This window comes from Nocardioides sp. (assembly GCF_036405735.1).
In the GTDB taxonomy this organism is placed as follows: Bacteria; Actinomycetota; Actinomycetes; order Propionibacteriales; family Nocardioidaceae; genus Nocardioides.
This window is the reverse complement of sequence record NZ_DASWXC010000075.1, coordinates 1-55845: the sequence shown is the minus strand read 5'-3', so window position 1 is coordinate 55845 and position 55845 is coordinate 1. Positions and strand designations below refer to the sequence as shown.

Below are 55845 nucleotides of genomic sequence, written 5' to 3'. Positions count from 1 at the left end.
CTGGCCGCGCTCACCAGCGAGCTGCTGCTCAAGGCGCTCGCCCAGCTGGCCGACGAGCAGCGCGACTGCGTCGTGATGCGCTTCCTGCAGGGGATGAGCATCGCCGAGACCGCGGCGGTGCTCGGCCGCAGCGAGGGCGCCGTCAAGCAGCTCCAGCTGCGAGGCGTGCGCAACCTGGCCAAGCTGATGCCGGAGGGACTGCGCGCATGAGTGCCGTGCTGACCCTGCCGTCCGGGCGTGTTTCCTCCCGTGTTTCCACGCACGTTTCCTCGCACGTTTCCACGCGTGGCGTAACCCCGGCCCCGACCGCCTCGTTGCCCCCAGCGTCAGTGGTATCCCCGCCTCTGGCTTGGCCTGGCCGCCGTTCCGGCAGCGACGACGAAGAAGGAATCCGCGGATGACTCCGGCATTCACCGGTCGCCGACGCGCCGAGCAGTTCCAGCAGCTGCTCGAGCGACGTGCCGTGCCTTCCGACGCTCCTGATGAGCTCGCCCATCTCCTGTCCCTCACCTCGGCCCTGCGGGAAGCGCCAGCCGTCGCACCGCGGCCGGAGTTCGCCGCCGACCTGCGCGAGCGGTTGATGACCGCGGCGCCGACGGCCATGGCCGCCGGCGCGGTCGCCGACCGACTCACGGTCGGCCGTACGACGCCCACGGCTCGCACCCGCCGGGAGCGGCGCCTCGGCGCCGCGATCGGCGTCTTCGCCCTCATCGGCGCGACCGGTGCGACGGCCGTCGCCTCCGAGGGCGCCCTTCCGGGCGACACGCTCTATCCGATCAAGCGGCTCGTCGAGGACGTCCGCGCCGGCGTCTCGATGGACGACGGCGCCCGCGCCGGGCGGCTGCTCGCCCAGGCCGACACCCGGCTTCTGGAGGTCAACGAGCTCACTGCCCGCGGCGCCGACGAGGAGGCCGAGGCCATCGCCGACGCGCTGCAGGACTTCAGCGTCGAGGCGAGCGAGGCCTCCGACCTGCTGCTCGACGACTACCGCGCCGACGGTGACCCTGCGGCGATCGAGCGGCTGCGCGAGTTCGCCGCCGACGGGGTGGTCCGCCTCGGCGACCTCCAGGGCGTGCTGCCGGACAGGATCCACGAGGCGCTCGCCTCGGCGGTCCAGACCCTCATCAACATCGACAGTGCCGCGGCGCAGGTGTGCCCCGGCTGCACCGAGGCCGGCATCAGCGAGCTGCCCGGCAACCTGCTCAACCTCGTCGCCGGCAGCCTGACCGGGGTCGGCCTGACTGACGGCGGCGAGGCCGCCGTACCCGTGAGCACGCCGAGCCCTGCGCTCAGCGGCCCGGTGCCGGCCACCGGCAAGCCGTCCCCCACGCCCGGTTCGACCACCGGCGGCACGGTCCCTCTGCCGGCCGGCGGCGCCGTCACGGGCGCGCCGAAGCCGACCAAGCCCGCGCCCTCCCCCACGTCGGCCGGCGGTGTCGTCGGTGGCGTCGGCGGTGCGGTCGGGGATGTCGGTGAGAGCGTCGGAGGCACCGTCGGAGGCGTCGTCGGCGGCGTCGGTGAGACGGTCGAGGGCGTCGGCGGCACCGTCGACGGTGTCACGGGCGGTCTGCTCGGTGGGCTGACGGGGCAGTAGGACTCGCCGCTTCGGGCCGTCTCGCAGGCTCGACTGGGTCTCGACGCGCGGTCACGGCCTCGCAGGCTCGGCCGTGCGCTTGCTCGACCCGCCTGACTGGCGCGCCGCCCTCCTTCGTCGGGCGCCGCTGGTCAGGCGAACACCGAGCTGCGCTTCATCAGCAGCGCGTAGAGCGTCTGCTGGATCGTCTCCCGGACCTGGTCGGTGACGTTGAAGACCAGCATCGGGTCGTCGGCGGCGCCCGGCTCGAACTCGTCGGTGCGGATGGGCTCACCGAACTCCAGCAGCCACTTCGAGGGCAGCGGGATCAGGCCGAGTGGCCCGAGGAGCGGGAAGAACGGCGTGATCGGGAGGTAGGGCAGCCCGAGCGCGCGCGCGAGGGACGGGATGTTGCCCACGAGCGGGTAGATCTCCTCGGCACCGACCACGGACAGCGGCACGATCGGGACGCCGGTGCGCAGCGCCGCGGAGACGAAGCCGCCCCGGCCGAACCGCTGCAGCTTGTAACGGTCGCTGTAGGGCTTGCCGATGCCCTTGAACCCCTCCGGCCACACGCCGACCAGCTCACCGCCGCGCAGCATGCGCTCGGCGTCCTCCGCGCACGCCAGCGTGGCTCCGGCCTTGCGGGCCAGCGAGCTGACGAACGGCAGCTTGAAGACCAGGTCCGCGCCCAGCGGCCGCAACGCGCGGCCGGTGTGGTCGTGGATGCTCACCATCGTCATCAGGCCGTCCACCGGGACCGTGCCCGAGTGGTTGGAGACGACCAGCGCACCGCCGGTGGCCGGGATGTTCTCGGCGCCGAAGACCTCGACGCGGAACCACTTCTCCGCGATCGGGCGCAGCACGGCGAGGAAGAAGCGCTGGGTGAGCTCGGCGTCGAAGCCGTACTCGTCGACGACGTAGTCGCCGCTGACCCGCCGTCGCAGGAAGGCCAGCAGCCGGGCGAGCTGCGGCTCCCACTCCTCGCCGAAGACCTCGCGGGCGGCGGTGTCGAACGCCGCCACCCAGTCGCCGGCGGGGATGCCGCCGAGTGGGGAGCGCTCATGGGTGGTGGCAGGGCCGTACGGCGCCGCCGGCTCCACCTGCTCCTGCTCCACCGGCTCTACCGGCTGCGGCGACGCGATGGGCTCGCTGGGCTCGGCCGACTGGGGGCCTGACGTGGGGCCGGGCTGGGGGCCCGACTTGGGGGCGGGCTTGGGAGCGGGCTTGCCGCTCTTGCCGGCCAGGCTGCGCGCGGCGGCGGAGGGTCGCTGACCGGTCCCGCGGCCGGGCCGGCCGCGCGTGCCGATCGGGATGATCTCCGCGTCATCCACGGGGCGCCTCCGGCAGGGCGGTACGCTCGGCGAGCCGCTCCTCGAGCCGGGCGAGGAGCCGGTCCGTGCGTCCCCCGGTCGGGACGACGTTGGCGGCGAAGTCGTCCAGCGCCTCGGCGGTGGTGTAGCGCGGCGTGAAGCCGAGCTCGTCCTTCATCCGGGTGGTGTCGACGCCGCGGCCGTAGGTCAGCAGCGATCGCATCTCCGGGGAGAAGTCGGCGATCCGAGCGCTGCGCAACGCGCCACCCAGTCCCCCGAGGGCGAAGCCCGGCAGCGGCACGGTCGGCCGCTGCAGGCGGCGTACGATCTGGCTGAGCGTGAGCACGCCGTCGCCGGCGATGTTGTAGGTGCCGGGCCGCCCGGCGGAGACCGCGTGGCCGAGCACCCCGAGCAGGTCCCGCTCGTGGAGGACCTGCAGCCGTGGGTCGAACCCGAGCACGGTCGGGATCGCCGGCATCCGCAGGTAGCTGGCCAGCGGGCTGACCACGCTGGGACCGATCACGTTGGCGCAGCGCAGGAGCGTCACGTTGACGTCCGGGCGACGGCGCGCGAAGCCGCGGACGTAGCCCTCGATCTCCGCCACGTCCTTGGCGTAGCCCGAGCGGGGGGCGCGCCGCGGCTCCATGTCCTCGGTGAACATCGCGGGGTCACGGTTGCTGGCGCCGTACACCGTGGTCGTCGACTTCACGACCAGGTTCTGCACGCTCGGCGCCTTCTGGCACGCAGCGAGCAGCTGCATCGTGCCGATGACGTTGAGCTCCTTCATCATGTTCCGCCCGCCGGTGCTGCCGGGGGTGGAGATGACGCTCATGTGGACGACGGTGTCGACGTCCTCCTTCGCGATGACCTTCGCGATCACCGGGTTGCGGATGTCCGCGCGGACGAAGGACATCCCGCCCACGTCACCGCGCGGCGGGACGACGTCCACGCCGATGACCCGCGCCACGCGGGGATGCTCGGCTGCCGCGCGCGCGAACTTACGCCCGAGGTCCCTGGAGACCCCGGTGACGAGGACGACCCGACCAGCGGCTCCCACGGTGGCTCTACTCGGTGGCTCTCTACTCGCGCGTCAGCGCGAGGATCACTTGCCGAGCTTGCGACGCGCGACGCGCGTCTTCTTCAGCAGCTTGCGGTGCTTCTTCTTCGCCATCCGCTTCCGGCGCTTCTTGATAACGGAACCCACGGGAGACCTTTCGAAAACCAAGACCGGCGACGGCTGCCGCCGGACCGGGACAGCCTATCGGCCACCCGGTGCCCGGCAGAATCGGAGTCTCCGCGGGGCGAGACGACGGCTACCCGAGGGCTGAGTGCCTCCGGTGGTGCGATGCCAAGGCGGAGCGCCGAAGGCGGCCTTGGAGCGAAGCGGGCCGTCGAGGCGCGACAACGCAGGCAGCGCGCCGCCGGAGGCGCTCAGCCGGCGTTGTAGAAGCTGTTCTTAATGTACTCGTTGGCGTCCTCTTCGCGGACGCGGAACGAGCGTCCGACCCGGACAGCCGGAAGGTCGCCACCGTGCACGAGCCGGTAGACCGTCATCTTCGAGACCCGCATCATCGCGGCGACCTCGGCAACGGTCAGGAACTTCGCCTCCGAGAGGTCAGGCTTGCCAGCCATCGTGTCCACCGTACTTTCTGCCAGTCGCGCCATCGGCTTCCCCACCGATGCTCACACGCTCCTGGGTGTCGTGAGAATAGAGCCTGGTGTGACTGGTGGGGAAGGGGAAGTCCCGTCGATTTACCCAATATCGGCGTGTCGGCTTGAAAACAGACGGCACGGGTGTTCCATGACGTCGTCCTGGTCTAGACCTGGAGTCGACCCCGGCTAGACGTAGTCCGGGTCGAGCCCGTGCAGCGGGAAGACCGCGTGCCGGGTCTCCTGGACCAGTCGGTCCAGCCAGCCGTCCGGGTCGTAGCCCTCCCGCCAATCACGGTAGCGCGGCTCCCTGCCGTCGGTCATCCGCCACGGGGCGACCAGTCCCAGCCGGTTGCTGACGTGCTCGCGCCAGCCGCCCGGCACCTCCAGCTCCGGGTCCAGCGGTCGTCCCGCCACGATCGCCAGCAGATGGGTCCAGGCGCGGGGGACGACGTCGACGACGGCGTACCCGCCGCCACCGAAGGCGACCCACTTGCCTCCCGCGACCTCATGGGCGAGCTCGTGCAGCGCGAGGTACGCCGCCCGCTGGCCGTCGACGCTGAGCATCAAATGCGCGAGCGGGTCCTCGACGTGGGAGTCGCAGCCCTGCTGTGTCACGAGGACGTCGGGCCCGAACTCGCGGACCAGGTCCGGCACCACCGCGTGGAAGGCCCGCAGCCAGCCGCTGTCGGCGGTGCCGGGCGGCAGCGGCACGTTGGCCGCGGTGCCGAGCGCGTCCGCGCCGCCGAGGTCGCGGGCGAACCCGGTGCCGGGGAAGAGCATCTGGCCGGTCTCGTGCAGGCTGATCGTGAGCACGCGGGGGTCGTTCCAGAACGCCCGCTCGACGCCGTCGCCGTGGTGCACGTCGACGTCGACGTACGCCACCTTCCGCGCGCCGTGGTCCAGCAGCCACTGGATGCCCGCGGCGACGTCGTTGTAGATGCAGAAGCCACTGGCGCGGTCCCGCATCGCGTGGTGCAGGCCGCCCATGATGTTCGCGGCGTGCAGGGACTCGCCGGTCCACACCTGCCGGCAGGCCTCGATGCTCGCGCCGACCACGTGGGCGCTGGCGTCGTGCATGCCGCGGAAGACGGGGTCGTCGTCGGTGCCCAGACCCCGTCCCAGGTCGGCCTCGCCGGTGCGGGCGGCTCGCTGGACGGCCTCGATGTACGCCGGGTCGTGGACCGCCACGAGCTCGTCCATCGTCGCCATCGGCGCGGGGATGGCGCGCAGGGTCCCGCCGCCAGGGCCGGCCAGGACGCCGATCTCGTCGGCCAGCCGCATGGTGAGGTCGACGCGCAGCGGACTCATCGGGTGGCTGGGACCGAAGTCGTACTCCGTCAGGCTGGGGTCGAAGACGACCGTCGCCGGTCCGGAGCAGCTGAGCACGTCCGTGACGGTACCGCGACGGTCGTCACACCACGGACGGCCGCCGTCGGCTGGACGGGGCCGAGGGCGACTCAGCCCTCGGACAGCTCCCGCGACCGCTGCGCGTTCGCGCGGGTGGCGTCGAGGAACGCGGCCCGGACGGCGCCGGACTCCAGCACCCGCAGCGCGGCGGCGGTGGTCCCGCCCGGCGAGGTCACCTGCTCGCGCAGCACGGCGGGGTGCTCGCCGGTCTCGCGCATCAGCAGGGCCGAGCCGACCAGGGTCTGGGTGACCAGCTCGGAGGCCGCGGCCCGCGGCAGGCCGAGGTGGACGCCCGCCTCAACGAGCGCCTCGGCGACGTAGAAGACGTACGCCGGACCCGAGCCGGAGATCGCGGCGGCCGCGTCCACATGCTTCTCGGGCACGACGACGGCGGAGCCGACCGCGCGCATCAGCTCGGCCACCTGCTCGACGTCGGCGTCCGAGGCCGAGGAGCCACCCGCGACCACGGACATGCCCTGCCCGATGAGCGAGGGGGTGTTCGGCATGACCCGGACGACCTTCACTCCGGCCGGCACGGCGGCCTCGATGGCGGCGGTCGTGACACCGGCGGCGAGCGAGACGACCAGCTGACCGGGCTGCAGGTCCAGTGACGCGACGACCGGGACGATGTCGTACGGCTTCACGCCGAGCACGACCACGTCGGCGCCGGCCGCGACCTCGGCCGGGGCGCCGGCGGTGACGGCGTACCGCTCGGCGAGCTCGGCGCCGCGCTCGGTGCGGCGCACGCCGGCCAGCACGGTGGCGCCGCTGTTCACCAGACCGGCCAGCACGGCCTCGCCCATGGTGCCGACGCCGACGATCGCGATGCGTGACATGCGCGCAGTCTAGGGAGTGCGACGCCGCAGCGTGGCGGCGCCGAGCCCGAGCGCCACGGCGACGAACCCGCCGACGACCGCGAGGTCGGACCACACCGAGGCGGTGTCGCCGGCGCGGCTGAGGTGCTGCATCGCGTCGACGGCGTACGAGAGGGGCAGCGCGTCGCTGACGACCTCGAGCACGCGCGGCAGCTGCTCGCGCGGCACGATGAGTCCGCAGACCAGGATCTGCGGCACGACGAGCGCCGGCATGAACTGCACCGCCTGGAACTCGGTGCGCGCGAACGCGCTGACCAGCAGCCCCAGGGCGGTGCCCAGCACGGCGTCGGCGACCGCGACGACGACGAGCAGCACGACCGAGCCGGCCACCTCCAGGTCGAGCAGCCCGACGCTGACGCCCACCGCGACCCCGGCCTGGACGGCGGCGAGCAGGCCGAACGCCAGGGCGTAGCCCAGCAGGAAGTCCAGCCGCCCCAGCGGCATCGCGAGCAGCCGCTCCAGCGTGCCGCCCGAGCGCTCGCGCAGGGTCGTGACGCTGGCGACCAGGAACATCACGACGAACGGGAAGACCGCCAGCAGCGCGGGGCCGATCTGCTGGAACGGTCCCCCGCCGGGCACCACGCTGAACATCCACCACAGCAGCGTCATCAGCAGCGCCGGCACCACGACCAGCATGGCCAGCGTGCGGTGGTCGCGCCGCACCTGGGCCAGCACCCGACCAGCGACGGCGAGGGTACGGCGGGGACTCATGCGGCCCCCCGCACGATCGCCAGGAAGGCCTGCTCGATGTCGGTCGCACCGGCGCGCGCCTTGATCTCGGCCGGCGTCCCGGTGGCGACGAAGACGCCGTCGCGCATCAGCAGCAGCTGGTCGCACCGCTCCGCCTCGTCCATGACGTGGCTGGAGACGACGACGGCCGTGCCGTCGTCGGCCAGCCGGTGGAACATCGCCCACAGCTCCTCGCGCAGCACCGGGTCGAGCCCGACGGTGGGCTCGTCGAGGACGAGCAGGTCGGGGCTGCCCAGCAGGGCGACGGCGAGCGAGACCCGCGAGCGCTGGCCGCCGGAGAGGTCGCGCACCACCCGGTCGGCATGGTCGGCGAGGTCGACGGCCGCGATGCACCGCTCGACCTCCGCACCGTCGAGGCCGAGGACGCGGGCGAAGAAGACGAGGTTCTGGGTGATGCTCAGGTCGTCGTACACGCTCGCCGCCTGGGTGACGTAGCCAATCCGCGCCCGCAGTGACGCGGCGCCGGCCGGCTCGCCCAGCACCGTGAGCGTCCCGCGCACCCGGTCCTGCACCCCGACGATCGCGCGCATGAGGGTCGTCTTGCCGCAGCCCGACGGTCCGAGCAGCCCGGTCACCTCGCCCGCCGACACGGCGAGGTCCAGGCCGTGCACCACCTCCCGGCCGCCACGCGTCACCGTCAGCCCGTGGGACACGACCGCCGGCGACGCGTGGCGGCCGGTCACGGCCGGCTCACCGAGTAGAAGTGCTCGCGGGCGAAGGCCAACGACTCGGCCAGGTCGTCCTCCCGCTCGGCCCGGGTGGCGGCCTTGCGGGTGTTGATCTCGACCACGATCTCGCCGTCGAAGCCGGCCGACGCCAGGTGCTGCAGGAACCGGTCGGCGCCGGTGGAGCCGCGGCCGGGCACCAGGTGCTCGTCCTTGGCCGAGCCGGTGCCGTCGGTGAGGTGGACGTGGCGCAGCCGGGAGCCGAGCCGCTGCGCCATCGCGACGACGTCGTCGTGGGCGATGGCGGCGTGGGAGAGGTCGATGGTCGCGTTGGCGTAGTCGTCGGCGGAGGGGTCCCGACCGGGGAGGTACATCTCGACCTTGCGCCGCTGGGGCCGCTGGGAGGCGCGCCAGGGATACATGTTCTCGACCGCGAAGGCGAGACCGGTCTCCTGCTCCAGCCGCCTGATCCCGTCGACGAAGCCGGCGGCGTACTCCCGCTGCCACCGGAACGGCGGGTGCACCACGACGGTGCCCGCGCCGACCTCGTGGGCCATCTCCGCCGAGCGGTAGAGCTTGCCCCACGGCTCGGTGCCCCACACCCGCTGGGTGAAGAGCAGGCACGGCGCATGGATCGCCGAGACCGGCATGTCGTGGTGGACGGACAGCTGCTTGACGGCCTCGGTCTGCTGGGAGAGCCCGTCGACGCCGACCATCACCTCCACCGCGTCGTAGCCGACGGAGGCGGCGTACCCGAAGGCGTGCGCGGTCGACTCGGGGTAGACCGACACCGTCGAGAGGCCGATGCGCGTCATCGCTGGTCTCCCAGGAAGCTGAGGTGGTCGAGCCGCTCGAGGATCACACCCTCGCGCAGCGCCCACGGGCAGATCTCGAGCTCGGGAAGGTCGAAGAGGTCCATGCAGGCCTCGGCCACCAGCGCGCCGGGCACGATCTGGTGGGCGCGGCTCGGGCTGACGCCGGGCAGCTGGCCGAGCTCGACCAGGGTCATGGTCGCGAGCTTGGGGATCCAGGTCCGCAGCTCGGGGAGCTGGAGGGTACGCCGGACCAGCGGCCCCTCCGCGGACGACGCCGCACCGCAGATCCGCGCGAGGCTGCGGAAGGTCTTGCTCGTCGCGACAGCCCGGTCCGGTGCGCCGGCACGCAGCAGGTGACCGGCGTCGCGGGCGATCTCGGCGCGGATCCGGCGGCGCAGCTCCCCGAGCTCGTCCTCACCCGGCGCCTGGCCGAGCGTGCGCGCGAGCCGGGCGGCCCCCAGCGGCAGCGACCACGCCACGTCCGGGGCCTCGTCACGGCCGCCGGCCAGCTCCAGCGAGCCGCCGCCGATGTCGAAGACGGCCAGCCGTCCGGCGGACCAGCCGAACCACCGGCGTACCGCCAGGAAGGTCAGCCGGGCCTCGTCCTCGCCGCTGAGCACCTCGATGCGGACGCCGGTGCGCTCGTGGACATGGTCGAGCACCGCCTCGGAGTTCACCGCGTCGCGGACCGCGGAGGTCGCGAACGCGAGCATCTCGGCGCAGCCGCGGTCGTCGGCCACGCGGACCGACTCGACCGTGAACGCGGTGAGCGCGTCGATGCCCGCCTGCGTCACGGCGCCGGCCGCGTCGAGGTGCTCGGCCAGCCGCAGCGGCTGCTTGAAGGAGTACGCCGGGAGCGGTGCTGCCCCACCGTGCGCATCGACCACGAGCAGGTGCCCGGTGTTGGAGCCGATGTCCAGCACGCCCAAACGCATGCCTCAACGCTACCGGGCGGTTGCGCGGTCCGACGCGTCCCGGAGGCGACATAGGCTGGACGGCATGCCCGAGGTGGATCTGGACTTCCCGCGCGCGTGGGTCGAGTTCACCAACCCCGCGGACGCCGACGAGGTGCTGCGCTGCGACCTCACCTGGCTCACGTCGAGCTACACCTGCATCTTCGGGCAGGGTTGCGCCGGCATCTACGCCGACAGCCCCGACGTCGGCTGCTGCACCCTGGGCGCGCACTTCGCCGACGCCGACGACGAGCAGCGCGTCGCGGGGTACGTCGCCCAGCTGACCGAGGCGCACTGGCAGCACAGGCCGAGCGGCACGGTGCGGACCAGCGACTGGGTGGAGACCGACGAGGACGGGGAGCGCAAGACGCGCGCCGTCACCATCGATGGCCAGCGCGCCTGCGTGTTTCACAACCGCGCGGACTTCGAGCAGGGCGCCGGCTGCGCGCTGCACCTACTGGCGCTCTCGCAGGGGAGGAACCCGGTCGAGACCAAGCCGGACGTGTGCTGGCAGCTGCCGATCAAGCGCAGCTTCCGCACCGTCGAGCGGCAGGACGGCACGTCGTACCTGGAGGTCACGATCACCGAGTACGACCGCCGCAGCTGGGGGCCGGGCGGGCACGACCTGGACTGGTACTGCTCGGGCAACACCGAGGCGCACGTCGGCGTCGAGCCAGTCTACGTCAGCCACGAGGCCGAGCTGGTCGCGCTGGTCGGCCGGGCGGCGTACGACGAGCTGCTGGCCCACTGCGACGCGCACCTGCGCTCCCGGTCGCTGCTGGCGCTGCACCCGGCCGACAGCTGGCGCGTTACCCCCGGGTAAGTCTCGACGTCAAGAGAATTCGACCCCCGTGTCGGGGATCTCTCAGGCTGTGTTGAGAATCAGACCATGCGCCTGGACCACCTTTCCTACGCAGCCGGCCCCGACGGGCTGGTGGCGACCGCCGAGCGCCTGGGGGCCTTGCTCGGACAGGAGTTCGTCGACGGCGGGGTCCACCCCCGCTTCGGCACCCGCAACTACACGCTGCCGCTGCGCGGCGGCATCTACCTCGAGGTCGTCGAGTGCCTCGACCACCCGGCCTCGGACAAGGCGCCGTTCGGCCAGGCGGTCAAGGCACGCTCCGCCACCGGAGGCGGCTGGGTCGGCTGGGTCGTCGCCGTCGACGACATCAGCCGCGTCGAGGAGAGGCTCGGCCGCCAGGCCGTGCACGGCAACCGGCACAAGCCGGACGGCACCGAGCTGCTGTGGAAGCAGATCGGCCTGCACGACGTCCTCGTCGACCCTCAGCTCCCGTACTTCATCGAGTGGGAGTCGCCCGCCGAGCTGCACCCCGGCAACGCCGGCTCCGACATCACGCTGACCGCGGTCGAGATCTCCGGTGATCCGCAGCGGGTGCGCGACTACCTCGGCGAGGACCTGCGGGACCGGGTCGACCCGTGGACCGGCAAGCCGGCCGAGAACGTCCAGGTCGAGTGGGTGGCCGAGCACGGCACCCCCGGACTGGTGGCCGTGAAGTTCTCCGGCCCCAACGGCGTGGTCCGGATCTGACCCGGGACGTCATACGTTCCGGTCGTCCGAGCAGCCACCTCGTATGACGTCCGCCCCGGGGGCGATCCCCAGCCCCAACATCTGGCACCACACCGCGACCTACGAGGTCGAGAACCGCGCCGCCGACCCCGACGGCCGGCTGTGGTCGGCCATGACCGAGGTGGCCGGGCCGCAGGCGTGGTCGGGACGCGACGTGCTCGACATCGGGTGCGGCACCGGCTTCCACCTGCCGCGCTTCGCCGAGACGGCGCGCTCGGTGACCGGCGTGGAGCCGCACCGCGACCTCGTGGCACTCGCCGGCCGGCGTACCCGCCGGCTGGGCAACATCACGGTCCGGCAGGGCGTGGCCCAGGCGCTGCCGCTGCCCGACGCGTCGGTCGACGTGGTGCACGCCCGGTGGGCCTACTTCTTCGGGCCCGGCTGCGAGCCCGGGCTGGCGGAGCTGGCCCGGGTCGTACGCCGGGGCGGCACCGCCCTGGTCATCGACAACGACGCCACCCGGTCGACGTTCGGGGCGTGGTTCCGGCGCGGCTACCCCGGCGTCGACCCCGACGCCGTGGAGCGGTTCTGGTCGCTGCACGGCTGGACCCGCGTGCCGGTCGACATGGGCTGGCGCTTCTCCTCGCGCGCGGACCTCGAGGCGGTGGTGCGCATCGAGTTCGCCCCCGAGGTGGCCGAGGACGTGCTCGCCGGTCACCGCGGCACCGAGGTCGACTACGCGGTCAACCTGTGGTGGAAGCGGTTCTGAGGTCGCGCCTCAGCGCAGGTCAGTGAGCGCGTCGCGGTCGACGGTGGTGCCGACCATCGCCCGCAGCCGGTCGCTGACGTCCCAGATGTTGACGTTCATCGCCGCGGTCAGGGTTTCGCCGGAGAGCCAGTAGGCCACGAACTCCCCGCTCTCCAGCGAGCCGCGGACGACCACCTCGTCGTCCGGCGATCCGTTGCCGACGTACTCCATGCCGAAGTCGAACTGGTCGGTGTAGAAGTACGGCTGCCAGTCGTAGGCGACGTCCTGCCCCAGCATCGCGCGCGCCGCGAGCTCGCCCTGGCGTGCGGCGTTCTCCCAGTGCTCGACGCGCAGCCGGCGGCCCAGGGCGGTGTTGTGGGCGTTCGCCACGTCGCCGGCCGCGTAGACCCGCGGGTCGGAGGACCGCAGCCGCTCGTCGACCAGGACGCCGTTCTCGCAGGCGATCCCCGCCTGCTCGGCCAGGTCGGTGACCGGAACCGCGCCCACCCCGACCAGCACGTCGTCGGCCGGCACGATGCCGTCGGCGGTGACGACGCCGTCCTCACGGACCTGCTCGACGGTGACCCCGGTGCGGATCTCGACTCCGTGGCGGGCGTGCAGGTCCGCGACGTACCGGGCCAGCTGCGGCCCGAGCACCCGCAGCAGCGGCAGCGGGTCGCGCTCCAGGACCGTGACACCGAGCCCCGCCTCGCGGGCGGCCGCCGCGACCTCGAGCCCGATCCAGCCGGCGCCCACGATCACCAGCCGGCCGCGGGCGGCCAGGACCCGCTGCAGCCGTTGGCTGTCCTCGATCGTGCGCAGGTAGAGCGCCCGGCGGGCGCCCGGGACGTCCGGCACGCGCGGCACGGCACCGGTGGCCAGCAGCAGCGCGTCGAACCCGAGCGGCTCGCCGTCGTCGAGCGCCAGCGTGCCGGCCCCCAGGTCGAGCGAGGCCGCGGTGCGGCCGGTGAGCAGCTCGACGCCCTGGCCGGCGTACCACCCGGCGTCGTGGGGGTAGACGACATCGAGCGGCTTGTCACCCTTGAGGAAGCTCTTGGACAGCGGCGGCCGCTGGTACGGCGGATGCGACTCGGCCGCGACGACCGTGATGGGCCCGGAGTGGCCCTCGCCGCGCAGCGTCTCGACGGCGTGGGCCGCGGTCAGCCCGCCGCCCACGATCACGATCCGGTTCGGCCGGTCCGGGCTGGCGAGGCTCTCCATGACCCCATCGTGGCGCGGCGCCGGCCATCATGCCAGCGTGGCGTCAGGCTGGTCTCAGGCGAGGTCGGGGCCGCTGGTGCCGCGCACCTCGAGCGTCGGCGCCAGCATCAGCCCGGGACCGACCTGGGACGGCGTGGAGAGCAGTCCCTCCAGCGCCTTGACCAGCTCGACGGCAGCCGCCTCGAGCGGGAGGCGGACGCTGGAAAGACCTGGCCACACGGTCTGGGCGACCTGGCTGTCGTCGAAGCCGACGACGGCCACGTCGTCCCCTGCCTGCAGGCCCCGCTCGGCCAGCGTGTGGAGGACGCCCATCGCCAGCGTGTCGGAGGCACAGACGAACCCCGTCGGCCGGGCGTCGTCCAGGAGCACCTCGGCGGCCGCCCGGCCCGAGGCCACGGTGTCCTCCACGCGCGAGGCCAGGCCCGTCGTGGGCAGGACCGCCTCCCGCATCGCGCGACTCCAGCCGGAGCGCCGCTCCTCGCCGAGGAGGGAGTCCTTGCGCCAGCCGATCCAGGCGATGCGGCGGTGGCCCTTGTCGATGAGGTGCCGGGTGGCCAGGTGCGCGCCGGCCGCGGTGTCGACGTCGACCCAGGGATGCCGCGCGCCGGGGTCGGTCCACGGCCGGCCGAACGCGACGAACGGCGCCCGGCGCTCCCGCAGCCACGCGCTCTGCGGGTTGCCCAGGTAGGTGTCGGTGACCACGAAGGCGTCGACCGCGGTCGATCGCAGCAGGTCGTCGTACCCGGAGGTGACGTCCTCGCCCTCGCCGGTGAAGAGCAGCACGTGGTAGCCCACCTCGCGGGAGGCCTCGACCAGCGAGTGGACGAAGCGGTCCATCAGCGCGTTCGCCGTCCCCTCCTGCACCGGGGCGATCCGCAGCCCCACCAGGTGAGAGGAGCGGGTCCGCAGGTTGCGCGCCGCGCGGTTGGGCAGGTAGCCGAGCTGCTCGATGGCCTGCTGCACCCGGGTCAGCGTGTCGGCACGCAGCAGGTCGGGGTTGTTGACGGCGTTGGACACCGTCTGCCGGGAGACGCCGGCCAGCTCGGCGACGTCGGCGAGCGTCGGGGCGCCGCCGGAGGACAACCGCCCGCCGTACCGTGACACCGGCCCCACCTCCGTTGATCGATCCAACCCGGCACGGCGGAGCATATCCGCGCAATGTCGGAGCCGTCGCCTAGCGTTCAGGCCATGTCCCGATCTGCCGCGAAGCCGCCCCGCCCGACCTTCCGCTGCAGCGAGTGCGGCTGGGAGACCGGCAAGTGGGTGGGCCGCTGCGGCGAGTGCCAGGCGTGGGGCTCGGTCGCGGAGGCCGCGTCCGCCCCCGTCGGGCGTACGCCGGCCGCGCCGGTCACCTCGCGCGCGGTCCCGATCGCCGACGTCGCCGTGGAGGAGTCAGCCTTCCGCTCCTCGGGCGTCCCCGAGCTCGACCGGGTGCTCGGTGGCGGCCTCGTGCCGGGTGCGGTGATCCTGCTGGCGGGCGAGCCGGGGGTCGGCAAGAGCACGCTGCTGCTGGAGGCGGCCGCGCAGACCGCGCGCTACCACCGCCGGACGCTCTACGTCTCCGGCGAGGAGTCCGCCTCGCAGGTCCGGTTGCGCGCCGACCGCACCGGCGCGCTGCAGCCGGAGCTCTACCTCGCCGCCGAGACCGACCTCGGCGCGGTGCTCACCCACATCGACCAGGTGCAGCCGACGCTGCTCGTCATCGACTCGGTGCAGACCATCAGCGCCTCCGGGGTCGAGGGCGTCCCGGGCGGCGTGACCCAGGTCAAGGAGGTCGCCGCGGCCCTGGTGCGGATGGCCAAGAGCCGCAGCATCACCACGATCCTGGTCGGCCACGTCACCAAGGACGGCTCCATCGCGGGCCCCCGGGTGCTGGAGCACCTCGTCGACGTGGTGCTGCACTTCGAGGGCGACCGCAACAGCCGGTTCCGGATGGTCCGGGCGATGAAGAACCGGTTCGGGCCGATCGACGAGGTCGGCTGCTTCGACCTCGGCGCCGACGGCATCACCGCCGTGACCGACCCGACCGGGATCTTCGTCGAGAGTCACCACCAGCCGGTGGCCGGCACCTGCGTCGCCGTCACGATGGAGGGCCGCCGCCCGATGCTGGCGGAGGTGCAGGCGCTGGTCACCCACAGCGCGCTGGAGCGGCCGCGGCGTACCACCTCCGGCCTCGACGGCTCCCGGGTCGCCATGGTCCTCGCCGTGCTGGACCGGCACTGCGGCGTGCGGCTGCACCAGCAGGACGTCTTCGCCTCGACAGTCGGCGGTGCCCGGCTCACCGAGCCGGCCAGCGACCTCGCGGTCGCCGTGGCCCTGGCCTCGGCGGCCGAGGGCACGCCCCCACCCCGCGGCGTCGTCGCGATGGGCGAGATCGGGCTGGCCGGCGAGCTGCGGCGCGTCCGCGACCTGCCGCAACGGGTGGCGGAGGCGGCCCGGCTCGGCTTCTCGGTCGCGATCGTGCCCAGCGAGCCCGCCGACCGCGGCCCGCACTCGCCGGAGAAGTGGAGCGTCGACGGCATGCGGGTCGTCGACGTCCCCGACGTCGCGTCCGCGCTGCGGCTGCTGCGACTCGCCGGCGACGACTCCGGCCGGCCGCTGCGGGCGGCGCCGGAGTTCTGAGCATCGGCGAGCCCGTCACCGCCCCCGGGCGCACCGGATAGACTCCGGGCAGTCGCCCTCGAGAAAGGACCCGTCGTTGGTCACCGACCGGTCGGAGGAGACCCTCCGCCTGCGCGAGACGCTGGCCCTGATCGCTCCGGGCACTCCCCTACGTGACGGCCTCGAGCGGATCCTCCGTGGCCGCACCGGCGCGCTCATCGTGCTCGGTCACGACAAGACCGTCGAGGCGATCTCGACCGGCGGCTTCCAGCTCGACGTGCCGTTCTCCTCCACCGGCCTGCGCGAGCTCGCCAAGATGGACGGCGGCATCATCATCGACTCCGGGATCACGCGGATCATCAAGGCCGCCGTGCACCTGATGCCGGACCACACGATCCCCTCCAGCGAGACCGGGACGCGACACCGCACCGCCGACCGCGTCGCCAAGCAGACCGGCTTCCCGGTCATCTCGGTCTCGCAGTCCAAGCAGATCATCGCGGCGTACGTCGGCGAGACCCGCCACGTGCTCGAGGACTCCGGGCAGATCCTGTCGCGTGCCAACCAGGCGCTCGCGACCCTCGAGCGCTACAAGATGCGGCTCGACGAGGTCGCCTCCACGCTGTCGGCCCTGGAGATCGAGGACCTCGTCACCGTCCGCGACGTCGCCGTCGTCGCCCAGCGTCTCGAGATGGTCACCCGCATCGCCCGCGAGATCGAGGACTACGTCCTCGAGCTCGGCACCGACGGCCGCCTGCTCGCCCTGCAGCTGGAGGAGCTGGTCACCGGCGTCGACGCCGAGCGGGAGCTGGTGATCCGCGACTACCTGCCGCGGGGCCGCAGCTCGAAGAGCCCCGAGGAGCTGCTCACCGAGCTCGAGGCGCTCTCGGCGACCGAGCTGGTCGACCCCGCCTCCACGGCCCGCGTCCTCGGCCTCGGCAACGGCGAGCACCTCGACGGCGCCGTCGCCCCGCGCGGCTACCGGCTGCTCGCCAAGGTGCCCCGGCTCCCCGGCACCGTGGTCGACCGTCTCGTCGAGCACTTCGGCACCTTGCAGAAGCTGCTCTCGGCCAGCATCGACGACCTCCAGACCGTCGAGGGCGTCGGCGAACTGCGCGCCCGCTCGGTCCGCGAGGGCCTCTCCCGCCTCGCCGAGTCGACGATCCTCGAGCGGTACGTCTGAGGGCCGACGTACCTGACCCTGTCAACCATCCTCCGGCGTGTCGCCGTTGGTGAGGTCAGGTGCCCGCCCTCAGGGGGCGGAGATCAGTCGACGTTCGGAGGCGCGGTGACGGTCGCGGTCGGCGTACCCGGCTGCGGACGCTTCTTGGCGCGCCGCTGGTCGGTGGCGGGCTGCGGCGCGGCGGGAGCGGTCGCGGCCGGAGCCGGAGGCGTGGTGGGAGCCGGCGGGGCCGGGAGCGGCTTGCGCAGCGGGAACTGTACGTCGACCGGCTCGCCACCGAGGACCGCGGCGGTCACGTGGTAGTAGCCCGGGAGCGCCCACCGGGTGTAGGAGGAGCAGTCCTCGTCGGAGCGCCGGGAGTTCCACAGCACGTCGACGCTGGTCGGCGTGTCACGGCGAACGACGAGGTCCCGGCTCGCGATCGCCTTCGGGCAGTCCAGCGTCGACCAGATCCGGTCGTTGCCGGAGGTGATCTTCAGCTGCAGCGACTTCGGTCCGAAGCGCCACGTGCAGGCGGGGTTCGACTGGGTCCGCAGCTCCAGCCGGATCACGACGGGCGTCGTGGCGCGGGCGTCCACGACGGTCGGCGTGGCGACGATGTCGTCGTCGGAGCACCGGCCCTCGGGCGCGAGGAGCATCGGCGTCGTGGGCGCCGGCGCGACGGGGGCGGGCGCCGTGGCGGCCTGCTCGGTGGCGACCGGAGCCGTCGGCGATGTCGAGCCGCTCGGGCTCGGGGCGGTCGAGGCCGCGACGTTCGCCGCCTCCTGGGCCCGGTGCTCGCCGCCGTCGCCCCCGAAGAGTCGTGCGAAGCCGACGACGAGCAGGAGCGCGATGCCGACCACAGCGAGGCGGCGGCGCCAGTAGACCCCGGCAGGCAGGGGGCCACGCGTCAACGCCGTCATGCGGCACAGGTTAAGGGCGCGGCAGCGTTGCGCCGGGGTGCCACACCGAGCGCCCGGAAAGGAAGGGAGAATCAGCGTCGATGAGCTCCCTGCAGGCGCCCGTGCTGGCGTGGTACGACCAGCACCAGCGTGATCTCCCCTGGCGCACGGCCACGGCGACCCCGTGGTCGGTGATGGTCAGCGAGTTCATGCTGCAGCAGACGCCGGTCAGCCGGGTGCTGCCCGTCCACGCGGCGTGGCTGGAGCGCTGGCCGACGCCGGCGGCGCTGGCGGCCGAGCCCACGGGGGAGGCGGTCCGGGCCTGGGGCCGGCTGGGGTACCCCCGCCGCGCCCTGCGGCTCCACGCCGCCGCCACGGCGATCGTGGAGCGGCACGACGGCGAGGTCCCCTCCTCCTACGACGACCTGATCGCCCTGCCCGGCATCGGTGACTACACCGCCGCCGCGATCGCGACGTTCGCCTTCGGTCGCCGCCATGTCGTGCTGGACACCAACGTCCGCCGGGTGCTGGCGCGCACGCTGGGCGGGGTCGAGTTCCCGGCCCGGTCGGTGACGCGCGCCGAGCGCGACCTCGCCGCGTCGGTGCTGCCGGAGGACGAGCCCACCGCGGCCACCTGGTCGGTCGCGGTCATGGAGCTCGGTGCGCTGGTGTGCACCGCGGCGGGGCCCCGCTGCGAGGACTGCCCGGTGGCCACACTCTGCGCGTGGCGAACGGCCGGCAGGCCGGCGTACGCCGGGCCGCCGCGTCCCACCCAGGCGTGGGCCGGGACCGACCGCCAGTGTCGTGGCCGACTGATGGCGCTGCTGCGCGAGAGCCACGGCCCGGTCCACCGCAGTGTCCTCGACGGCGCCTGGGAGAAGGCCGACCAGCGCGAGCGCGCCCTCGCCGGCCTGATCGCCGACGGGCTGGCCGTCCAGGTCGGCCCGGACACGTTCGCGCTGCCCTGATCGTCGTCGCCCGCAAACTGTCACCGTGACCCTTGCAACTGTCACCGTGACACTTTGCGGCGAGCGTGACACTTTGAACCGTCACTCCCGACGCGAACTGTCACCGTGACACTTTGCGACGCCCACAGAGGCGAGCGCCGCGGACCCGACCCCCACCCGCAAAGTGTCACCGTGACCCTTTGCGGCGAGCGTGACATTTCGAACCGTCACTCCCGACGCGAACTGTCACGGTGACACTTTGCGACGCCCACAGAGGCGAACGCCCCGGACGCGTTGGCGTCCGGGGCGCTCATCAGGCTGCCTGTCAGGCGTGGGTCACTCCTGGTCGGTCGGGCCCTCGTCCGTCGCCTCGGCGTCGCCGATGCCGGCGGTCTCGAGCGGCGGCATGTCGGGCAGGGCGCTGACCTTCTGGCCGTGGAACGTGAAGGTCGCGCCGGGGCCCTCGCCCTCGACGTCGACCAGCACGATCTGGCCGGGGCCGACCTCGCCGTAGAGCATCTTCTCGGCCAGGACGTCCTCGATCTCCCGCTGGACGGTACGCCGGAGCGGGCGCGCACCGAGGACCGGGTCGAACCCTCGCTCGGCCAGGAGGTTCTTCGCCGCCTGGGTGAGCTCGAGCTGCATGTCGCGGTCCTTGAGCCGGACCTCGACCGCCGCGATCATGTTGTCGACCATGTGAATGATCTGCTCCTGCGACAGCGGCGGGAACACGATGACCTCGTCGACGCGGTTGAGGAACTCGGGCCGGAAGTGCTGCTTGAGCTCCTCGGAGACCTTCGCCTTCATCCGGTCGTAGGAACCCGCGGCGTCACCGGCGTTGAATCCGATGCCGACCGACTTTCCGATGTCGCGCGAGCCCAGGTTGGTGGTCATGATGATGACGGTGTTCTTGAAGTCCACCACCCGGCCCTGGGAATCGGTCAGGCGACCTTCCTCCAGGATCTGCAGCAGGCTGTTGAAGATGTCCGGGTGGGCCTTCTCGACCTCGTCGAAGAGCACGACCGAGAACGGCTTGCGGCGCACCTTCTCGGTGAGCTGGCCGCCCTCCTCGTAGCCGACGTAGCCCGGAGGCGAGCCGAACAGCCGCGAGACGGTGTGCTTCTCGCCGAACTCCGACATGTCGAGCTGGATGAGCGCGTCCTCGTCGCCGAAGAGGAACTCCGCGAGCGTCTTGGACAGCCACGTCTTACCGACACCGGACGGGCCGGCGAAGATGAACGAGCCACCGGGGCGCTTGGGGTCCTTCAGGCCGGCGCGGGTGCGGCGGATCGCGCGGGAGAGCGCCTTGACGGCCTCGTCCTGACCGATGACCCGCTTGTGCAGCTCGTCCTCCATCTTGAGCAGCCGGGTGGACTCCTCCTCCGACAGCTTCACGATCGGGATGCCGGTCGCCACGGCGAGGACCTCGGCGATCAGCTCCTCGTCGACCTCGGCGACCTCGTCCATGTCGCCGGCGCGCCAGGCCTTCTCGCGCTCGGACTTCTTCAGGATCAGCTGCTTCTCCTCGTCGCGGAGGCGGGCAGCGGCCTCGAAGTCCTGGCCGTCGATCGCGGCCTCCTTGCGCTGGCGGACGTCGGCGATCTTGTCGTCGTACTCGCGGAGGTCGGCGGGCGCCGTCATCCGGCGGATCCGCAGCCGCGAGCCGGCCTCGTCGATGAGGTCGATGGCCTTGTCGGGCAGGAACCGGTCGGAGATGTAGCGGTCGGCCAGCGTCGCGGCCGAGACCAGCGCCTCGTCGGTGATGGTGACGCGGTGGTGGGCCTCGTAGCGGTCGCGCAGGCCCTTGAGCATCTCGATCGTCTCGGCGATCGACGGCTCGGGCACCTGGATCGGCTGGAAGCGGCGCTCCAGCGCGGCGTCCTTCTCGAGGTACTTGCGGTACTCGTCGAGGGTGGTCGCGCCGATCGTCTGCAGCTCACCGCGCGCCAGCATCGGCTTGAGGATCGAGGCCGCGTCGATGGCGCCCTCGGCCGCACCGGCGCCGACGAGGGTGTGGATCTCGTCGATGAACAGCACGATGTCGCCGCGGGTGCGGATCTCCTTGAGGACCTTCTTCAGCCGCTCCTCGAAGTCGCCGCGGTAGCGCGAGCCGGCGACCAGGGCGCCGAGGTCGAGGGTGTAGATCTGCTTGTCCTTGAGCGTCTCGGGCACGTTGCCCTTGACGATGTCCTGGGCCAGACCCTCGACGATCGAGGTCTTGCCGACGCCGGGCTCGCCGATGAGGACCGGGTTGTTCTTGGTACGGCGGGACAGCACCTGCATCACGCGCTCGATCTGCGGCTGCCGGCCGATGATGGGGTCGAGCTTGCCCTCACGCGCGTCCTGGGTGAGGTTGCGCCCGAACTGGTCGAGCACGAGCGAGGAGCTGGGCGCCTCGCCGGACGCACCGGCAGCGGCCGTCGCGGACTGCGAGGACTCCTTGCCCTGGAAGCCGGAGAGCAGCTGGATGACCTGCTGGCGCACCCGGTTGAGGTCGGCGCCGAGCTTCTGCAGCACCTGGGCGGCGACGCCCTCGCCCTCGCGGATCAGGCCGAGCAGGATGTGCTCGGTGCCGATGTAGGAGTGGCCGAGCTGCAGCGCCTCGCGCAGGGAGAGCTCGAGCACCTTCTTGGCACGGGGCGTGAACGGGATGTGCCCCGAGGGGGCCTGCTGCCCCTGGCCGATGATCTCCTCGACCTGCGCGCGCACGGCCTCGAGGGAGATGTCGAGGCTCTCCAGCGCCTTGGCGGCGACGCCCTCGCCCTCGTGGATGAGACCGAGCAGGATGTGCTCGGTGCCGATGTAGTTGTGGGAGAGCATGCGGGCCTCTTCCTGGGCCAGCACGACCACCCGACGGGCTCGGTCCGTGAACCGCTCGAACATGCGCATCGCTCCTAGCTTCTGGGGGCAACCGGCGGCGGGCTCATCGGCGAGCTCGGGCCGGTCTCGAAGTTCTACAACCCCGCCGACAGCCTACGCGTTCCCCCACGGCAGGCCACGGGCGTGCGCTGACAGCGAACACGCCGCAGGCGTGGGGGGAGTCTGCGGCGTGTTCGCTGAACTGGTCGCCCCGATGATCCTGCACAGACCGCGCGGGGATCGCGAGGAGCTCGAGGTCAGTGGGCGGCGTCGTACGCCGACTTCACCTCGGCCGGGATGCGACCCCGCTCGGGGACGTCGAACCCGTTGGAGCGCGCCCACTCCCGGACCTCCTTGGGGCTGACGCCGCCGTTCGAGGAGGCGGCCGGGCGCCGACCGGGGCCGCGGCGGCCGCCGGCGGCGACCTTGCGGCCGTGGCCGATGTAGGGCGCGAGAGCCTCGCGCAGCTTCGCCGCATTGGCGGTGTTGAGGTCGATCTCGTAGGACGTGCCGTCGAGGGCGAACGAGACGGTCTCGTCAGCCTCCGAACCGTCGATGTCGTCCTCGAGAACGATGTGGACCTTCTGAGCCATCGTCATTCCTTTGCTGTTTTCCGAAAGAGGAACGAATTGATGATGCCACATTCAATTCGAAAAGCGGGGTCTAACCCGGGTTGACAAAAATTAACGCCGGGTCGAACGCGCGAACGGCTCAGGAGTTACGGCGGTAAACCAGTTCCAGTCCCTCGAAAGTCAGCCAGGGGACATGGTCGGTGAAAGAGCGGCATTCCTCGACGACCAGCGGTGCGAGATATCCGGTGGCGATGACCCGCACGCTCTCGAGGGGCACGCCCAACGCCCGGATCATCCGGTCGGTGATCCCCTCGACCTGCGCGGCGACGCCGAAGACCATGCCCGACTGCAGCGCCTCGACGGTGTTCTTGGCGATCACCGACCGTGGCCGCGCCAGCTCGACCTTGCGCAGCTGCGCGCCGCGGCGGCCCAGCGCCTCCAGCGAGATCTCGATGCCCGGCGCGATCGCCCCGCCGACATACGCGCCGGCCTCGTTGACCACGTCGAAGGTGGTGGCCGTGCCGCCGAACGCGACCACGATGCAGGGGCCACCGAAGCGGTGCGCGGCCGCCAGCGCGTTGACGATGCGATCCGCGCCGACCTCGCGCGGGTTGTCCATCAGGATCGGGACGCCCGTGCGCACGCCGGGCTCCACGATCACGGCAGGGACGCCGGCGAAGTGGCGCGGCAGCATCTCCCGCCACTCGTGGAGTACGGCGGGCACGGTGGCGCACAGCGCGAAGCCGGTGACCTCGTCGAGCCGCCCGCCGAGCAGGCCCCGCAGCAGCACGGCCCACTCGTCGGCGGTGTTGCGCTCGTCGGTCGCGACGCGCCAGTCCGCCAGCACCTCACCCTCCCGCACCAGGCCCAGCACGGTGTGGGAGTTGCCGATGTCGACCGCGAGCAGGCTCATGGCACCTCGTCCAGGTCGAAGCCGATGTCGAAGACCCGCACCGAGTGCGTCAGCGCGCCGACGGACACGAAGTCGACACCGGTCTCGCCGACCTCACGCGCCCGCTCCAGCGTCAAACCGCCGGATGCCTCGAGCGTCGCCCGGCCCGCGGTGATCGCGACCGCCTGGCGCATCGTCTCGCTCGACATGTTGTCGAGCAGGATGCGCTCACACCCCGCGTCCAGCAGCTCACGGAGCTGGTCGAGGTCGGTGACCTCGACCTCGACCGGCAGCTGCGGGTACGCCGCCCGCACCGCCTCGAACGCGGGGACGACCCCGCCCGCGGCGATGACGTGGTTGTCCTTGACCAGGGCCATGTCGGCGAGCCCGAAGCGGTGGTTGACGCCGCCGCCGCAGACCACGGCGTACTTCTGCAGCGCCCGCAGGCCCGGCAGGGTCTTGCGGGTGTCGAGCACGCGGGCGCCGGTTCCCGCCAGGGCGTCGACCCAGGCGGCGGTGGCGGTGGCGACCCCGGAGAGGTGGCAGGCCAGGTTGAGCGCGGTCCGCTCCGCCGTCAGCAGGCCCCGGGTCGGGCCCGAGACACGCATGACGACGTCGCCGGGCCGCACGCGGGTGCCGTCGGGCACCCGGTCGGTGACCTTCACGTCGTCGCCGAGCACGACGTGGAAGGCGAGGGCCGCCACGGCGAGACCCGCGACGACGCCCTCCTCGCGCACCGCGAAGTCGCCGGTCGCCCGGGCGTCGGCGGCGATGGTGGCCGCGCTGGTGACGTCGACGTCGCCGTGGTCGGGCAGGTCCTCGCCCAGCGCCGTCACGATCGTGCGGTAGACCTCCTTCGGCTCCAGGCCGGCATGGGCCAGCTCCTGGGCGAGGCCGGCGGGGAGGTCGTCGTACGCCGTCAGGCTGGTCATCGTGGGACTCCGTCGGTCGCGGGGGCGGGGGTGAACATGAGCGTCGTGGCGCCGGCGTCGAGGTCGAGGACCGTGTCGAGATGGCCGGCCCAGCGGGCGTCGTCGCGCTCGGGGTGGTCCTCGCGCCAGTGCGACCCGCGGGTCTCCTCCCGGCGCAGCGCCGCCTCCGCGAGGGCGTGGGCGACCGTCAGCACGTTCGTGGCCTCCCAGGCGGCCGGGTCGATGCGGCCGGCGGGCGTCGCCGCGATGCCGCCGAGCAGGTCGACCGCCTCCCCGAGACCGGTCGCGGTCCGAAGTACGCCGACCCGGGTGGTCATGATCTCCTGCACCTGCTTTAGCGTGCCGCCGGGGACCAGGCCGCTGGCCCCGCTGTGGCGCACCGGCTCGCTCAGCGGCCGCAGCTCACCGGGCAGCACCTCCGCGATGCGCCGCGAGAACACCAGTCCCTCCAGCAGCGAGTTGGACGCCAGCCGGTTCGCCCCGTGCACACCGGAGCACGCCACCTCACCGGTGGCGTAGAGACCGGGGACCGAGGACCGCCCCCACAGGTCGGTGTGGACGCCACCGGAGACGTAGTGGCACGCCGGCGCCACGGGGATCAGCTCGGTGACGGGGTCGACACCGTGCGCCCGGCAGGACGCGAGGATGTTCGGGAAGCGCCGCTGCCAGTACGCCTCGCCGAAGCCACGCGCGTCGAGCCACACGTTGGGGCGCCCGGTCGCGAGCATCCGCTTCATGATCGCCTTGGCGACGATGTCGCGGGGAGCGAGGTCACCGAGCTCGTGGACGCCGGCCATCACCCGCTCCCCCGTCTCGTCGACCAGGACGGCGCCCTCGCCGCGGACGGCCTCGGAGATGAGCGGCTGCTGGCCGCGGGAGTCCGGGCCCAGGTACATGACGGTGGGGTGGAACTGCACGAACTCCAGGTCGCGCAGCCGGGCGCCGGCGCGCAGTGCGAGCGCCATGCCGTCGGCGGTGGCCACCGCGGGGTTGGTCGTCTGGGAGAAGACCTGGCCCAGGCCGCCGCTCGCGAGTACGACGGCGCGTGCCCGCACGAGACCCACACCATCGAGGTCGCCCTCGCCCATCACGTGGATCGTCAGCCCGGCGACGCCGCCGTCCTCGGCGGTGACCAGGTCGACGACCATGGCGTGCTCGAAGACCAGGATCTCCGGCGCCCGCTTGACCGCCTCGATGAGGGCCCGCTGGATCTCGGCACCGGTGGCGTCGCCGTTGGCGTGGGCGATCCGGTCGCGGTGGTGGCCGCCCTCGCGGGCCAGGGAGAGGTTGCCCTCGGGATCCTTGTCGAAGTCGGCCCCCCACTCGATGAGCTCCCGGACGGCGTCCGGACCCTCGGTGACGAGGATGCGCACGGCGTCGCTGTCGCAGGCACCAGCCCCCGCGACGAGCGTGTCGCGCTCGTGCTGCTCGGGGCTGTCCTCGGGACCGAGCGCGGCCGCGATGCCGCCCTGTGCCCACTGCGTGGAGCCGGCGGCGAGGACGTCCTTGGTGACGACCGCGATCCGCTCGACCCGGTCCCGCAGGCGCAGTGCCGCGGTGAGGCCTGCGATGCCCGAGCCGACCACGATCACGTCGGCCCACTCGGTCCAACCGGGGTCGCGGGTGGCGAGCAGACCCGGCAGAGAACTCACGGCGGCAGGCTAGTGGGAACCGACGCTCAGGCGTCGACGAGGTCGCCGCGTGAGAGGCCGTAGCCCGCGGGGACGTCGGCCGGGTCGCCGCCGAGCGTGACGACCTTGTTGTCGGCGTCGACGAACACCACGTGCGGCTGCAGCTCACGGGCCTCCTGCGTCGTCACCTGCGCGTAGGCGATCAGGATGACGATGTCGCCGGGGTGCACGAGGTGGGCGGCGGCGCCGTTGATGCCGATCACGCCCGAGCCCCGGGGGCCGGCGATCGTGTAGGTCTCCAGCCGGGCGCCGTTGGTGACGTCGACGATGTGGACCAGCTCGCCCTCGAGGAGGTCGGCGGCGTCGAGCAGGTCCTCGTCGATCGTCACCGACCCGACATAGTGCAGGTCCGCCTGGGTCACGGTCGCGCGGTGGATCTTGGACTTCATCATCGTGCGCAGCATCAGAATCGGAGCTCCATGTTGTCGATCAGCCGGGTGGTCCCGACCTTGGCGGCCACCAGCGCACGGCCCTCGGTGCCGGCCTGGGGGTAGTCGGGAAGGTCGCCGAGGTCGGCGGCCCGCAGGGCGAGGTAGTCCAGCTCGATGCCGGGCTCGGACCGCAGCACGCTCATCGCGGCCCAGCGCGCCGCGGGCAGGCCGTACGCCGCCCGCTCCTGGGCCGCTCGCAGCGCCCGGGAGAGGACGGTGGCGACCTGCCGCTGCTCGGCGGACAGGTACCGGTTGCGGCTGGACAGCGCCAACCCGTCCGACTCGCGCTGGGTCGGCGCGCCGACGACCTCGATGCCGAGGCACAGGTCGGCGGCCATGCGGGTGATGAGCGCGAGCTGCTGGTAGTCCTTCTGCCCGAAGACCGCGACATCGGGACGCACCAGGCCGAAGAGCTTGGCGACCACGGTGAGCACACCGCGGAAGTGGCCGGGTCGGGTGGCGCCCTCGAGGAGGTCGGCGAGGTCGCCCGGGACGACGGTCGTCATCGCCGCCATCGCGTCCGCCGCGACGCCGCCGGGGTACATCTCCTCCACGCTCGGCGCGAAGACGACGTCGACACCCTCCCGCTCGCAGACCACCAGGTCGGCGTCGAGGGTGCGCGGGTAGCGGTCCAGGTCCTCGCCGGCGCCGAACTGCAGCGGGTTGACGAAGACCGTCACGACGACCGGGCCGGCGCCGACGTGCTCGCGCGCGACGCGCATCAGGCTGGCGTGACCCTCGTGGAGCGCACCCATGGTCGGAACCAGGCCGACGCGCTCCCCGGCCGCGCGACGGTCGGCGAGCAGCTTCTGGAGCTCCTCGCGGGTGCTGGCGAGGATCGTCATCGGGCGTGCCCGCGGGTGGTCTCGACAAGCCTCGCTTCGCTCGTCTGCTCGACCACCGAGGCAGGCGCGACCACCGAGGCAGGCGCGGCCACGGGAGCCGGCTCGACCGCGGTGCTCGCGACGTCGAGGACCGCGGCGATCTTCCGCGCGCGGATGGGCAGGAGCCGGCCGTCGGCGACCGCACGGTCGAGCGTGGCGCGCGCCAGGGCGACGTACGACGGCAGGGTGTGCGGCGCGTCGGTGGCGAGGTCCTCCAGGTGGGCCGTCACCGTGCCGATGTCGCCGCGCACGATCGGGCCGGTCAGGGCGGCGTCGCCGTGCTCCAGCGCGTTGTCGAGGGCGGCGGTCAGCAGCGGCCGCAGCGTGCCGGCGGGGTCGTCCGCACCGGCGGCGGCGAGCATCTCCATCGCCTCGGTCACCAGCGTGACCAGGTGGTTGGCGCCGTGCGCCAGACCCGCGTGGTAGAGCGTCCGCATCTCCTCGGGCACCCACATCGGGCGGCCCCCGAGGTCGGCGACGAGCGACTCCGCGAAGGCCCGGTCGGCCGGCTCGGCGGTGAGCCCGAAGACGCAGCCCGGCCCCGAGACCGGACGCAGCCGCTCCAGGTCGACCGCGGTGCCGGTGAAGGTCATCGCGGGGTGGAGGGCGACCGTGTGGGCACCGATCTCGCGGGCCGGCGCGAGGACGGCCAGGCCGTGGCGGCCCGAGCTGTGCACGACGTACTGTCCCTCGCGCAGCGCGCCGGAGGCGGCCAGCATCGTGACGACGTTGCTCAGCATGTCGTCCGGGACGGTCAGCAGCAGTACGTCGCAGGCTCGCGCGACGGCGCTGGGCTTGGCGACCGGGACGCCGGGCAGCAGGGCGGCGATCCGCGCGCGGGAGGCGTCGGACTCACCGGCGGCGGCGACCACGTGGTGGCCGGCGTGCGCCAGGGCGGCGGAGAGGACGGCACCGACGCGACCAGCGCCGACCACGCCCACCCGAAGGGGTGCTGTCATGGATTCGCGAACCTTTCGTTCCAGTCCCACCGACCACCCCGTGACGGGGCCGGGAGGGGTACCGGACGGCTGTCTCGACTCGACAACGACGACGGTACGCGCGCGTCATCCCCATGGGAACGGCGCGGGGTGTGACCTGACGCACGCCTCAGCCGGTCGGCGGCGTCCGACGGAACACCCGCAGCGCCTCGGGCAGCCCCGGCTCGTGGTACCAGGGGTGCCGGTAGCGGTTGTCCTCGACGGGGACCGCATCGGCCTCCACGAGGTCCCACAGCCGCCGGAAGTCGTCGTGCCGGTCCTGGAGGACCAGCCAGCCCAGCAGGCGCAGCGCCACCCCGAGCCGGACGTCGACCCACGGCACGGTGTCCTCCCGCCACAGCGCTCGCATCCCGTCGCGGAGCACCTCCCAGTACGCCGCGGCGGGCTCACCGTCCAGGGACGCCGCGGCGCCGAAGGTGACCTTCATGTCGACGGGCAGCACCTCTCGGTAGAGCACGTCGAGCACGCGCGGTTCGCCGTACTCCCGCACCATCGCGGCGGTCTGCTGCTTGGTGTCGAACCGCTCCACGAGGTTGGCCAGCTGGGCGCGCTTCTGCGTGGCCGAGGAGCGGTCCTCGCGCACCCGCCACTCGTAGACGACCTCCGAGAGCACGTCGAAGCGGTCGGCCGCGAGGAACGCCTGGGTCAAGGCGACCTGGTCCTCGTAGCGGACGCCCTCGGGGAAGGTGATGCCGTGCTCCACCCAGAACGAGCGGCGGAAGATCTTGTTCCAGACGAAGACGTCGGCGAGCATCAGCGGCCGGTCCTCGATGCGGAGCCGGAGCCGGTCCTCGGTGTGGTTGCGCGCCATGAGCGGCGTCGTGAACCGGCGCTCGCCCTCGACCCGCTCCACGTTGCCGACCACGAAGTCCGAGCGGGTGCGGCGCAGCGTCGCGAGCATGCTGCCCCAGGCGTCGGCCGGCAGCTCGTCGTCGGGGTCGACGAAGGTCAGGAACTCACCGCGCGCCTGCGCGACGGCGCGGTTGCGGGCCACCGACTGCCCGGCGTTCTCCTGGGTCAGTACGCGGAAGCGCGGGTCACGCCTGGCGTAGTCCGCGAGGACCGCGGCCGAGCCGTCGGTGGACCCGTCGTCGACGACCAGCAGCTCGAAGTCGCTGACCGGCTGGCGCAGGATGCTGTCCAGCGATGCCGGCAGGTAGTCGACCACGTCGTAGACGGGCACGACCACGCTCAGCAGCGGGCCCTCGGCCGGTCGACGGAACCAGCGCCACACTGCCGAGGGTCGCGTCATGGCGGCGAGGGTAACGAACCCCGGCCGTACGCCGGCGCTCAGGCGGTCTGGGCGCCCCAGGAGGTGCCGGTCCGCGCCGCGGCCTGGACCGCGGTCAGCTCGGCACGGACCACGTCGAGCTCCTGCTCCAGCTCGTGCACGCGCACGATGGCCTCGGCAGCCCTGGCCTCCGCCTCGTCGAGGCGTCCGGCGAGCGCCCGGCCGTCAGCCTCGGCCCGGTCGGCCCGGCGGGACTCCTCGGCACGGCCACGCACCGCGTCGGCGGCGCGCTGGTGCGCGGCGGTGAGGGCCGCCTCCAGGTCGGCGATGACCTGCTCGCGCTGCTGGATCTGGCCCTGCAGGTGCTGGTCGTGCTTCGCCTGCTCGGCGACGCGCGCCTCGGTGATCTCGCGGTAGCCCTGGGCCTGCACGGCGCGGTCGCGGGCGGCCTCGACGCGCGAGTCGCGCAGCTCGGCGTGGGTGATGCGGGTGGCGGTGCCGCCGAGGAGGGCGGCGGCCGCGGCAGCGAGCGTGGCGACGAGCCACGACCCGCTGAGGGCTGCGCCGGCGACGGCCAGCGCAGCGAGCACGACCAGGACCGCGGCCGTCGTCACGCGCGTGCTGCGCTGACGGCGGCGCGAGGCCGGTGTTGCCGACGGGGAAGTCATGGCGTCGAGGCTAGGCCGCTGTGACTGCTGTGACAGGTGCGACACGCGGGAACAGCGCCGGACGTCATACGAGGTGGCTGCCCCGGCGACCGGTCCGTATGACGTCCCGCCGGCCGGTACGGCGGGTCAGCGGTTCTCGGGATCGCCGCCGCGCACGCGACAGGCCCGCTCCAGCACCAGCGCGGCGACGGTGATGAGGATGCCGGCCACGCCCGCGACGGCCGAGCGGACCGCGCGCTGAGAGGCGAGCTCGGCCTCGAGGCCGAGCCAGCTGACGGCGTACCCCAGGTAGCCGCCGGCCAGCAGCGCGCCGACCAGCGCGCACGCCCGGGCCAGCACCAGCCGGTTGACCGCCTGGTGCGGTGCGAGCCGCTCACCGCGCACCTGCACCGCGCGCCACGTCGCCCACGCCGTCCCGGCGAGGATGGCCGCGACCAGCAGCAGCACCAGCGGCTGACCCCACGTGACGACGGGGGCGGTACCGGTCCAGCTCTCGGCGACGGGATGGAGCAGCCATCCCCCGACGAGCCCGACGACGGCGAAGACGGTCAGCGCACCGGGCGGCAGCGGACGCAGCCGGCCGTGGGGCGACCCGGTCGGTGGGCGGGTCGGCTCAGGGGGCGGGACCTGCTGGTCCCGGCTCACCGGGCAGCCATCTCTCAGTCGGTCTCCAGCGCGAGGTCGTCGCGCCGGGTGATGCCCTGGTCGCCCAGCCGCTCCACCAGGGTGGCGACCGGTCCGATGCCGGGCAGCTCCGCGTCCGGCTCGACGTCGAGCCAGGGCCGGAGCACGAACGCACGCTCGGCGGCACGCGGGTGCGGCACGGTCAGCTGCGGCTCGTCGTGCACCTTGTCGCCCACGACGATCAGGTCGACGTCGAGGGTGCGGGGTGCGTTGTGGACGTCGGAGCGCTGCCGGTCGAAGGCGTCCTCGATGGCGAGCGCCCGGTCCAGCAGCCGCTGCGGCGAGAGCGTGGTGTCGAGCAGCACGACGGCGTTGAGGAAGAGTCCCGCGTCGTCGGGGCTGTCCACCGGGTCGGTCTCGTAGACCGGAGAGACGCCGGTGACCCAGACGTCGGGGGTGTCCGCGAGCGCCGCGACCGCACCCTGGAGGTTCCCCACCCGGTCGCCGAGGTTCGAGCCCAACGCCACGACGGCTCGACGGATGGGCCGCATCTCCCCCGTCATGGTGTCGGCGTCGATGATGTTGGGGTTGGGCGTCTCGGTCACGGTCGCTGTCCTCCTGGTGCTACGAGCGGTCGCCGCGGGGGCTCAGGTACCCGACCGGTGGCGGGTGATGGTGAGGACCACGTCCGAGAACGTCGCCTCGATGGGTGCGTCCGGCTTGTGCACCGAGACGCGGACCCATTCAACACGGGTGTCCAAGAGGCAGACGTCCGCGATCCGCTGGGCCAGCGTCTCGATCAGGTCGACCGGGTCACGCTCGACGGCGGCCTTCACCGCCGCCACGAGACTTCCGTAGTCCACGGTGTCCTGCAAGTCGTCGGACGCGGCCGCGGGGCGGGTGTCGACGCCGAGGACGAGGTCGATCGGGAAGGTCTGGCCCTCCCGCCTCTCGAACTCGAAGACGCCGTGGTGGGCGAAGCACTCGATGCCGAGCACGGCCAGTTCGTCGGTCATGGGGTCCTCTCGATGGGGTCAGGAGCGCAGCCGGCGTACGACGGCCAGCGCGTCGGTGGCAGCCCGGACGTCGTGGACGCGCAGGCCCCACACGCCGCGCTCGGCCAGCAGCGCGACCAGTGCGGTGTGCGCGCTCTCGCGCTCGGCGACCGGCCGCGGCGTCCCCTCGGCGTCGCTGAGGAGGTGGCCCAGGAACGCCTTGCGACTGGCACCGACCAGCACCGGCAGGCCGTGCGAGAGCTCGGCCAGGCCGGCGAGCAGCTGCCAGTTGTGGTCGGCCGTCTTGGAGAACCCCAGGCCGGGGTCGAGGACCAGCCGGTCCTCCGCGATGCCGGCGGCCCGGGCGGCGTCGATCCGCTCGGCGAGCTCGTCGCGCACCGCCGCCACGACCCCGCCGGGCCCGTCGTACGACGCCAGCTGCTGCATCCGGTCGCTGTGGCCGCGCCAGTGCATGACGACGTACGTCGCCCCGCCGGCCGCGGTGATGTCGAGGATCCTGGGGTCGGCGAGCCCGCCGGACACGTCGTTGACGATCGTGGCTCCGGCCGCGATCGCGGCCTCGGCGACCTCGGCGCGCATGGTGTCGACCGAGACGACGGCACCGGCGGCGGCGAGCTCGGAGATCACCGGCACGACCCGGGCCAGCTCGTCCTCGACCAGCGGCCGGGTCGCCCCCGGCCGGGTGGACTCGCCGCCGATGTCGAGGATGTCGGCGCCGTCGGCGAGCAGCCGGTGGCCGTGGGCCACGGCGTCGTCGGTGGCCAGGAACCGGCCGCCGTCGGAGAAGGAGTCCGGGGTGACATTGACGATCCCCATGACGAGGGGTGGCTCGTGCCGGCTCATCGAGCCCTCAGCGACTGCGGTTGATGAGGCCCATCGCCTCGGCGCGGGTGGTGGCGTTGGTCAGCATGCTGCCCCGGACGGCCGAGGTGATGGTGCGGGCGCCGGCCTTCTTCACGCCGCGCATGGTCATGCACAGGTGCTCGGCCTCCATCACCACCAGGCAGCCGCGGGCCTCGAGGATCTCCATCAGGGAGTCCGCGATCTGCGTGGTCAGCCGCTCCTGCACCTGCGGACGCTTGGCGTAGACGTCGACCAGCCGGGCCAGCTTGGACAGCCCGGTGATCTTGCCGGACTCCGAGGGGATGTAGCCGACGTGGGCCACGCCGCTGAACGGGACGAGGTGGTGCTCGCACATCGACCAGAACTCGATGTCGCGCACGAGCACGAGCTCGTCGTGACCGATGTCGAAGGTCGTCGTGAGGACGTCCTCGGCCTCCATCCGGAGCCCCTGGGTGAGCTCGGCGTACGCCCGGGCGACGCGGGCGGGGGTGTCGAGCAGGCCCTCGCGGTCGGGATCCTCCCCGATCGCGAACAGCAGCTCGCGCACGGCCCGCTCCGCACGGGCGTGGTCGAACTCGGGCGCGGCCGCGCCGCCCTGCGTCAGGGTGATCGGGTCGGTCATGCCTGGTCCGACGGCGTGCTCTCGGGGGCGGACCCGGGCGTCGGGACCACGGTGCCGTTGGCGCCGGTGGCGCCGTTGCTGCCGTTGGCACCGCCCGCGAGACCCGCCATCGCGCGGTCGCGGATCCACTGCGGGATCTCGACGGCCGGCTGGTCGGAGGGGCGCCGGGTCGGCGAACCGGTCCAGGCCGGCCGCTCGGGACGGCGCCGCAGCGGCGTGAAGATCTCGGCGATCTCCTCCTTGCCGAGCGTCTCCTTCTCCAGCAGCGCGAGGACCAGCGCGTCGAGGACGTCGCGGTTCTCCTCGAGGACGTCGAACGCCTCCTGGTGGGCGGTGGCGAGGAGCTTCTTGACCTCCTCGTCGACGACACCGGCGATCTCCTCGGAGTAGTCGCGCTGGTGGCCGAGGTCGCGACCCAGGAACGGCTCGCCGTTGGAGCTGCCGAGCTTGATGGCGCCGAGCCGCTCGGTCATGCCGTACTGGGTGACCATCGCGCGGGCCAGGTGGGTGGCCTTCTCGATGTCGTTGCCGGCGCCGGTGGTCGGGTCGTGGAAGACCATCTCCTCGGCGGCCCGGCCGCCCAGCATGTGCGCGAGCTTGTCGAGCATCTCGCTGCGGGTCTGGGAGTACTTGTCCTCGTCGGGCATCACCATCGTGTAGCCCAGCGCCCGACCACGCGGCAGGATCGTCACCTTCTGCACCGGGTCGTTGTGCGGCATCGCCGCGGCGACCAGGGCGTGACCGCCCTCGTGGTAGGCGGTGATGAGCTTCTCCTTCTCGCTCATCAGCCGGCTGTGGCGCTGCGGACCCGCGATGACGCGGTCGATCGCCTCGTCCAGGGCCGCGTTGGTGATCAGCTTCTCGTTGGAGCGCGCGGTGAGCAGCGCCGCCTCGTTGAGCACGTTGGCCAGGTCGGCGCCGGTGAAGCCGGGGGTACGGCGGGCCACGCTGGTCAGGTCGATGTCGGCGGCCAACGGCTTGCCGCGGGAGTGCACCTTCAAGATGTGCTCGCGGCCGCTGAGGTCGGGGGCGTCGACCTGGATCTGGCGGTCGAAGCGGCCCGGGCGCAGCAGCGCCGGGTCGAGGACGTCGGGCCGGTTGGTGGCCGCGATCAGGATGACGCCGCCGCGCACGTCGAAGCCGTCCATCTCGACGAGCAGCTGGTTGAGGGTCTGCTCGCGCTCGTCGTGACCGCCACCCATGCCGGCGCCGCGGTGGCGTCCGACGGCGTCGATCTCGTCGATGAAGACGATGGCCGGCGCGTTCTCCTTGGCCTGCTCGAACAGGTCGCGGACCCGCGAGGCGCCGACGCCGACGAACATCTCGACGAAGTCGGAGCCGGAGATCGAGTAGAACGGCACGCCGGCCTCGCCCGCGACGGCGCGGGCGAGCAGGGTCTTGCCGGTGCCGGGCTGGCCGTAGAGCAGCACGCCCTTGGGGATCTTGGCGCCCACGGCCTGGAACTTCGCCGGCTCCTGGAGGAACTCCTTGATCTCGGCGAGCTCCTCGATCGCCTCGTCCGCGCCGGCGACGTCGGCGAACGTCGTCTTCGGCATGTCCTTGGAGATGAGCTTGGCCTTGGACTTGGCGAACTGCATGACGCCGCGACCGCCGCCGCCCTGGACCTGGTTCATCAAGAAGAGGAACAGCAAGACGATGAGCACGAAGGGCAGCAGGAAGCTGAGGATCGAGCCGATCAGGCTGGGCCGGGCGACCTCGGAGTTGAACTTCTCGATGGTGCCGGCGTCGACCTGCTCCTGGACCGCGGCGAGCATGGTCTCCTGGCCGCCGTCGACCCAGTGCGTGGTGACCTCGGCGCCGCCGGAGCGGACGCCGTCGTCGAGGGTCGCCTTGATCTGCTGGTCGCCGTCGATGAAGGTGATCGACTCGACGTCGCCGTCCTCGATGTACTTCACCATCTGCGAGGTCGGGATCTCGTCGCCACCGCGGTTGGGGGCGAGGTACTGCAGGGCCAGCAGGACGCCGACCACCGCGACGATCATCCAGACCCAGGGACCCTTGAAGATGCGCTTCACAGGCTTCTCTCGAACTCTACGGACACGGAACCGGGACGAACGCCCCTGAAGGGGCAACGAACCAGTCGCCCAGATTGTCCCACGCTACTGGGTAAGGCTCAGCGTCGTCCGCACCGCCGGGGCCGCAGGGGCCAGTGAGCGTCGTCCGGTGCGTGCGCTGGCAAGGCGGAGGAGGGAGGCGGCCTTAGAGAGAAGCGGGCCGGCGACCGACGACAACGCCGCCAGCGTGCGCGCCGGGCGGCGCTCAGGAGTAGACGTGGGGGGCGAGGGTGGAAATGTCGCGCAGGTTGCGGTAGCGCTCCCGGTAGTCCAGGCCGTAGCCGACCACGAACTCGTTGGGGATGTCCCAGCCGACGTACTTGACGTCGACCGGCATCGACTGCGCCTCGGGCTTGCGCAGCAGCGTGGCGATCTCGATGCTCGCCGGGTTGCGGGAGCTGAGGTTGGCGATCAGCCACGACAGCGTGAGGCCGGTGTCGATGATCTCGTCGACCACGAGCACGTGCCGGCCCGCGATGTCGGTGTCGAGGTCCTTGAGGATGCGCACCACGCCGCTGGACTTCGTGCCGGAGCCGTACGACGACACCGCCATCCAGTCGATCTCGACATGCCGGTCCAGGGCTCGGGCCAGGTCGGCGATGACCATGATCGCGCCGCGCAGCACGCCGACGATGAGCAGGTCCTTGCCGTCGTAGTCGGCCTCGATGCGCCGGGCCATCTCCTCGATCCGCTGCTGGATCTCCGCTTCGGTGAAGAGGGTCTCGACCAGGTCGTCCTTGACGTGCTCGGCGTCCATGGGCGGCAGCCTAACCGGGGGCCGCGGCGCCGTCGGCATCGCCGTCGGCCAGCCGCGCCGGGACGATCCGGACGAGTCCGTCGCGGCGTACGGCGCGCAGGTGGCCCGGCAGGTCGATCCACCGCTGCCCGCGCCAGTCGGTGACCAGGGCGTCGACGGCGAGCACGTGCTCGTGGAACAGCTCGGCCGCCGGAGCACCGGCGGCGAGCGCCGCCAGCCGCAGCACCCGGCGGCGCAGGGCGACGGGCTGCTCGGCCAGCGCGTCCGCGGCCAGGCCGGCGGGCTGCGCCACCGCGTCGTACGCCTGCTCGGCGAGGTCGTCGAGCAGGTCCATGTCGGCGCGCAGCTGGTCGGCGGTGCGGGCCAGCGCGGCCGGGATGCCGGGGCCGAGCTCCTCCTCCAGGACCGGCAGTACCCGCTCCCGCACCCGGACCCGGGTGTAGCCGGGATCGAGGTTGTGGGGATCGGTCCAGTAGCCGAGGCCGGCCACCTGGCAGGCGGTGACGGTGTCGTCGCGCCCGACGTCGAGCAGCGGGCGCCGGTAGCGGTCGAAGCTGCGGCGCATCCCGGCGATGGACCGGCCGCCGGACCCACGGGTCAGCCCGAGCAGCACGGTCTCGGCCTGGTCGTCCCGGGTGTGACCGAGCAGCACGACGGCGGCGTCGACGTGGTCGGCGACCTGGTCGAGGACGGCGTACCGCGCCCGCCGGGCCGCCGCCTCCGGGCCGAGCCCCCCGGCGTCGACGGAGACCCTGGCACCGACGGTCTCGTCGACGCCGATCGTCCGTAGCTGGTCCAGGGTGCGCTCGGCCTGGGCGGCGCTGCCCTCCTGCAGGCCGTGGTCCACGGTCACCCCGACGATCCGCAGGCCCGCCTTGTGTCCCTCGAAGACCGCAGCGTCGGCGAGCGCCAGCGAGTCGGCTCCGCCGGAGCAGGCGACCAGCACCGTCGTACCCGGCCCCAGGTCGGCCAGGCTCCCGCGCACGGCGCGGCGCACCGCCGCGACGCAGGGGTGCAGCGCACCGCCCATCTGCGTCACCTCAGCCCAGCACGCGGCCGATCCAGGCCGGCGGGTCGTGGATCTCGGCCAGGGAGGGCAGGTGCGCGGGCTCGGCGAACACGGCGTTGAACCGCTCCATGCCGACCCGGTCGACGACGGTGCGGACGAAGACGGCGCCATCGCGGTACTGCGCCATCTTGGCGTCCAGGCCGAGCAGGCGGCGCAGCAGCCGGTCCAGGGTGCCGACGCCCTGGCGGCGCTGGGTGAACTTGCGCCGGATCGCGTCGACACTCGGGATCACGCTCGGCCCGACGCCGTCCATGACGACATCGGCATGGCCCTCGAGCAGCGACATCAGCCCGGTCACGCGGTCCAGGATCGCGCGCTGCTCGGGGGTGCTCACCACGTCGATGATGCTGCCGGTGCCACCACGGACCAGCTCGGTGACACGCTTGAGCCCGTCGTCGAGCAGCGCCGCCACGTCGGCGCCGCCCAGCGTGTCGGCCAGCGCCTGGACCTCGGAGAAGAGGTGGTCGCGCAGCCACGGCACGGCGGTGAACTGCACCCGGTGGGTCTCCTCGTGCAGGCAGACCCAGAGCCGGAAGTCGCCCGGCACCGCGCCCAGCTCCCGCTCGACGTGGACGATGTTCGGCGCGACCAGCAGCAGCCGTCCGGCCTCGCTCGTGCCGCGCTCGGCTCCGGTGTGGAAGGGGTCGAACTGGCCCAGCACCTTCCCCGCCAGGAAGCCGAGCAGCGCGCCCGCCTCCGCGCCGGTCACCCGGGAGCCGATCGCACGGGTCAGGCCGGTGGGACTGCGGCGGGTCTCGAGGGCCGTGACCAACGGGGCCAGCACGGTGGCGAAGGAGTCGGCGTTGGCCTGCACCCAGCCGGCGCGGTCGACGACCAAAACGGGGGCGGTGTTCTCGGGAGCCTCGAGGCCGGTGTGGTCGCGGACGAGGCGGGCCGAGCGGGCGGCGTCCTCGCGCAACTCCGCGACCACGTCACGGGCCTCCTCCCGACTCACGGTCGGGCCGTCGCCGGCCAGCCGGGTTCCGAGGCGAACGGCGAGGTCCCAGTCGATGAGAGGGGCGGCCATGTCCCGAACCTAGCCGACCCCCGTCTGTGGGCGGCGCCGCTGCCCCGTCGGTCGAGCAGCGAAGGCCACCGGTGGTCGAGCAGCGAAGGCCCGCCCCCGGTGGTCGAGCCGGCGAGCCGCCAGGCGAGACGTGTCGAGACCAGCCGTCAGCCGGCCGCGCAGTGGCAGCCCGCCAGGGCGGCCGCGGCGGCGTCGAGGGCGTCGCGCGCGGCGAGACTGCGCGTGGCGTCCACGCGGTCGGCCATCAGCACCAGCGTGAGCGGTGTGCCGTCGAGGTCGACCACCGTGCCGGCGAGAGCGTGGACGCCGGTCAGCGTCCCCGTCTTGGCGCGAACCAGCCCGAGCCCGGGGCCGGCGGCAGCCTCCTCGAAGCGCTCCACCAGGGAGCCGTTGAAGCCCGCGACCGGCAGGCCGGTGACCAGTACGCCGAGCTCGGGCTGCTGCGTGGCGAGCTGCAGCAGCGCCGTGAGCGTCGCGGCGGGGATCCGGTTGCCGCGCGAGAGGCCGCTGCCGTCGCGCAGCACGACGCCATCGGTGGGGACGCCGAGCTCGCGCAGCTGGGTCAGGGTCGCCTCGGCGCCGCCCGCGAAGCTCGCCCGGCCGACGACGACCCGTCCGACGTGACGCGCCAGCACCTCGGCGGCATCGTTGTCGCTGGTCTCCAGCACGTGCTGGACGATCTCGCGCAGCGGCGCGCTCGCCACCGCGACGTCCACGGTGGGCTGCGCTGACCCCGCCGCCCCCGTCGGCGCCGGTCCGGGCCCCGGAGGCCCCGTGACACTCACCCCCTGCTGAGCGAGGTACGCCGCCACCCGGGTCGCTGCCGCCAGGGCCGGGTCCTCGACCCGGCGGTCCCCCTCGCGGCCCTGGTCGGCCCACAACGCGCTCACGGGCGAGACGACGTCGTCGGCGGGGAAGGTCGGAGCCCAGTCCGGGCTCAGGCGAGGGCCGGTGAAGAGGGTGTCGTCGTAGCGCAGCGTGACGCTGGTGGTCCCGGCCGCCTTCAGCGCGTCGGCCGCCCGGACCGCGAGCGTGCGCAGGTCGGCGCGCCGCGGATAGGACTTCCGAGCAGGCTCCGCAGCGAGCAGAGGGTCGCCGCCACCGACCAGCACGAGCGATCCGGGGGCGTCGGAGACGAGTCGGGTGCCGAACCTCGCCTCCGGCCCGAGCGCGATCAGCGCGGCCGCGCCGGTCAGCAGCTTGGTCAGCGACGCCGGCACGGCCGCGCCGTCGCCGGCGTTGAGCACCGGCGGGCCGCCGTACAGCGGAGCGACCTGGGCGACGACGTGGGGGCCGAGGTCGGGATCGGCGAGCCGGCCGGTGAGCGCCTGGGCCACCTTCGCGGGGTCGGCGGTGGGGCCGGCGGCGGCCACGGCCACGGCGGCGGGCGTCACCGCCGGCGTCTCCCACGGGTCACGCGGTTCCGGACCGGTCAGCGGCGTGCGGTCGAGCCACTCCTCGACCCATCCGAGGCGGTACGCCGTCCCGGCGGCCGCCACCACGAGGAGGAGCGTCAGCACGACACTCAGGAGCGTGCCGATCCGGCGTCCGGCACGTCGGCGTGCGCGTGCGTGGTCTGGGTCACGTCGCACCGTGGATCGTCCCCCTCGAATCGCGCACCCGGCCATTGTCATGGACACTGTTCCCCGAATCACAGGAGGGTGCGGCCGACCACGAAGGGCCGCCCGGAAGCGGAGGCTTGTCGTGACGCTGGAGTTCGACGTACTGGTGGAGATCCCCAAGGGGGAGCGGAACAAGTACGAGGTCGACCACGAGTCCGGCCGGATCCGCCTCGACCGGACCCTGTTCACCTCGACGGTCTACCCGGCCGACTACGGCTACATCGAGAACACCCTCGGCCAGGACGGCGACCCGCTCGATGCGCTGGTCCTGCTGCCGATCCCGACCTTCCCGGGCTGCCTCATCAAGTGCCGCGCCATCGGCATGTTCCGCATGACCGACGAGGCCGGCGGCGACGACAAGGTGCTGTGCCTGCCGGTCGACCCGCGCAACGAGGCCACCCAGGACATCGGCGACATCTCCGAGTTCGACCGCCTCGAGATCCAGCACTTCTTCGAGGTCTACAAGGACCTCGAGCCCGGAAAGTCAGTCGAGGGCGCCGAGTGGGTCGGCCGCGACGAGGCCGAGGCCGAGATCGAGGCCTCCTTCAAGCGGTTCCAGGCCGAGGGCCACTGAGCCCGAACACAGTCATCAGCAGGAGCGCCGCGGTCGACCGCGGCGCTCCTGCGCATTTCAGTGCGTCTCAGTGCCTGTCAGGCCGTGGGCAGCCAGGCGTCGACGGCAGCGCGCAGCCGGTCGCGGTGGGCCACGGTGCGCTGCTCCTCACCCTTCACCACGAGGCCGTGGTCGGCGTCGGCCAGCGCCACCAGCTCGGCGCCGAGGGACGCCGCGACGTCCGCGTCCCACGCGATCGGGTCGGCCGTGCCGGCCACGACCAGCTGCGGCGCCCGGTTGCGCCGGATCGCCTTGACCACCGTCTTGTCGAGCAGCAGCGGCGTGAGCCAGACCGCGGGGAGGCGCGCCCTGGTCGCGTACGGCGCCGCGCGGCTGCCTAGCGACTTGCCGACGAGCAGCGGCCGGTCGGACCAGCCGGCCGCCGCCGTACGTGCCTGGTCGACGACCCAGGCCGTGGCCTTGCGGTCGGAGAGTCCGTCCGGGAACCGCCAGCGCACCTCGCGGACCGCCCAGCCGCGCGCGAGCAGCACCTCGGCGACGGCTCCGAGCAGCGGCCGCGACGGACCGTAGGCGCGGCCCGGGAGCAGGACGGCCCGGCCCACCTCCGGACCCTCCGGGTGGCGGTCGCGGAGCTCGGTCATCCGATCAGGTCCTCGGAGCGGAGCAGCTCGCGCGGGATGGCGAACGCGTCGACCAGCTCCTGTGCCAGCGGGCGGACCTCGCGGCACAGCGCGTTGACCTCGGCCGTGATCGCCTTGGCCCGCGACACCGAGAGCCGGCCGTGCTCCATGAACCACGCCCGGTCCGCCTCGATGACCGTGAGGGCGTGCAGGTCGCACAGCAGGTCGAGGGCGTCGTGGACCGGCCCGGGCGGGGTGGCGGCGACCTTCTCCACGAACGCCTCCAGCACCAGCCGCTCGACGTGCGCGCGGGCGGCGGCGACGACGTGGTCCTGCACCGCCGAGAAGACCTCGCCGGGGTTGCGGCCCCTGTCGACGCCCGCCTTGAGCCGACGGGCGACGCTGCCGAGGATGTGCTCCTCGCGGAAGCCGAGCATCGCCAGGTGGTAGGCCGGGTCGCGGAGGCCGACGTCCCCGGCGTGCCCCGCGTGCCCGGCCTCGGCGTCCGCCTCCGACCCGCCGGGGAGCAGGCTCCGGGCCCGCTCCAGCAGCTTGTGCACCGAGGTTCGCTCGAGCACCGTGTCGACCGCGAGCCCGGCGACGAACCGGACCATGTCGAGCTGGTTCATCTCCTCGAACTCGCTGGCGTAGTCGGTCAGCAGCCCCTTGGCCACCAGCTGCAACAGGACGTGGTTGTCGCCCTCGAAGGTCGTGAAGACGTCGGTGTCGGCCTTCAGCGCGGCGAACCGGTTGACGGCCAGGTACCCGGCACCACCGCAGGCCTCACGGCACTCCTGGATGGTGCGGGTCGCGTGCCAGGTGGCCAGCGCCTTGGTGCCGGCGGCGCGGGACTCGAGCTCGCGCTTGGCGTGCTCCTCCCCCTCCGTGCCGTCGCCGGCCCCGGTGAGGACCGCGTGCAGGTTGGTCCGCAGCACGTCCTGCGCGAAGTGGAGAGCGTAGGTGCGCGCGAGCAACGGCAGCAGCCGGCGCTGGTGCAGCCCGTAGTCGAGCAGCAGCTCCTCCTCGGTCTCGCTCGTGGCCTCGAACTGACGGCGCCGGTTGGCGTAGCTCACCGCGATCGCCAGCGCGACCTTGCTGGCGGTGATGGCGGCACCGCCGACGCTGACGCGCCCCTGGATGAGGGTCCCGAGCATGGTGAAGAAGCGTCGGCTCTGGCTCTCGATGGGGCTGGAGTAGACGCCGTCGGGGCTGACGTCGGCGAACCGGTTGAGCAGCGCGGTCCGCGGCACCCGCACCCCGTCGAACCACAGCCGGCCGTTGTCGACCCCGTTGAGGCCCATCTTGGGCCCGTCGTCCCCGATCCGTACGCCGGCCGCGGGCTGCGCGCGCCGTCCTGAGCCTGTCGAAGGGCCCTCGCGGATCGGCACCACGAAGGCGTGCACGCCCCGCTGCTCACCGCCCACCTCGAGCTGGGCGAAGACGACGGCGAGCTCGGCGTGCCGTGCGGCGTTGCCGATGTAGTCCTTGTAGGCGTCCTCGCGGGTCGTCGTGATGACGAACTCCTGCGTGGCCACGTCGTAGGTGGCGACCGTCTCCAGCGCGGCGACGTTGGAGCCGTGCCGGTGCTCGGTCATCGCGAAGCACCCGAGCAGCCGGCCGGCCACGACGTCGGCGAGGTAGGCGTCGTGGTGCCGCCGCGTGCCGAGCTGCAGGATCGCGCCGCCGAACAGCCCGAACTGCACGCCGACCTTCACCAGCACGGAGAGGTCGCCGTGGGCGAGCGCCTCGAAGGCGGCGATCGAGGCGCCGAGGTCACCCCCGCCGCCGTACTCCTCCGGGAACCCCAGCCCGGTCAGGCCGCTGCCGGCGAGTTCGACGACCACGTCGCGGACCCGGTCCTTGAACTCCTCGGGCGGCAGCGTCTCGCCCTCCTCGAGCACGTGGGCGTAGGAGGTGATGCCGTCGATCACCCGGCGGCGTACCTCCGCGTGCTCGCCGTCGAGCAGCGCGGTCAGACCCGGCACCAGGCCGTCCGGGACGCCGGTGTGGGCGGGATCCGTCGTGGGGGCCGTCAGGTGCACCATGCCCGACAACGTAGCCGCGCCGACGTCTCGGGAAACCCGGCGCAGCTCAGGCGGGGGTCTGGGCCGAGGCCGCGGCCTCGCGGGCCGCGGCCCGCCTCGCCGAGCCCTTGCGCTCGAACCGCTGGCCGCTCATCAGCCCACCGACGTAGAACGACACCAGCGCCAGGGCGACGCCCGCGACGTCGTCCGCGGCGTAGTGCCAGCCGAAGTACAGCGTCGCGATGATCGTCAGGCCGAAGTTGATCCAGAACGCCCACCTGACCCAGGTGATGTTCACCGTGTGCTGCACCATCAGCGCGACCAGCAGTGTGATGCCCGTGTGCAGCGACGCGAAGCCGGCGACCGACTGCACGGCGTCCGCGACGTCGGCCAGCAGCACGTTCTGACGGCCGCTCACCAGCGCGTCCATCAGGTCCGAGGTCGGGGTGTGGGCGAGGTCGGCGTAGACGAAGGGGTACTGGATGCCGGGCCCCACGGTGGGAAGCATGTAGTACGTCGCGGTGCCGAGCGTCCACGCCAGGCACTGCGAGGTCACGAACCAGTAGCCGTAGTTGAGGTTGCGCGACCAGACCAGCCAGCAGGTGACCGCGAGTGGCACCAGCGGCAGGAACCACAGGTAGATGTAGGACAGCACCCACGCCGTGACGTTGGTGCCGAAGACCTGCTGCAGCACGGTGCCGGGCTCGTGGCCGAAGAACAGCGCCCGGTCGATGAGGTGCAGCTCGTGGTCGAACTGGACGTCGGTGAGCGCGGGGAGGAACGACTTCAGGTTCCGGTAGCTCACATAGACGATGTAGAAGGAGATGATCCCGCTGGCGACCAGGACCACCCGGTCCTTGTTCCAGTGGGTGCGCAGCCGGTCCCGGGCGATGGGCCACATCTCGCGGACCCGGAACTTCGAGAGCCACAGCGTCCGCGGCAGCAGGTCGAGCAGCAGGGCGCCGAAGAGCAGCAGCGGCAGGCGCAGCCACGACGGCCCGAGGAAGCTGCCCTCGGGGTCGATGAGCGGCCGGTCGGTGATGATCGAGACGACGATCGCGAGGCCGCCGATGAGGACGGCGTTGCCCGCCATGAGCAGGTGGGCGCGCCGGTACATGGGCCTCAGTCTAGGGAACGTCGATCGCGGCCAGGCGGGAGACCTCCAGCCGCAGCCGGACCCGGTCGCCGGGCCCGGCGTGCACGTCGGGGGCGGCCACGGCGTCCAGCGGCCCGACCCCGTCCAGGTCCACGACCAGCCGCATCTGGTCCGGCGTCATCCGGGCCGAGACGACCGTCGCCTCGAGCGCACCGGCCGGGTCGACGACGAGGGCGGAGCGCCGGAGGGCGACCTCCGGAGCGGCCGGCAGGCCGGCCGTCGTCAGCAGCCGTACGGCGGCCGCGCCGGTCAGTACCCGGGCGTAGCCGAGGAACAGCGCGGTGTCGGCGTCGACCGGGGCGCGCCAGACCTCGCCGATCGTGCCCTCCTGCACCAGTCGCCCGGCGCGCAGCACGGCGAGCCGGTCGGCCACCGCGAAGGCCTCGTCGTGGTCGTGGGTGACCAGCAGCGCCGTGGTGCCGGACTCGGTCAGGATCCGGCGGAGGTCACCGGCCAGCCGCTCCCGCAGCCCGGCGTCGAGCGCCGAGAGCGGCTCGTCGAGCAGCAGCAGCCGCGGCTCGACCGCCAGGGCACGCGCGAGGGCGACCCGCTGGCGCTCACCACCGGACAGCGTGGCGGGCCGCCGGCCGGCGTACCCACCCAGGCCGACGAGCTCCAACAGCTCCGCCACCCGGTGTCGCAGGGCGTTGCCCCGCACCCGCCGCAGCCGCAGTGGGTAGCCGACGTTGCCGCCGACCGTGAGGTGGTCGAAGAGCTGGCCGTCCTGGAACATCAGCGCGAAGCCGCGACGGTGGGTCGGGACGCCGGCCAGCGACCGGCCGTCCCAGCCGATCTCGCCGCTCGCGTCCTCCAGGCCCGCCACCGCGCGCAGCAGCGTGGACTTGCCGGACCCGGACGGGCCGAGCACGGCCAGCACCTGGCCGTCGGGGAGGTCCAGGCTGACATCGCTGACGACCTCGGTCCCCTCGAGCGTGACGCTGACCTGGCGCAACGACAGCACTAGAACCCTCCGACGCTGGGGACGCGGAGCCGCTCGACGAGCAGCATGACGCCCGCGGTGAGGGCCGCCAGCACGACCGAGGCGGCCAGCGCCATGCCGTAGTTCATGGCGCCAGGGTGACCGATCAGCCGGAAGATGACGACCGGCAGGGTGGGCGCCTCGTCGCGGGCGAGGAACGCGGTCGCGCCGAACTCGCCCAGGGAGGCCGCGAACGCGAATCCGCCCGCGGCCAGCAGGGGTCGCCACACGACCGGAAGGTCGACGGTGAGCACGGACCGGGCCGGGCCGGCGCCCAGGGACGCGGCGGCCTGGCGCAGCCGGTCGTCGACGCCGCCGAGGACCGGCACCAGGGTCCGTACCACCAGTGGCAGCGCGACCAGCGCCTGCGCCAGCGGCACCAGCAGCGCCGAGTCGCGCAGGTGCAGCGGCGGCCGGTCCAGCGTGATGAGGAAGCCGAAGCCGAGCGTCACTGCGCTCACGCCGAGCGGCAGCATGAAGAAGCCGTCGAGCAGGCCCCGCAGCCGCCGCTCGGCCCGGCCGCGCGAGCGGCGGGTGACGACGAGCGCGACCAGTCCGCCCAGGAGCAGCGCCATCCAGGTCGCGTCGACGGCGGTCCGAAGGCTGGTCGCGAGGGCGTCGGTCACCGGCACCAGCAGCGCGCCGCCGGGCTCGTCCAGGGCTCGGTAGTGCGCCAGCCCCCAGCCGTCGTCGGTCCGCAGGCTGCCGGCGACCAGCGTGGCGATCGGACCGGCCACCAGCGCGAGCAGCAGCGCGGTGGCCGCCAGCTGGGGCAGGTCGGACCGGCGCGGGCGGTGGGGCCGGGCCGGCAGCCGGCGTACCGCCGCGTCGGGGATGGCCCGCAGCCGGGCCGAGACGAGCAGCAGCCCGACCACCACGACGATCTGGAGCACCGAGAGCGCAGCGGCGGCCTGCAGGTCGAGCAGGTTCGTGGTGAGCAGGTAGATCTCGGTCTCGACGCTGGCGTAGCGCAGACCGCCGAGGGTCAGCACGACACCGAAGCTGGTGGCACAGAACAGGAAGACCACGCTCGCTGCGCTGGCGATCGCCGGCCGCAGCGTCGGCAGGGTGACCGTCCGGAAGACCCGCCACGGCCCGGCGCCCAGCGCGGCGGCGGCCTCGGCGGGACGGCTGTCGAGCCCCTCCCAGGCGGCACCGACGGTACGGATCACCACGGCGGCGTTGAAGAACACCAGGCCGGCCAGGATCGCCCACGGCGTCCCGTCCAGGCCCAGCCCGCCAAGCGGCCCGCTCTCCCCGAGCAGCTCGCGGAACGCCACGCCCACCACGACCGTCGGCAGCACGAACGGCACCAGCAGCGCCGCCCGCACCAGCCGCCGGCCCGGGAACTCCAGCCGGTGCAGGGCGTACGCCGCGGGCAGCCCCAGCACCACCGCGATCGCCGTCGCCGCACTCGCCGACCAGACGGTGAACCACAGCACGCGGTGCACCCGGGGCCGGCCGAGCACCTCGGCCACGCCCCCCGGGTCGAACGCGCCGTCGGTCCAGAAGCCCCGGGCGACCATCCCGCTGACCGGCAGCACGAAGAAGACCCCGAGCACGGCGCCCGGCAGCGCGGCGAGGGCGAGGAGAGCGAGCGGTCGCGACACGCCTCGGTGGCGCGCGGCGGCTCGGCCGGCCAGGGTCATCGCGTGGTCAGGTCGCTCCACTCGCGCAGCCAGGCGTCGCGGTTGGCGTCGATCTGCTCGGGAGCGACACTCAGCGGAGCCGTCGGCTGCACGGCGTGCCGCGCCCAGTCCTCGGGGAGCGGGGTGTCGGCGGCGACCGGGAAGACGTACATCGACTCGGGCAGCGCCGCCTGGACCTCGGGGCTCAGCAGGAAGTCGACCAGCTTCTTGGCGCCGGCGGGGTTCTCGGCCCCGGCCAGCACGCCGGCGTACTCCACCTGCCGGAAGCAGGTGTCGAGCAACGCCGCGGTGGTGCTGCTGCCGTCCTCGGCGAGCGTGAAGGCGGGCGAGGAGTCGTAGGAGAGCACGATCGGCCGCGCACCCTCCCCGCCGCCCTGGGTGAAGTCGACCTCGTAGGCGTCCGACCAGCCCTCGGTCAGCTTCGCGCCGTTGCCGATCAGCCGGGTCCAGTAGTCGGGCCATGCCTCGCCGTACTCCGCGATGGTGGCGAGCAGGAACGCCATGCCGGGCGAGGACGTGGCCGCGCCCGGTGTGACGAAGAGGTCCCGGTACGCCGGCTTCACCAGGTCGTCGAGCGTCGTCGGCACGGCGATGCCCTTGTCGGCGAACCAGGTGGTGTCGACGTTGACGCAGACCGAGGCGTTGTCCACCGGGGTCAGGGTCCGGCCGGCGTCGTCGGGCAGGTCGAACCTCTCCACCCCCGCGGGCCGGTCGGCCGGGGTGTAGGGCGCGAAGACGCCCTCGTCCAGCGCCCGGGAGGCGAAGGTGTTGTCGATGCCGAAGACGACGTCGCCGGTGGGGTTGTCCTTGGTGAGGACGAGCTTGTTGGTGAGGCTGCCGGCGTCGCCGGCGGCGCGGACGACGAGGGCGTGCCCGGTCTCGCGCTCCCACTGCGCCACCAGCTCCTCGGGCAGGTGGAACGACTCGTGGGTGACCAGGACGACCTCGTGTCCCTCGTGGTCCTCGGCGGCGTCGTCGCCGCCCCCGAGGGAGCAGCCGGACAGGCTGCCCAGACCGAGCGACAGTGCGGCCGCCAGGACCGTCGTGGTGAACTGCAGGCGCGCGCGTGGGCGCATCATGACTCCCTTCGCCGGTGCTAACCGGAGCAGGTTCGGAGGGTCTGCGGCTGGTCCGCACTCTCAGCCCGTGACACGGGCTCCCCTGTCTTTCGAAGACAACCCTAGTCCTACCGTTGTCGCGTGCCGATCCGCGTCCACTCCTTCGACGAGCTCGAGCCGCGGACGGCGTACGACGTCTGGCGGCTGCGGCAGGAGGTCTTCGTCGTCGAGCAGCGCTGCCCCTACCCCGACCTCGACGGCCGGGACCTCGAGCCGGGCACCCGGCACGTGCTGCTCCGGAAGGGCGGAGACCTGCTCGGCTACGCCCGCGTGCTCGACGACGGTGACGTCTGGCGTGTGGGCCGCGTGGTGCTGCGGCCCTCTGCTCGGGGCAGCGGCCTGGCCGACGTACTCATGCGGGGCGCGCTGGACGCCTGCTCCGCCGCCGATGCCACCCGCCCGGTGGTCCTCGACGCGCAGTCACCCCTCACCGGCTGGTACGCCACCTTCGGCTTCACCGTCGCCGGACCGGAGTTCGTCGAGGACGGCATCCCGCACACGCCGATGCGTCGAAACCCGGGTCCTGGCCCCGCGAAATCCGGGTGATGGCCCGTTGAGTCCCGGACCATGGCCCGTCGAGACCGGGCGCTGGTCGCCGGGGGGGCCACGAGGCCGGACTCGCGGGGCCACGGGGCGGGGCTCGCGGGGCCACGAGGCGGGACTCGCGGGGCCACGGGGCGGGACTCGCGGGGCCACGGGGCGGGACTCAACGGGAGAGGGAGAAGAGGATCCCCTCGGGGGTGGTGGTGCGGGTGGCCTGACCGCGGGCGACGAGGAGCTCGAGGTGGGCCTTGGTCTCCATCGCGGCGAGGGCGGCGTTGAACCGGTCGAGGGTCGCGTACGCGTGCTCGTGACGGGTCCAGGGAAGGACGCCGGCGACCTGGACCGACGTGCGCGGGCCGGTCTCGAGGGCGGCCCGGCACAGCGTCAGCCGGTGCTCGTGGTGGGCCAGCAGCTCGTCGACCCGTTCATGGGTGGACGGCGCCACCGGGCCGTGGGCGGGCAGCAGCGTCAGGTCCGGCAGCGCGCGGACCTTGGCGAGCGAGGCCATGAAGTCGCGCAGCGGCTGCTCGACCGGCTCGGGCTCGAACCCGATGGACGGCGTGATCGTCGGCAGCACGTGGTCACCGGCGAACAGGAGTCCGGCCGCGCGCTCGGCGAAGACGTAGTGGCCCTGGGTGTGCCCGGGCGTGTGCACGGCGTCCAGCGTCCGCTCCCCGACGCTCACCTCGACGTCGCCGTCGAGCCAGGAGTCGGGATAGCGACGTTGCGCGGCGTCCAGCTCGGGGGCGGCGTGCTCACGGAACAGCTCAGCGAGGTCCAGGGCGCCGGCGGCCACCAGGTGGCGGGCCAGGGCGTCGCCCCCGAAGCCGTCGACGGCGTTGGCCAGGTCCAGGGTGGTCTTCTCGCCGAGGCCGAGCGTCACGGTCGCGCCGAACTCCTCGGCCAGCGCCGAGGCGAGGGTGTAGTGGTCGCGGTGCACGTGCGTGACCAGGAACCGCCGGATGTCGGAGAACCGGTGCCCGAGCTGCCGCAGCCCCGCCTCCAGCGCCGTACGCCCTTCGGTGACGGCCCAGCCACCGTCGACCAGGGTGAGTCCCTCACCGGTCTCGATGACGTAGACGTTGACGGCCTTGAGGCCGTCCATCGGGAGCGGCAGGGGGATCCGGTGGATGCCAGGTGCCACCGACCAGGCACCGGGGGCGCTCCAGTGCTCGCCGGAGTCGGGCGAGACGGCGTACGCCGTGGACAGCTGCGTCACGCGACCGGCTCCTTGGCCCGGCGGTGCAGCCACAGCAGCCCGGCGACGGGCAGGACGGCGGGGACCCAGCCGTAGCCGCGGCCGTAGTCGGACCACACGGTGGCGTCGGGGAACCAGTCCTCCTCGACCAACGACAGCGTGCCGACCACCAGCACGCCCGTCAGCTCGGTCCACAGCAGCACCCGGGCCGGACCGGTCGACCCGGCCGCGGCTCGCCGGATGGCGAACCAGGCGGCGGCGTAGGTCAGCGCGGCGGCCAGGGAGAGCAGGTAGGCCAGCGGCGCCTCGTCGTACCGGGTGGTCAGCTGCACCAGCGACCGCGCGCCGGCCGCGACCGCGAAGACGGCATAGCAGGCGAGCAGGATCTGGTGCGGTCCCGAGCGGGAGGGTGCGGACGTCACGGCGTCATCTGTCACCGGGTCATCATGAGGCGTAGCGCCACGACACCCGTCGCCAGGGCCGCCACGGCCACCACGCCGCACGACCACGTCCCGCGGTCCTCGCGCACCGAGGCGAGCGCCGCCGGCGGCAGCGCGACCACGGTCACGGCATAGCCGAGGAACGTCGCGAGGCTCTCGGGCCGGCCCTCACCGGCGAGGCTCGCCAGGGCGGCGACGGCCAGGACGGCGCCGAGCAGCGTCAGCATCAGCACGAGCTGGTCCAGCCACGACGGGCGCGGCGTCCGCAGCGCGACGCCCGTGCCCGCCGCGACCGTGACGAGGGCGGCGTAGCCGACGACGATCCAGCCGATCAGGTCCAGGGTGCTGCCCATGGGAGCATCCTTGCCGATGACCACCGAGCTGCTGACCCTGGCCACCCGGCTGCGCGCGGCCGGATGCGTGTTCGCCGAGGACGAGGCGTCGCTGCTGCTGGCCGAGGAGCCTGACGCATCCGCCCGCGAGGCGCTGGTCGTACGCCGGGAGGCCGGCGAGCCGCTGGAGACGGTGCTCGGCTGGGCGGCGTTCGCCGGCCTGCGGGTGGCGTGCGCGCCCGGCGTCTTCGTGCCGCGGCGCCGCAGCGAGCTGCTGGTCCGGCTGGCCGTCGAAGCGCTCGGGCCTACGCCCCGGGTGCTCGACCTCGGTTGCGGCACCGGCGCGCTGGGCGCCGCCGTCGCGGCGAGGGTCCCGGACGCCGAGGTGTGGGCCGTCGACGTCGATCCGGCAGCGGTCGCCTGTGCCCGCCGCAACCTCGTCCCCGAGCGGGTGCTGCTCGGTGACCTCTTCGACCCGCTGCCGGCCGGGCTGTGCTTCGACGTCGTGATGGCCAACGCGCCGTACGTCCCGACCGCCGCGATCGCGCTGATGCCGCCCGAGGCGCGCGACCACGAGCACCGGGTGGCCCTTGACGGCGGACAGGACGGTCTCGACGTGCAGCGTCGGATCGTGACGACCGCGCGCGACCGGCTCTCCCCGGGCGGGCGGCTGCTCGTCGAGACGTCACGCGAGCAGGCGGCCGCGACCGCGGCCCTCATGGAGGCGGCAGGACTCGAGGTCACGGTGGTCACCGACGACGAGCTCGACGGCACCACCGCGGTGGGCCGCGCCAGGAACAGCTAGACGGTCGGCAGGACTCCGGTGGCGTCGTACTCCGCCAGCGCGGCGGCGTACGGCGCCAGGTCGATGCCGTGCTCGGCGAGCCACGCGTCGTCGTAGTAGGTGCTGGCGTAGCGCTCGCCGGCGTCGCACAGCAGCGTGACGACGCTGCCCGCCTCACCGGCGGCACGCATCCGCTCGATGACCTGCAACGACGCCCAGACGTTCGTCCCGGTCGAACCGCCGACCGCGCGGCCGAGCCGGTCGCTCACCCAGCGCATCGTGGCGATGGAGGCGGCGTCCGGCACCCGGAGCATGTCGTCGATGACGCCGCCGACGAAGGACGGCTCGACGCGCGGGCGCCCGATGCCCTCGATCCGCGACGGCAGCCCGGTGGTGTGCTCGGAGGTGTCGAGGCGCCAGCCGTCGAGGAAGGCGGAGTTCTCGGGGTCGGCGACCAGTAGCCGGGTGGGGTGGCGCTTGTAGTGCAGGTAGCGGCCGATCGTCGCCGACGTGCCGCCGGTGCCGGCACTGACGACGACCCACGCCGGGACGGGGTGCCGCTCGCGGCTGAGCTGCTGGAAGATCGACTCGGCGATGTTGTTGTTGCCGCGCCAGTCGGTGGCCCGCTCGGCGTAGGTGAACTGGTCCATGTAGTGCCCGTCGCACTCCGCCGCGACCCGCCGGGCCTCGTCGTAGACCTCACCGGCCTCCTCGACGAAGTGGCACCGGCCGCCGTACCACTCGATGAGCTTGATCTTCTCCGGGCTCGTCGAGCGCGGCATCACCGCGACGAACGGCAGCCCGACCAGCCGCGCGAAGTAGGCCTCGGACACGGCGGTCGAGCCCGACGACGCCTCCACCACCGTCGACCCGGCGTTGAGCCAGCCGTTGCACAGCGAGTAGAGGAAGAGCGAGCGCGCCAGCCGGTGCTTGAGGCTGCCGGTCGGGTGCACCGACTCGTCCTTGAGGTAGAGGTCGATCCCGCCGGGCCCGGGCAGCGGTACGACGTGCAGGTGGGTGTCGGCGCTGCGGTTCGCATCGGCCTCCACCCGGCGCACGGCCTCGTCGATCCAGGCACGGTGTTCGTGGCTCAGCAGGGGCACGGAAGCAGGCTAGGCGCTCACAGCCCCAGTAGGCGCGTCGACTCCTCGCGCATCTCGACCTTGCGGATCTTCCCGGTCACCGTCATCGGGAACTCCTCGACCACCAGCACGTAGCGCGGGATCTTGAAGTGGGCCAGCCGCCCCTGGGCGAACGCACGTACCGCGGCGGCGTCGAGCGGTGCCGCTCCGGCACGCATCCGGATCCAGGCGCAGAGCTCCTCGCCGTACGTCGCGTCCGGTACGCCGACCACCTGGACGTCCTCGATGTCGGGGTGGGTGTAGAGGAACTCCTCGACCTCGCGGGGATAGATGTTCTCCCCACCGCGGATGATCATGTCCTTGATCCGGCCCACGATCGCGCAGTAGCCGTCCTCCCGCATCACCGCGAGGTCGCCGGTGTGCATCCAGCCGTCCTCGTCGACCGCCTCGGCGGTCCTGTCCGGGTCCGACCAGTAGCCGAGCATGACCGAGTAGCCGCGGGTGCAGAACTCCCCCGGCTGACCGCGCTCGACCGTCGCACCGGTGACCGGGTCGACGACCTTGATCTCCAGATGGGGCGCCACCCGCCCGATGGTGGTGGTCCGCCGGTCCAGGTCGTCGTCGACACGGGTCTGGCAGCTGACCGGGCTGGTCTCGGTCATGCCGTAGGCGATCGACACCTCGCTCATGTGCATCTCGGTGACGCAGCGCTTCATCACCTCGACCGGACACACCGCGCCGGCCATGATGCCGGTCCGCAACGAGGAGAGGTCGAAGGTCGCGAACTCCGGATGGCTCTGCATCGCGATGAACATCGTCGGGACGCCGTACAGCGCCGTGCACCGCTCCTCCTGCACCGCCTGCAGCGTCGCCGCGGGGTCGAAGGCGGGGCCGGGGATGACCATCGTGGCGCCGTGGGTGACGCACCCGAGGTTGGCCATCACCATGCCGAAGCAGTGGTAGAAGGGCACCGGGATGCAGAGCCGGTCGGCCTCGGTGAAGCGCAGCAGCTCGGTGGTGAAGAAGCCGTTGTTGAGGATGTTGCGGTGGCTGAGCGTCGCGCCCTTGGGGAACCCCGTCGTACCCGAGGTGTACTGGATGTTGATCGGATCGTACGGGTCCAGCGTCGCCATCCGCTCCGGGACGGCGCTGGGCGGCAGGTTGCGGCCCTCGTCGACCAGGGTGCGCCAGCCGTCGCAGTCGATGTAGACGACCCGCTCGAGCGTCGGGCACTCGTCGGCCACCTCACGCACCATCGCGCGGTAGTCGCTGCTCCTGAAGCTGCTCGCCGCCAGCAGCAGCCGCATGCCGCTCTGGTTGGCGGCGTAGGCGAACTCGTGGGTGCGGTACGCCGGGTTGACGTTGACGAGGATCGCGCCGATCTTCGCGGTGGCGAACTGCGCGATCGTCCACTCCGCGCAGTTCGGCGCCCAGATGCCGACCCGGTCGCCCTTCTCGATGCCGGCGGCGAGCAGACCGCGGGCGAGCTTGTCGACGTCATGGTCGAGGCGACCCCAGGTCCAGCGCCGCCCGGTCGCTACCTCGACCAGCGCCTCGCCGTCGCGGTGAGCATGCACGACCCGCTCGAAGCAGGCGCCGATGGTCTCTTCCAGGAGCGCGGGCTCACGCTCACCCGAGGCGTAGGACTCCATGCGCCATAGTGACACGCGAGTGGCGGTCGTCACAGGGAGGCGAGGCCGGCACGTGAGGGCGGCATCGGGCGCCCGGACGGCTATGAGATACCCCACACGGAGCCCCGAATCGGGCCACTCGATTTGGCTCGACGCCTCCCTAGGCCGCATACAGGATGTGTGGACACTCCCTTGCCCGACGCCCTGGCCGCTGAGGCCCACACGGTCGACGCGGTCCTCATCGGTGGCGGCATCATGAGCGCCACTCTCGGCACGCTCCTGCAGGAGCTGGAGCCGGAGTGGGACATCCGCATCCTCGAGCGCCTCGACAAGCTCTCCCAGGAGAGCTCGGGCCCGTGGAACAACGCCGGCACCGGCCACGCCGCGCTGTGCGAGCTGAACTACACCCCGCAGCTGCCCGACGGCAGCGTGGACATCAGCAAGGCCGTCCAGGTCAACGAGCAGTTCCAGATCTCCCGGCAGCTGTGGGCGCACCTGGTCGAGACCGGCCGGATCCCGGACCCGCAGGCGTTCATCCACGCCACGCCGCACATGAGCTTCGTCTGGGGCGCCGACAACGTCGAGTACCTCCGCACCCGCCACGCGGCCCTCGCCGACCACCCGCTGTTCAGCGGCATGGAGTTCAGCGAGGACCCGGAGGTCATCCGGGGCTGGGCGCCGCTGCTGCTCGAGGGCCGCGACCTGTCGGGCGAGCCGATCGCCGCGACGTACAGCCCGGCCGGCACCGATGTCGACTTCGGCCGGCTCACCGAGCTGCTGACCGACTCGCTGGTCGCCGGCGGTGCCACCCTGCAGCTCGGCAGCGAGGTGCAAGAGCTGTGGCGCACCAAGCGCGGCACCTGGTACGTCGCCGGCCGCCGGGCTGGCACGGGCGAGCAGTTCGCCCTCGAGGCCCGCTTCGTGTTCGTCGGCGCCGGCGGCTACGCCCTGCGGCTGCTGCAGCGCTCCGGCATCAAGGAGATCCGCGGCTTCGGCGGCTTCCCGGTCAGCGGCGAGTTCCTGCGCACGACCGAGCCGTCGCTGGTCGCCCGCCACCAGGCCAAGGTCTACGGCAAGGCCGCCGTCGGCGCGCCGCCGATGTCGGTGCCGCACCTGGACACCCGCGTCGTCGACGGCAACGTCAGCCTGATGTTCGGCCCGTACGCCGGCTGGAGCCCGCGCTTCCTCAAGTTCGGGTCCTTCGCTGACCTGTTCTCCTCGATCCGCTGGCACAACATCGTCCCGATGCTGCGGGCCGGTCTCGCGAACCTCGGGCTCACGCTCTACCTGATCCAGCAGCTCATCGCGCGGCCGAAGACGAAGTTCAAGGACCTGCAGGACTTCTTCCCCGGCGCCGAGCCGAAGCACTGGGAGAAGATCACCGCCGGACAGCGGGTGCAGGTGATCCGGCCCAACGGCGTACTGCAGTTCGGCACCGAGGTCATCGCCTCCTCCGACGGCACGATCGCCGGCCTGCTGGGCGCCTCCCCGGGCGCCTCGACGGCCGCGCCGATCATGCTGCAGGTGCTCGAGCGCTGCTTCCCGCAGCGCTGGGCCGACTGGCAGCCCGCGCTGAGCCGCGTCGTCCCCACCCACGGCCTCGAGCTCGGCGAGGACCCGCAGGCTGCCCGCGCGTCGCTGGCGCGCACCGCCGAGATCCTCGGCCTCGCCCTGCCGGCCGAGCCGGAGACGGCACCGGCCGCCCGGGAGCGGGAGACGGTCGACGCCTGAGGAGCGCCTCCCAGGTCTGCAGCCTCACCGGGGCTGCATGCTCATCGAGGTATGCAGACCA

56 protein-coding genes and 1 riboswitch (1 of these 57 only partly in view) are annotated in these 55845 nt (G+C 72.8%); of the genes, 12 read left to right on the top strand and 44 right to left on the bottom strand.

All coding sequences use genetic code 11. From position 1 onward, the window contains the following. Both VGE38_RS12420 and VGE38_RS12415 read left to right on the top strand, forming a co-directional pair. Positions 1–210 carry the end of a sigma-70 family RNA polymerase sigma factor gene (locus VGE38_RS12420; protein ID WP_331142858.1) on the top strand. The gene continues 579 nt to the left of window position 1, outside the view, so only the last 210 of its 789 coding nucleotides appear in the window; its start codon lies beyond the left edge, outside the window; its stop codon occupies positions 208–210. Positions 211–397: 187 nt separating this feature from the next. Continuing rightward, positions 398–1594, top strand: coding sequence for a DUF5667 domain-containing protein (locus VGE38_RS12415; protein ID WP_331142857.1), 1197 nt, complete (start codon positions 398–400; stop codon positions 1592–1594). 131 nt (positions 1595–1725) lie between these two features. On the opposite strand, the gene VGE38_RS12410 is transcribed toward VGE38_RS12415, so the two are convergent. From VGE38_RS12410 to VGE38_RS12365, 10 genes are all read right to left on the bottom strand, one after another. Further along, positions 1726–2907: a lysophospholipid acyltransferase family protein gene (locus tag VGE38_RS12410; protein WP_331142856.1), complete on the bottom strand. Its 1182-nt coding sequence runs from the start codon at positions 2905–2907 to the stop codon at positions 1726–1728. Beyond that, positions 2900–3943 (bottom strand): NAD-dependent epimerase/dehydratase family protein, encoded by a 1044-nt coding sequence (locus tag VGE38_RS12405; protein WP_331142855.1) that lies wholly within the window; start codon positions 3941–3943, stop codon positions 2900–2902. The genes VGE38_RS12410 and VGE38_RS12405 overlap by 8 nt, the downstream gene beginning before the upstream one ends. A 45-nt stretch (positions 3944–3988) precedes the next feature. Further along, on the bottom strand, positions 3989–4090 hold the full coding sequence (locus tag VGE38_RS12400; RefSeq protein WP_017933175.1) for a 30S ribosomal protein bS22: 102 nt from the start codon (positions 4088–4090) through the stop codon (positions 3989–3991). A gap of 227 nt (positions 4091–4317) precedes the next feature. Next, complete coding sequence (locus VGE38_RS12395) at positions 4318–4518, bottom strand: helix-turn-helix domain-containing protein (protein WP_331142854.1); 201 nt, start codon at positions 4516–4518, stop codon at positions 4318–4320. A 207-nt stretch (positions 4519–4725) separates the two neighbouring features. Continuing rightward, on the bottom strand, positions 4726–5925 hold the full coding sequence (locus VGE38_RS12390; RefSeq protein ID WP_331142853.1) for an acetoin utilization protein AcuC: 1200 nt from the start codon (positions 5923–5925) through the stop codon (positions 4726–4728). 71 nt (positions 5926–5996) lie between these two features. Beyond that, positions 5997–6782, bottom strand: coding sequence for a pyrroline-5-carboxylate reductase (gene proC, locus VGE38_RS12385; protein WP_331142852.1), 786 nt, complete (start codon positions 6780–6782; stop codon positions 5997–5999). Between the two features lie 9 nt (positions 6783–6791). Continuing rightward, positions 6792–7532, bottom strand: coding sequence for an ABC transporter permease (locus VGE38_RS12380; RefSeq protein ID WP_331142851.1), 741 nt, complete (start codon positions 7530–7532; stop codon positions 6792–6794). Further along, positions 7529–8254, bottom strand: coding sequence for an ABC transporter ATP-binding protein (locus VGE38_RS12375; protein WP_331142850.1), 726 nt, complete (start codon positions 8252–8254; stop codon positions 7529–7531). Before VGE38_RS12375 ends, VGE38_RS12380 begins: the two co-directional genes overlap by 4 nt. Further along, positions 8251–9051 carry a sugar phosphate isomerase/epimerase family protein gene (locus VGE38_RS12370; protein WP_331142849.1) on the bottom strand — a complete coding sequence of 267 codons (801 nt, stop codon included), beginning with the start codon at positions 9049–9051 and terminating at the stop codon, positions 8251–8253. The genes VGE38_RS12375 and VGE38_RS12370 overlap by 4 nt, the downstream gene beginning before the upstream one ends. Next, positions 9048–9986 (bottom strand): Ppx/GppA family phosphatase, encoded by a 939-nt coding sequence (locus VGE38_RS12365; protein ID WP_331142848.1) that lies wholly within the window; start codon positions 9984–9986, stop codon positions 9048–9050. The genes VGE38_RS12370 and VGE38_RS12365 overlap by 4 nt, the downstream gene beginning before the upstream one ends. Before the next feature lie 64 nt (positions 9987–10050). Between VGE38_RS12365 and VGE38_RS12360 the strand changes: the two genes are divergently transcribed. The 3 genes from VGE38_RS12360 (at position 10051) to VGE38_RS12350 (ending at position 12301) form a co-directional block, all read left to right on the top strand. After that, complete coding sequence (locus VGE38_RS12360; protein ID WP_331142847.1) at positions 10051–10827, top strand: DUF3109 family protein; 777 nt, start codon at positions 10051–10053, stop codon at positions 10825–10827. Between the two features lie 66 nt (positions 10828–10893). Beyond that, on the top strand, positions 10894–11553 hold the full coding sequence (locus tag VGE38_RS12355; protein ID WP_331142846.1) for a VOC family protein: 660 nt from the start codon (positions 10894–10896) through the stop codon (positions 11551–11553). A gap of 43 nt (positions 11554–11596) precedes the next feature. Further along, positions 11597–12301 carry a class I SAM-dependent methyltransferase gene (locus tag VGE38_RS12350; protein ID WP_331142845.1) on the top strand — a complete coding sequence of 235 codons (705 nt, stop codon included), beginning with the start codon at positions 11597–11599 and terminating at the stop codon, positions 12299–12301. A 9-nt stretch (positions 12302–12310) separates the two neighbouring features. On the opposite strand, the gene VGE38_RS12345 is transcribed toward VGE38_RS12350, so the two are convergent. After that, positions 12311–13501, bottom strand: a complete 1191-nt coding sequence (locus VGE38_RS12345; protein ID WP_331142844.1) for an NAD(P)/FAD-dependent oxidoreductase — start codon at positions 13499–13501, stop codon at positions 12311–12313. A gap of 54 nt (positions 13502–13555) precedes the next feature. Continuing rightward, positions 13556–14605 carry a LacI family DNA-binding transcriptional regulator gene (locus tag VGE38_RS12340; RefSeq protein WP_331142843.1) on the bottom strand — a complete coding sequence of 350 codons (1050 nt, stop codon included), beginning with the start codon at positions 14603–14605 and terminating at the stop codon, positions 13556–13558. Positions 14606–14689: 84 nt separating this feature from the next. On the opposite strand from VGE38_RS12340, the gene radA reads away from it, so the two are divergent. Further along, on the top strand, positions 14690–16123 hold the full coding sequence (gene radA / locus VGE38_RS12335; RefSeq protein WP_331142842.1) for a DNA repair protein RadA: 1434 nt from the start codon (positions 14690–14692) through the stop codon (positions 16121–16123). Positions 16124–16199: 76 nt separating this feature from the next. Continuing rightward, positions 16200–17282, top strand: a complete 1083-nt coding sequence (gene disA / locus VGE38_RS12330; RefSeq protein ID WP_331142841.1) for a DNA integrity scanning diadenylate cyclase DisA — start codon at positions 16200–16202, stop codon at positions 17280–17282. A gap of 83 nt (positions 17283–17365) precedes the next feature. Here disA and VGE38_RS12325 read toward each other — a convergent pair whose 3' ends face one another. Beyond that, positions 17366–18184 (bottom strand): hypothetical protein, encoded by an 819-nt coding sequence (locus VGE38_RS12325; RefSeq protein ID WP_331142840.1) that lies wholly within the window; start codon positions 18182–18184, stop codon positions 17366–17368. 80 nt (positions 18185–18264) lie between these two features. Here VGE38_RS12325 and VGE38_RS12320 point away from each other — a divergent pair, with 80 nt between their 5' ends. Then, positions 18265–19131 (top strand): HhH-GPD family protein, encoded by an 867-nt coding sequence (locus VGE38_RS12320; RefSeq protein ID WP_331142839.1) that lies wholly within the window; start codon positions 18265–18267, stop codon positions 19129–19131. A gap of 315 nt (positions 19132–19446) precedes the next feature. Here the strand turns inward: VGE38_RS12320 and VGE38_RS12315 are convergent, their stop codons facing one another. From VGE38_RS12315 to dacB, 20 genes are all read right to left on the bottom strand, one after another. Beyond that, positions 19447–21993 (bottom strand): ATP-dependent Clp protease ATP-binding subunit, encoded by a 2547-nt coding sequence (locus tag VGE38_RS12315; RefSeq protein ID WP_331142838.1) that lies wholly within the window; start codon positions 21991–21993, stop codon positions 19447–19449. A gap of 233 nt (positions 21994–22226) precedes the next feature. Then, positions 22227–22562: a histone-like nucleoid-structuring protein Lsr2 gene (locus tag VGE38_RS12310; RefSeq protein WP_331142837.1), complete on the bottom strand. Its 336-nt coding sequence runs from the start codon at positions 22560–22562 to the stop codon at positions 22227–22229. Positions 22563–22680: 118 nt separating this feature from the next. After that, positions 22681–23454 carry a type III pantothenate kinase gene (locus tag VGE38_RS12305; protein ID WP_331142836.1) on the bottom strand — a complete coding sequence of 258 codons (774 nt, stop codon included), beginning with the start codon at positions 23452–23454 and terminating at the stop codon, positions 22681–22683. After that, on the bottom strand, positions 23451–24365 hold the full coding sequence (nadC, locus tag VGE38_RS12300; protein WP_331142835.1) for a carboxylating nicotinate-nucleotide diphosphorylase: 915 nt from the start codon (positions 24363–24365) through the stop codon (positions 23451–23453). The genes VGE38_RS12305 and nadC overlap by 4 nt, the downstream gene beginning before the upstream one ends. Further along, positions 24362–26017 (bottom strand): L-aspartate oxidase, encoded by a 1656-nt coding sequence (locus tag VGE38_RS12295; RefSeq protein WP_331142834.1) that lies wholly within the window; start codon positions 26015–26017, stop codon positions 24362–24364. Before VGE38_RS12295 ends, nadC begins: the two co-directional genes overlap by 4 nt. Before the next feature lie 26 nt (positions 26018–26043). Continuing rightward, a complete protein-coding gene (gene panD, locus VGE38_RS12290; RefSeq protein ID WP_331142833.1) occupies positions 26044–26460 on the bottom strand; it encodes an aspartate 1-decarboxylase in 417 nt (138 codons plus the stop codon). Beyond that, positions 26460–27332 carry a pantoate--beta-alanine ligase gene (panC, locus tag VGE38_RS12285; protein WP_331142832.1) on the bottom strand — a complete coding sequence of 291 codons (873 nt, stop codon included), beginning with the start codon at positions 27330–27332 and terminating at the stop codon, positions 26460–26462. Before panC ends, panD begins: the two co-directional genes overlap by 1 nt. Next, positions 27329–28330 (bottom strand): Rossmann-like and DUF2520 domain-containing protein, encoded by a 1002-nt coding sequence (locus VGE38_RS12280; RefSeq protein ID WP_331142831.1) that lies wholly within the window; start codon positions 28328–28330, stop codon positions 27329–27331. The genes panC and VGE38_RS12280 overlap by 4 nt, the downstream gene beginning before the upstream one ends. A 148-nt stretch (positions 28331–28478) precedes the next feature. Further along, positions 28479–29621: a glycosyltransferase gene (locus VGE38_RS12275; RefSeq protein WP_331142830.1), complete on the bottom strand. Its 1143-nt coding sequence runs from the start codon at positions 29619–29621 to the stop codon at positions 28479–28481. 38 nt (positions 29622–29659) lie between these two features. After that, the gene (locus VGE38_RS12270) at positions 29660–30268 is read right to left on the bottom strand and encodes a hypothetical protein (protein WP_331142829.1); all 609 of its coding nucleotides are present in this window, start codon (positions 30266–30268) and stop codon (positions 29660–29662) included. A gap of 126 nt (positions 30269–30394) precedes the next feature. After that, positions 30395–30913, bottom strand: coding sequence for a DUF3180 domain-containing protein (locus tag VGE38_RS12265; protein WP_331142828.1), 519 nt, complete (start codon positions 30911–30913; stop codon positions 30395–30397). 14 nt (positions 30914–30927) lie between these two features. Beyond that, positions 30928–31497, bottom strand: a complete 570-nt coding sequence (gene folK / locus VGE38_RS12260; protein ID WP_331142827.1) for a 2-amino-4-hydroxy-6-hydroxymethyldihydropteridine diphosphokinase — start codon at positions 31495–31497, stop codon at positions 30928–30930. A gap of 42 nt (positions 31498–31539) precedes the next feature. Next, entirely contained in the window at positions 31540–31908 is a 369-nt protein-coding gene (gene folB, locus VGE38_RS12255) for a dihydroneopterin aldolase (protein WP_331142826.1), read from the bottom strand. 18 nt (positions 31909–31926) lie between these two features. Then, entirely contained in the window at positions 31927–32751 is an 825-nt protein-coding gene (gene folP, locus VGE38_RS12250) for a dihydropteroate synthase (RefSeq protein ID WP_331142825.1), read from the bottom strand. Between the two features lie 7 nt (positions 32752–32758). Next, positions 32759–33373 (bottom strand): GTP cyclohydrolase I FolE, encoded by a 615-nt coding sequence (gene folE, locus VGE38_RS12245; RefSeq protein ID WP_331142824.1) that lies wholly within the window; start codon positions 33371–33373, stop codon positions 32759–32761. Beyond that, entirely contained in the window at positions 33370–35409 is a 2040-nt protein-coding gene (ftsH, locus tag VGE38_RS12240) for an ATP-dependent zinc metalloprotease FtsH (RefSeq protein ID WP_414690946.1), read from the bottom strand. Before ftsH ends, folE begins: the two co-directional genes overlap by 4 nt. A gap of 244 nt (positions 35410–35653) precedes the next feature. Then, positions 35654–36205, bottom strand: coding sequence for a hypoxanthine phosphoribosyltransferase (hpt, locus tag VGE38_RS12235; protein ID WP_331142823.1), 552 nt, complete (start codon positions 36203–36205; stop codon positions 35654–35656). Between the two features lie 10 nt (positions 36206–36215). After that, positions 36216–37235, bottom strand: coding sequence for a tRNA lysidine(34) synthetase TilS (gene tilS / locus VGE38_RS12230; RefSeq protein WP_331142822.1), 1020 nt, complete (start codon positions 37233–37235; stop codon positions 36216–36218). Positions 37236–37245: 10 nt separating this feature from the next. Beyond that, positions 37246–38301, bottom strand: a complete 1056-nt coding sequence (locus tag VGE38_RS12225; protein WP_331142821.1) for an Rv3626c family coenzyme F420 biosynthesis-associated protein — start codon at positions 38299–38301, stop codon at positions 37246–37248. Positions 38302–38447: 146 nt separating this feature from the next. Continuing rightward, positions 38448–39821, bottom strand: a complete 1374-nt coding sequence (dacB, locus tag VGE38_RS12220; RefSeq protein WP_331142820.1) for a D-alanyl-D-alanine carboxypeptidase/D-alanyl-D-alanine endopeptidase — start codon at positions 39819–39821, stop codon at positions 38448–38450. Between the two features lie 184 nt (positions 39822–40005). Here dacB and VGE38_RS12215 point away from each other — a divergent pair, with 184 nt between their 5' ends. Continuing rightward, positions 40006–40497 (top strand): inorganic diphosphatase, encoded by a 492-nt coding sequence (locus VGE38_RS12215; protein ID WP_524538550.1) that lies wholly within the window; start codon positions 40006–40008, stop codon positions 40495–40497. A gap of 77 nt (positions 40498–40574) precedes the next feature. Here VGE38_RS12215 and VGE38_RS12210 read toward each other — a convergent pair whose 3' ends face one another. The 6 genes from VGE38_RS12210 to VGE38_RS12185 form a co-directional block, all read right to left on the bottom strand. Then, the gene (locus VGE38_RS12210) at positions 40575–41138 is read right to left on the bottom strand and encodes a hypothetical protein (RefSeq protein ID WP_331142819.1); all 564 of its coding nucleotides are present in this window, start codon (positions 41136–41138) and stop codon (positions 40575–40577) included. Then, positions 41135–43162: an acyl-CoA dehydrogenase family protein gene (locus tag VGE38_RS12205; protein ID WP_331142818.1), complete on the bottom strand. Its 2028-nt coding sequence runs from the start codon at positions 43160–43162 to the stop codon at positions 41135–41137. The genes VGE38_RS12210 and VGE38_RS12205 overlap by 4 nt, the downstream gene beginning before the upstream one ends. Positions 43163–43208: 46 nt before the next feature. Next, positions 43209–44258: a phosphatase PAP2 family protein gene (locus VGE38_RS12200; RefSeq protein ID WP_331142817.1), complete on the bottom strand. Its 1050-nt coding sequence runs from the start codon at positions 44256–44258 to the stop codon at positions 43209–43211. Positions 44259–44268: 10 nt separating this feature from the next. Further along, positions 44269–45258, bottom strand: a complete 990-nt coding sequence (locus VGE38_RS12195; RefSeq protein WP_331142816.1) for an ABC transporter ATP-binding protein — start codon at positions 45256–45258, stop codon at positions 44269–44271. Continuing rightward, positions 45258–46946 (bottom strand): ABC transporter permease, encoded by a 1689-nt coding sequence (locus tag VGE38_RS12190; RefSeq protein WP_331142815.1) that lies wholly within the window; start codon positions 46944–46946, stop codon positions 45258–45260. The genes VGE38_RS12195 and VGE38_RS12190 overlap by 1 nt, the downstream gene beginning before the upstream one ends. Further along, positions 46922–48004 (bottom strand): thiamine ABC transporter substrate-binding protein, encoded by a 1083-nt coding sequence (locus tag VGE38_RS12185; RefSeq protein WP_331142814.1) that lies wholly within the window; start codon positions 48002–48004, stop codon positions 46922–46924. Before VGE38_RS12185 ends, VGE38_RS12190 begins: the two co-directional genes overlap by 25 nt. Continuing rightward, a riboswitch (TPP riboswitch) is annotated at positions 47991–48098 on the bottom strand. Its footprint overlaps the gene before it by 14 nt. A 26-nt stretch (positions 48099–48124) precedes the next feature. Between VGE38_RS12185 and VGE38_RS12180 the strand changes: the two genes are divergently transcribed. Further along, positions 48125–48589: a GNAT family N-acetyltransferase gene (locus tag VGE38_RS12180; RefSeq protein ID WP_331142813.1), complete on the top strand. Its 465-nt coding sequence runs from the start codon at positions 48125–48127 to the stop codon at positions 48587–48589. A 160-nt stretch (positions 48590–48749) separates the two neighbouring features. On the opposite strand, the gene VGE38_RS12175 is transcribed toward VGE38_RS12180, so the two are convergent. The 3 genes from VGE38_RS12175 to VGE38_RS12165 are packed head-to-tail and all read right to left on the bottom strand — an operon-like array spanning position 48750 to position 50577. After that, positions 48750–49805 carry an MBL fold metallo-hydrolase gene (locus VGE38_RS12175; RefSeq protein WP_331142812.1) on the bottom strand — a complete coding sequence of 352 codons (1056 nt, stop codon included), beginning with the start codon at positions 49803–49805 and terminating at the stop codon, positions 48750–48752. Then, positions 49802–50221 carry a hypothetical protein gene (locus VGE38_RS12170; protein ID WP_331142811.1) on the bottom strand — a complete coding sequence of 140 codons (420 nt, stop codon included), beginning with the start codon at positions 50219–50221 and terminating at the stop codon, positions 49802–49804. The genes VGE38_RS12175 and VGE38_RS12170 overlap by 4 nt, the downstream gene beginning before the upstream one ends. Beyond that, entirely contained in the window at positions 50218–50577 is a 360-nt protein-coding gene (locus tag VGE38_RS12165; protein ID WP_331142810.1) for a hypothetical protein, read from the bottom strand. Before VGE38_RS12165 ends, VGE38_RS12170 begins: the two co-directional genes overlap by 4 nt. Here VGE38_RS12165 and VGE38_RS12160 point away from each other — a divergent pair. Beyond that, positions 50576–51361 (top strand): putative protein N(5)-glutamine methyltransferase, encoded by a 786-nt coding sequence (locus tag VGE38_RS12160; protein ID WP_331142809.1) that lies wholly within the window; start codon positions 50576–50578, stop codon positions 51359–51361. The two genes, VGE38_RS12165 and VGE38_RS12160, sit on opposite strands and share 2 nt — an antisense overlap. Here the strand turns inward: VGE38_RS12160 and cds1 are convergent. Both cds1 and VGE38_RS12150 read right to left on the bottom strand, forming a co-directional pair. After that, a complete protein-coding gene (gene cds1 / locus VGE38_RS12155; protein WP_331142808.1) occupies positions 51358–52443 on the bottom strand; it encodes an L-cysteine desulfhydrase Cds1 in 1086 nt (361 codons plus the stop codon). The two genes, VGE38_RS12160 and cds1, sit on opposite strands and share 4 nt — an antisense overlap. Before the next feature lie 17 nt (positions 52444–52460). Then, positions 52461–54074 carry an AMP-binding protein gene (locus VGE38_RS12150; RefSeq protein WP_331142807.1) on the bottom strand — a complete coding sequence of 538 codons (1614 nt, stop codon included), beginning with the start codon at positions 54072–54074 and terminating at the stop codon, positions 52461–52463. Positions 54075–54233: 159 nt separating this feature from the next. On the opposite strand from VGE38_RS12150, the gene mqo reads away from it, so the two are divergent. Next, positions 54234–55784, top strand: coding sequence for a malate dehydrogenase (quinone) (gene mqo, locus VGE38_RS12145; protein ID WP_331142806.1), 1551 nt, complete (start codon positions 54234–54236; stop codon positions 55782–55784). Positions 55785–55845 lie beyond the last annotated feature (61 nt).

What these genes read in the sequence shown, in the direction of transcription:
- VGE38_RS12415 (WP_331142857.1), top strand. Translation starts at nt 398, where the DNA reads ATGACTCCGGCATTCACCGGTCGCCGACGCGCCGAGCAGTTCCAGCAG.
- VGE38_RS12395 (WP_331142854.1), bottom strand. Translation starts at nt 4,518, where the DNA reads ATGGCTGGCAAGCCTGACCTCTCGGAGGCGAAGTTCCTGACCGTTGCC.
- proC (WP_331142852.1), bottom strand. Translation starts at nt 6,782, where the DNA reads ATGTCACGCATCGCGATCGTCGGCGTCGGCACCATGGGCGAGGCCGTG.
- VGE38_RS12380 (WP_331142851.1), bottom strand. Translation starts at nt 7,532, where the DNA reads ATGAGTCCCCGCCGTACCCTCGCCGTCGCTGGTCGGGTGCTGGCCCAG.
- VGE38_RS12370 (WP_331142849.1), bottom strand. Translation starts at nt 9,051, where the DNA reads ATGACGCGCATCGGCCTCTCGACGGTGTCGGTCTACCCCGAGTCGACC.
- VGE38_RS12365 (WP_331142848.1), bottom strand. Translation starts at nt 9,986, where the DNA reads ATGCGTTTGGGCGTGCTGGACATCGGCTCCAACACCGGGCACCTGCTC.
- VGE38_RS12360 (WP_331142847.1), top strand. Translation starts at nt 10,051, where the DNA reads ATGCCCGAGGTGGATCTGGACTTCCCGCGCGCGTGGGTCGAGTTCACC.
- VGE38_RS12355 (WP_331142846.1), top strand. Translation starts at nt 10,894, where the DNA reads ATGCGCCTGGACCACCTTTCCTACGCAGCCGGCCCCGACGGGCTGGTG.
- VGE38_RS12350 (WP_331142845.1), top strand. Translation starts at nt 11,597, where the DNA reads ATGACGTCCGCCCCGGGGGCGATCCCCAGCCCCAACATCTGGCACCAC.
- VGE38_RS12345 (WP_331142844.1), bottom strand. Translation starts at nt 13,501, where the DNA reads ATGGAGAGCCTCGCCAGCCCGGACCGGCCGAACCGGATCGTGATCGTG.
- radA (WP_331142842.1), top strand. Translation starts at nt 14,690, where the DNA reads ATGTCCCGATCTGCCGCGAAGCCGCCCCGCCCGACCTTCCGCTGCAGC.
- VGE38_RS12325 (WP_331142840.1), bottom strand. Translation starts at nt 18,184, where the DNA reads ATGACGGCGTTGACGCGTGGCCCCCTGCCTGCCGGGGTCTACTGGCGC.
- VGE38_RS12320 (WP_331142839.1), top strand. Translation starts at nt 18,265, where the DNA reads ATGAGCTCCCTGCAGGCGCCCGTGCTGGCGTGGTACGACCAGCACCAG.
- VGE38_RS12315 (WP_331142838.1), bottom strand. Translation starts at nt 21,993, where the DNA reads ATGTTCGAGCGGTTCACGGACCGAGCCCGTCGGGTGGTCGTGCTGGCC.
- VGE38_RS12310 (WP_331142837.1), bottom strand. Translation starts at nt 22,562, where the DNA reads ATGGCTCAGAAGGTCCACATCGTTCTCGAGGACGACATCGACGGTTCG.
- VGE38_RS12305 (WP_331142836.1), bottom strand. Translation starts at nt 23,454, where the DNA reads ATGAGCCTGCTCGCGGTCGACATCGGCAACTCCCACACCGTGCTGGGC.
- nadC (WP_331142835.1), bottom strand. Translation starts at nt 24,365, where the DNA reads ATGACCAGCCTGACGGCGTACGACGACCTCCCCGCCGGCCTCGCCCAG.
- panD (WP_331142833.1), bottom strand. Translation starts at nt 26,460, where the DNA reads ATGCTGCGCACGATGATGAAGTCCAAGATCCACCGCGCGACCGTGACC.
- panC (WP_331142832.1), bottom strand. Translation starts at nt 27,332, where the DNA reads ATGACGATCCTCGCCAGCACCCGCGAGGAGCTCCAGAAGCTGCTCGCC.
- VGE38_RS12280 (WP_331142831.1), bottom strand. Translation starts at nt 28,330, where the DNA reads ATGACAGCACCCCTTCGGGTGGGCGTGGTCGGCGCTGGTCGCGTCGGT.
- VGE38_RS12275 (WP_331142830.1), bottom strand. Translation starts at nt 29,621, where the DNA reads ATGACGCGACCCTCGGCAGTGTGGCGCTGGTTCCGTCGACCGGCCGAG.
- VGE38_RS12270 (WP_331142829.1), bottom strand. Translation starts at nt 30,268, where the DNA reads ATGACTTCCCCGTCGGCAACACCGGCCTCGCGCCGCCGTCAGCGCAGC.
- folB (WP_331142826.1), bottom strand. Translation starts at nt 31,908, where the DNA reads ATGACCGACGAACTGGCCGTGCTCGGCATCGAGTGCTTCGCCCACCAC.
- folP (WP_331142825.1), bottom strand. Translation starts at nt 32,751, where the DNA reads ATGAGCCGGCACGAGCCACCCCTCGTCATGGGGATCGTCAATGTCACC.
- folE (WP_331142824.1), bottom strand. Translation starts at nt 33,373, where the DNA reads ATGACCGACCCGATCACCCTGACGCAGGGCGGCGCGGCCGCGCCCGAG.
- hpt (WP_331142823.1), bottom strand. Translation starts at nt 36,205, where the DNA reads ATGGACGCCGAGCACGTCAAGGACGACCTGGTCGAGACCCTCTTCACC.
- tilS (WP_331142822.1), bottom strand. Translation starts at nt 37,235, where the DNA reads ATGGGCGGTGCGCTGCACCCCTGCGTCGCGGCGGTGCGCCGCGCCGTG.
- VGE38_RS12225 (WP_331142821.1), bottom strand. Translation starts at nt 38,301, where the DNA reads ATGGCCGCCCCTCTCATCGACTGGGACCTCGCCGTTCGCCTCGGAACC.
- VGE38_RS12210 (WP_331142819.1), bottom strand. Translation starts at nt 41,138, where the DNA reads ATGACCGAGCTCCGCGACCGCCACCCGGAGGGTCCGGAGGTGGGCCGG.
- VGE38_RS12205 (WP_331142818.1), bottom strand. Translation starts at nt 43,162, where the DNA reads ATGGTGCACCTGACGGCCCCCACGACGGATCCCGCCCACACCGGCGTC.
- VGE38_RS12200 (WP_331142817.1), bottom strand. Translation starts at nt 44,258, where the DNA reads ATGTACCGGCGCGCCCACCTGCTCATGGCGGGCAACGCCGTCCTCATC.
- VGE38_RS12185 (WP_331142814.1), bottom strand. Translation starts at nt 48,004, where the DNA reads ATGATGCGCCCACGCGCGCGCCTGCAGTTCACCACGACGGTCCTGGCG.
- VGE38_RS12160 (WP_331142809.1), top strand. Translation starts at nt 50,576, where the DNA reads ATGGGAGCATCCTTGCCGATGACCACCGAGCTGCTGACCCTGGCCACC.
- VGE38_RS12165 (WP_331142810.1), bottom strand. Translation starts at nt 50,577, where the DNA reads ATGGGCAGCACCCTGGACCTGATCGGCTGGATCGTCGTCGGCTACGCC.
- VGE38_RS12150 (WP_331142807.1), bottom strand. Translation starts at nt 54,074, where the DNA reads ATGGAGTCCTACGCCTCGGGTGAGCGTGAGCCCGCGCTCCTGGAAGAG.